The organism is Actinotignum sp. UMB0459, from assembly GCF_051905915.1.
Taxonomy (GTDB): Bacteria; Actinomycetota; Actinomycetes; order Actinomycetales; family Actinomycetaceae; genus Actinotignum; species Actinotignum sanguinis.
Window position 1 is genome coordinate 1 of the sequence record NZ_JBQAIK010000003.1, and the last position, 57,671, is coordinate 57,671.

The window sequence follows — 57,671 nt, forward strand, 5'->3', positions numbered from 1 at the left end:
ATGAAGCATAAAGAGTTGAAGATGTCTAAGAAGCTTGTTCGGCACAGCACTGCTAAGTTTTTGGTGTTTACGACCAATGCGGCTAACAGCGTTGAAGTACGGTACGAAGAAAGTACCATCTGGCTTACCCAGAAGTTGATGGCACAATTGTTTGACGTCGACGTCCGAACCGTAAGCGAACACTTGCGAAATATTTTCCAATCGGGGGAGTTGTCGGATTCTGCAGTTATCCGGAAATTCCGGATAACTGCTACTGACGGAAAAAACTACCTCACACAGCACTACAACCTGGACGCAATTATCTCGGTTGGTTACCGGATCAATTCAATACGCGCCACTCAATTCCGGCAGTGGGCCACTGGCATCCTGCGTGATTTCACTTTACGTGGCTACGTGATTGACCGAGAACGTATGGAAACTGGCGACATTCTTGGCGAGGACTACTTTGAGCAACTCCTCCAAGAAGTGCGGGAAATCAGGCTCTCAGAGAGGCGTTTCTACCAGAAGATAACCGACATCTATTCAACAGCTGTCGATTATGATGCCAAAGCGCCCACAACCCGGACTTTCTTCGCTACTGTCCAAAACAAGCTTCACTATGCTGTACACGGACACACCGCGGCGGAACTCATCACCGAGAGAGCCGATGCTAAGAAACCACATATGGGTTTAACTTCGTGGAAAAATTCGCCTGACGGTAAAGTGCTCGCGGGTGACGTGACCATCGGCAAAAACTACCTCACCAAGAACGAGCTTGATGATTTGGGGCGGTTGGTAGAAGCGTATTTAAACCTTGCAGAGTCACGCGCACGCCGTCACATTGCCACTACTATGAACGACTGGGTACAGTTCCTCGACCAAGTTCTTACCCTCGATAGTCGTGAACTGCTGAACAATGCGGGAAAAATTTCAAAGAACCTTGCCGATGAACACGCACTAGAGGAGTTCTCCAAATATCGAGTGGTGCAGGATCTCACCTATGAATCAGATTTCGATAAGTTTGCTCTCCAAGCAGAACGGGTCAACGAGGATCACGGACAACCTTAGATAATTAATTTACGTTCGGGCAAGCTGCCGTCCAGAATTTGTTTCCAACGGCAGCCTCCCCAACGCAGGTACTCGCAAAGCATAGAAAGAGCCCCGCGACACCACACCTTCTTCTCGCTACTCGCGCATCGCTTCCGCAGCGAGTTCGAGGTTGCGAATATATCCTTCCGCGGTCCATGCCGAACGGCCAATAAACAGGCCACCCACGCCCGGGATTCCCAGAATATCCTTGTTGTTATCGTGATTGACGGAGCCTCCATAGAGGATGGCCTCCACGCGATCCCCGTAACGCTCCGCGAGCGCGGCAAAGGTACGTACCAGGTCCTCGCGCCGCGGTGGGCGCCCATGTTCCCCAATTGCCCAGATCGGTTCGTAGGCGAGGAGCACGCGGGAAGTATCCGCTATCCCATCCAGGGCCGCATTAATCTGCGCGGTGATAAAGGGAAGGGTCTCCCCCGCCTCAAATACCTCGGCCGGCTCACCGAAGCACACCAGTGGGATAGCCCCGTGGCGCAGCGCAGCTTTGATCTTGAGGTTAACAGTCTCGTCCGTTTCCCCGAAGTACTCACGCCGCTCAGAATGCCCCATCTCAATCAGGGTGGCCCCGGCATCGATTGCCTGAGGGATCGATACTTCCCCGGTCCACGCCCCGGCATCTTCCCAGGCCGCATTCTGCGCACCCACCAGGATTCTGGTTCCCTCAAGCTCGCTAGCTGCCACATCAATGGCAGTAAACGAAGGAATAATAAAAGGCTGGATATCACCTAGGCTGGCCACATCAAGGCCGGCGAGTGCGCGAGCATAGTCCCGTGCGAAAGCGCGGGTGCCGTTCATTTTCCAGCTAGTTCCAACCCAAAGCATCATTCCTCCAGTGAACCGTCATAGGCGCAAATGGCATCCACATTGGCCTTGGAATGCGAGCTCGGGTCGAATTCATAATTGAAAAATTCTTTGGCCAGTCGTCGCGCGAGTTCCGCACCGATAACCCGCTGCCCCAGGCACAGCACCTGGGCGTTATTGGAGAGCACCAGGCGTTCCACCGAATAGGAGTCATGCGCGGTCGAGGCGCGAATGCCTTTCACCTTATTAGCGGACATAGCCACGCCCATTCCGGTCCCGCATACGAAAATACCACGGTCAGCCTCGCCGCGCGCAATCATTTCCGCACCCGCGGTAGCGAGGTTCGGATAAAGCGCAGATTCGCCTTCCTTGAGACCCAGGTCGATCACTTCGTCGATGCGCTCATCCTTCTCCAGATCAGCCTTGATGAGGTCCTTGTATCCGTACCCGGCCGAATCACCGAGCACCACCACACGAAATCCCATGTTTTCTCCTTTGTTTTCTTTTCTAGCCACGTATATACGGCTTGGTACATTCTTACGAGCCACGCCACATTGAGGTAACAACCGCTCACCGCTATTCCACCACACGAACCGCGCAACAAGCCATATTTTAGCGTCTTGTCATCACTTTATCCTATCTTTTTGCGCGGTTCGTGCAGATTGATATCAGAGCGCCTCCGCTGCCGCGGCCATGAGGAGGGCGAAAGACACCGCGCCCGGATCCGGGTGACCGAGTGACGCATCGCCGTGTGTCTTGGCCCTGCCCTTGCGTGCAGCCAGCTCCGAAGTAGCTTCGGCGGCCTGACGGGCTACTTCGGCCGCGCGCGTCCAGGCGTCCTTGAGCCCCACGCCTTCGGCAAGCTCCTTTTCCAGTGCATCGGCAAAAGGTTCGGTTGCGTCCACCATCGTTTTATCTCCGACGACGGCACCACCGTCGCGCGCCACATTTCGCGCCGCATCAACGACGGCCGCGCCCAATATTTCGGCCGAAACCGCTCCTCCATCGTCAAGATGGCTGGCAGCTTGGCAGATGGCATCTCCCCAGAGTGCACCCGAGGTACCACCCGCACCTTCGGACCATGCTTTGCCAGCCGAGTCCACCAGGCTCGCAGCTCCCGCCTTGGCGGAGAGGGCCCGGCGGACCGCATCGCGTGCAGCTACCGAGCCGAGGGTCATGCCTTGACCGTGATCACCGTCCCCAGCGATGGAATCCAGCTTGCCCAGATCCGCTTCCGCCGCGATAGCAGCATCGGCAAAAGCGGTGAAGACGACGGCGATGCGTTCCGCCTGCGCTGCCGATTCGGGCGTGCCGGCACTGAGTTCCACCGCGTGCACTTCCGCAACGGGGCGTTCGCGGCGTTGCTGGTTCTCCACGTTTCCAGTACGGAAAGCGGGGGTATCCGCACCGGACAGCCAGAACTTCTCCAGTTCCTCATCGAGAAAAGCAACGGTGAGAGAAACACCGGCCATATCGAGTGAGGTCACCTGTTCACCTACGACCGGCGCCACGACCTCCAGGCCACGTTCGGCCAGGATGCTAGAGACTGCGTGGTAGAGCACGAACATTTCTTCGTACTTCACTCCGCCCAGCCCGTTAACGATCACCGTCACGCGCCCGCTGTAGCCGCCCTCGCGGCGCTCGGGTTCTTCGGCAAGAACACCGTCAACCAGAAGGGTTGCCAGTTCATCCGCGGTGGCATGTTCGTGTTCGGAGATCCCGGGCTCACCGTGAATCCCAAGCCCGAGAGCGAATTTTCCATCAGGCACGGTGAAGAGCGGATCGCCCGATCCCGGGAGGGTGCAGCCGGTGAAAGCGACCCCGAGGGTACGGGTGGAATCATTGGCGTGCCAGCCAATGCGTTCGGCTTCGTCCAGGTTGTACCCGGCGGCGATTGCCCCGCCGGTTACTTTCACGACGAAAAGGTCACCCGCAATACCCCGGCGCTCACGGTGTTTTTCCGGGATCCCCGATGCGACGTCGTCAGAAATCTGTACTTCGCGCACATCTAGACCGTCCGCACGCATAATACTGGCGGCTTTCCCAAAGTGGAGAACGTCCCCGGCGTAATTGCCGTACATGAGGAGCACACCACCGCCGTTATCAGCAGCTTGAGATACCGCGGTTACTTGGGACTGCGAGGGGGAAGCGAAAATGTTCCCACATACGCAACCGTGCGCCATACCTGGACCGACCCAGCCAGGGAAGGCCGGGTAGTGCCCCGAACCACCCCCAATGACCAGCGCCACTTCGCCCTCCGGGGAGGTAGTAGACCGTACGACGCCGCCGTGCACCGCCTCCACGTACCGCTCATTAGCGGCGATGAAACCCGCGAGGGCTTCAGCGGGGAATTGTTTAGGATCGTTGTAGATAAACGTCATTGTTACTCCGTTGGTTGATCTGCGAGGATTGCACTCTGGCGGGCACGATCCTCAGCGATTTTGGCTCGCACCGCACCGGACAGGCCGAAAGCCATAATTCCGGCAACGGCGACCGATACCCCGAAGAACACCGTGGTAGCGAACATATTTCCGTTCGTGAGGTCTTGCAGCCATCCGCCGAGGTACGGGCCGAGCATCCCGCCGAGGTTCCCGATACCGTTAATGATACCGAAGCCGGCACCCACCGCCGCAGGGGGCAGCAGCAGGGAGTTGATCGTCCAGTACGGAGCGAAGAAGGAGAGCTGGCAGGCGGTTGCCGCCGCGAGGGCGATCACCACCAGCCATCGCTGGTCCGCCGTCACGAAAGAGGAAAGCGCCAGGATAATGCCGCCAAGGATGAGCGGAATACCCACGCGGGTGCAATAGCGCTGATCTCGGTCCGCGCCCTTCCCGTTGAACCAAATAGCGATACCAGCGCAAACGGGCGGGATCGCGGAAACTAGACCCACCGTAAGAGAACCGTGGAAAGACTGCTTGAGGAGGGTGGGAAGCCAAATCTGGAGCCCGTAGAAGCCCAGCCACACAAACATCCCCAGGAAGGCCAGGTACCAGGTGAAGGGATTACGCACCGCGAGGCGCCAATCCGATTCCACCGGCTTTTCGTTACCATCAATGATTTGCAGGGCGCGGATCTCGTCCTTTTCATCCTGGTCAATCCACCGGGCGGTATCCGGATTATCGGCCGCGAAATACCACCACAGCCCCACGCCGATGACCAGCGGCAGCGCACCCTGAATAATGAAGAGTTCGCGCCAGTTCCCGTACATGAGGATAAGGCCGGCGAAGGGGCCTGTGATGATCGTGGCGATGGGATTGTGCATGATGAACAGCGAGAAGGCCCGCCCGCGTTCCGCCTTGGAGAACCACCTCGAAATGAGAACCATGAGTGCTGGCTGCACCCCACCCTCGAATACCCCGAGCGTGAAACGAGCGATAAGTAGCTGCGTATACGAGTGGACGAAACCAGCGAGAATCGCACAGACTCCCCACCCGATCATGAGCACAAAGACAACTTTCCGGGCACTCCACTTCTGCGCTAGGTAGCCGCCCGGGACCTGGAGTACGAGGTACCCTATGAAGAAGATTCCCGCGGCAAATCCGGCCTGGGAAGCATCCATATTGAGACTTTCTCGGATGCCTTCCATGCCGAAGCCAATATTGACACGGTCAATATACGCGATGATGTAGATCGTGATAATAACGGGAATGAGAATTTTCCAGCGGCGCCGCGCTGACGTGGGAACGTGGACCGGGGTTGTCATTTATGCCTCCTCGGCGATTACTTCGAGCGCATAGACGCGTGCGGGACCACCATCCGCGCCTTTGATTTTCAAGGGTGCAGCAAAGAAGAGGAAGCGTTCCTGGCTAAGTTGCTCCAGCCCGGCCAAGTATTCGATTTGCAGAATCCCTTTGGGAAGCAGCACGGTATGGCAGGCCCAGTCTTCAACGGGTTCATGGTGCTCAAAATCCGTGAGGTACGGTTCGCGGATCGCGCGGTCCTGCGGGAAATCAAAAGCAATTGCCTTGGCCTCAAGCTCGAGGAGGTATTCCGCACCGGACTTCGTGATCCACGGGGACCTGGTCCAGAATTCTGGCACGGTTGTGGGGTGGCGCAGTGCCTGGTTGCTGCGGATAAGTACGACGTCGCCGGCGCGTACCGCGCCCGCCCGCGCCTCAAGAACTTCACGGGAAAGTGCAGCGTTATCACCCAAATCTGCGACGTCAATAAGACTTGCTTCCCCGCAGAAACGCTCGATGGGGAGCATCTCGATGGTTTCGAGGGCTCGATCAACATGCTGTGGCGCATCGCAATGGGAGAAATTATGGGCACCGTAATCTTTAAGAACAGTGGACCGGAAGGTAAATTCCGGTTTCGGGAGTTCCTTGAAAGCGAACTCCGGAGCAAAACGCCAATGCGGCTCAATAAGCATCGACAGGTCGACGACGCGGTAGTGATCGAAAAATCCCATAGTAGTTGTCCTATTTTTCTGCGTGCGCTGCCGTGCGCACGGCTTCCGATGTTGTGTTGAGCAGGTCTTGCGGGAGGCGGTAGATCCGCACCGCGTTCTCTGCGTAGGCGGCTCGTTGTTCCGCCTGGGACCATCCGCTCGTGATCTCGCGGAAGCCATTCCAGATGTCTGCGAAGCTTCCGGCAATGGAATCGACCGGGAAATTCGAGGCGAACATAATGCGTTCGGTTCCGAAAATCTCGGTGATTCTTTCCACGATGGGACGGTTATTTTCCACGGTCCAGGGCTGGTCTTTCAACCCGATCCCGGAAATCTTGATGGAGACCTGCGGATATTGCGCCATGAAGTCCAGTGCGCGCACCCAGCCGGCGATCATATCCGGGTGGCGATCCGCGGGCAGCCCGGAGTGGTTAATGATGAGGGGAATATCCGGGTTCTGCTCCAGAACGGTTTTCGCCTCGGTCATATGCCACCAGGCCACCTGCAGGTCGAAACTAAATCCGACGGCACGCAACGCTGCGTAACCCTTCTGCCACTGCGGATCGGTGAGCAGGCTCGGGTTGCTTTCTGCACTAACCGGAGAATCTGACTGCCCGGGCTTATTACGAACCCCGCGCACAATAGGAATCTCAGCTAGTTCTTCAAGGGTTCCCTGCACCTGCGGATCTTTGAGAATCGCATGCCCTACCCCGGCGTTGGGGAGGCCGAAGCGATCCGCGATATTTTGGGTGTAGCGCATTTCGCCAACCGGATCATCGAGTTCCCATTCGGTTTCCATCGTTACCGAACCGACGAGGTTGAGATTAATACTCGCGGCTAAATCGGTGAGATCCGCCGGCAAGAAATCAACTTTGATTGGATCGTAATTTCCGTAGCGGAAGGGGATATGCGCATCGGGGCGCAACCAGGGTTGGTAACCCAGATGCGGCTCCCAAAAGTGATGATGCGCGTCAATAACTGGACCTGTGTATAACTCCATTGTTTCCTCCTTGGTCCGGGTGCGGTGGTGCCATTGCGGTGGCACATGCCGCAATGGCACCACCTCACCCAAAAATTCGTCGCTACGAGGCGCGCTTAGGCGATAAGCCGCCGCTGCGCCAAGGGACGATTGAAATTAATGAGGGCAGAACCGATCATGTACAGTCCTGCCGCGCAGGCGAGGAAGACGAACGCTCCAGTAAAGGAGCCCCCGGCTGCCTTGATCGCGTAGCCCATGATGATGGGAGCAAGCGCACCGCCCAGGGATGAGGCCATGTTCATGACAGAACCAACCGTTCCCACCTGGCTCTTCGGGGCGAGCCAAGCCGGAATAGCCCAGTACAGCCCACCGAAGTTCGTGAAGAACACCGCGCCAGAGAGCAGGAAAAGTGCGGTCATTCCGGATGGTGCGAAGGGAATTGCCGCCACGCATACCGCCATGCCGAGGGCGGAACCGACCAGTAATGCCTTCATGACCTTGTTGTAATCATTGAAGGTGCGCCGGCCCCAGTCCGCGAGCCACCCGGCTACCAGCTGGCCCACCACGCCCATCATGAACATGAAGAAGGTGCCCCAGCCTAGGCCGGCTAAATCGAAATCGCGGGCACGCGAGAGATAGGACGGGGTCCAGGAAATGAGGCCCCACCATACTGTGGCCCAGCCAAGACGCCCGAACCAGAAGGCCCACCAGGAGGTGGAACGTGCATAGTCAACGATGCGCGGGAGCTTGGCCTTTTCTTCTGCGGTGAGTTCGGCCCCTTCCTGACCTACCTCACCTTCGCGGATGTGTTCGAGTTCTTCCGCGCTCACCCGTGGGTGTTCTTCCGGAGTGTCACGCACCCAGATGTAGTAGATAATCGCAACGATCACCGTGATCCCGCCGGTTATATAGAAAGCCCAGCGCCAGGACCCGAAGAATCCAATTATTGCGGTGACCATAATGCCACCCACAGCGGATCCGAAGGCCCCGGCCATATCCACGAAAGTGGCGCCGCGGGCACGTTCCCCGGAAGGCAACCAAGAAGAGCTGAGCTTGGAGCCCGAGGGCGCACACGGTGCTTCCAATGCACCGAGGAGCAAGCGGGATACCCCGAAGCCCAAGCCGGTGTGGATAAAACCAATAACCATCTGGGTTCCGCCCCAAAGTGCTCCGGCCGCACCGATAACGCGGCGTGGCCCGAATTTATCGAGGAGCCAACCACCCGGAACCTGGAAGATGAGGTAGGTCCAGAAGAAAGTAGAAAGAATCCATCCCTGCATATCCTCATCGATGCCCAGTTCCTTATCGATAAAGGGCAGGGCGATGGACAGGGTGGTGCGGTCAATATAGTTGAGCAGAATAATGAGCCACAAAATCATGAAGACTTCAATGCGAATCTTCGATTTTTTACCCTTGCGTGGGTGGCTCACTGCGTGCTTATTAACGGACATGGTGAACCGGCTTTCTATGCCTGGGCCGCTTCTGCGGTCTTGACCCCGAGGGAAGTAGCAATATCAAAGGCTCGCTGGGAGGGACCGATGGAGGCAATACCCTGGCCCACGATTTCGTAGGCGGTGCCGTGGGCCGGGGTGGCCAACGGCACGGGCAAACCTCCCTGAACCGTCACACCCTTATCGAAGCCAATGGTCTTGAGAGCAATCTGGCCCTGATCGTGGTACATCGTGACAACGCCGTCGAAATTCCCCTTCTGGGCTCGCATGAAGGTGGTGTCCGGCGGGAAGGGACCCTGCACATTAACACCATCAAACTGGGCGAGTTCCACCCCAGGGGCAATATGGTCAATTTCTTCCCGGCCGAACTGCCCGGATTCTCCACCGTGCGGGTTGAGCGCGCATACCGCGATACGCGGTTCTTCTACTCCGATGCCCTTAATAACATCGTTGAGAAGGTTAATGGCATCGCGAACCGCTCGGGCGTTAATACGGGCGGCTACTTGCGAGATTCCACAATGCGAAGTAACGCGCGAAGTGGTGAGCCCGGGAATGAAATTGAGTTCGGAAGTGAAGCCGTCGTAATTGAGTTCCTTGGCGAACCAACGCAGCTCGTCCTCTTCATGCATGCCGGCTTCGTGGAGCGCGGCTTTGTTGAGGGGGAGGAAAATAATCGCATCCGCTTTGCCGTCCTTGTACATGCCGATAGCCTTGAGGAGATCGGATTTCACACGCCGACCGCCTTCCACGGAATGCTCCCCGCGTTTAACGGGCTGATCTTGGAGCTCGGATCCCACGATCTGCACCTCACCGGGCTTCGCTTCTTCCGAATAGGGGAAGCTCAGAGAGAGCTCCGCGCAGTATTTCTCTACTTCGGAAGCCGATGCAAGCAGCTTAATATTGGCCTTCTGACGGTTCTCCTCATCGGCACATAACTTCATCGCCAGTTCGGGGCCGATGCCTGAGGGATCACCGATAGTCATAGCAAGATTGGGAACGATAGTCATTGTTTTCTCCTTTGTAGCTGTGGTCGCTCGTGCGGCCAGTGACGGACGGATAACTGGGGTAAATAGGTTCGGGGATTAGTACGACGGTGCGGGGGCCGACTCACGAGTAATCTGTCCAATGGCACCCTGGCCCGTGGCGGAAAGATTCGCGTTGAAAGGATCAATGGTGCGCAGTGCGGAGCGCAGTACCTGGCGGATATAGCGGGCATTTGTTGCTCCCACTCCCAGCCAGTCCGAGCCGTAGTGTTCCACCATGAATGCTCCGGTAAAGCCACCCCGCAAAGCTTGCCGAATCACGGCGCGGTAGTTAATAAGTCCGCTTTCCAGGGGAACCGGCGCGGACATATAGGTGCCAGTTTCCGGGTCCTCATCGCGAATATAGTTCTTGATATGCCAGTAATTGGCGTAGGGAAGAACCGCATCGAACATGTCCTGGTAGCTGGGCATGGGCCGGTGCAGGCGAATGAGGTTGCCGATATCCGGATTAAGCCCCACGTTGTCACGGTCAATATCACGCACGAAACTCACCGCGCCGTCGTGGGTTCCCACGTAGGTGTCTTCGTACATTTCCAGGCTGATGTGCATTCCGAGCTGGCCGGCGTGCCGGGCTAGTTCCCGCACCCGTTCCACCGCGAGCGGACGCAATTGCGGATCGCATACGTGCCCGGGTGCTAACCAGAACCACAGCGCTTTTTCCTGCGCCGGGGTGAGGGCCTCCATAAAGCCGATATTGATGACCTGTGCCCCGAGCTCATGCCCGCGGTCAATGAGGTCATGTACGAAGGCAAGATTGGTATCTCCGTTGCGAACATCGACGACGGAACGCCTACCTACGGAAATAGCGGGAATGCTGAGGTCGAGATCGCGGCACATATCCCGGAAAGACGCGAAGCGTTCCTCGGATATCTCAACAAGGGGAACCCAATCATCCATCGGATCAATGGCACCGAAACCAAGCTCCTTGACTTGGAGAAGCTGGTCTTCCCATACGCTTACCGGTGCGGTTCCTATATCCTCCCCTGTTTCTGTGCGGGATCCGAAATTCATCTTGGCCGCAATTGGCCAGGTATCCGCCGTATACACCTCATCACTCCTTTCGCCGGCCCCGGTTCCGGGGCCGGCGCTTATCTGCTTATTGCTGGCGAGCCTTAGCTCTGCCCGAGTCCCTTCTTGAGATCTGCTTCGTACCCTTCGAGGTACTTGACGAAATCATCGCCGAAGAGAGGATCGATCTGCATGAAATTGGTTTCCATGTAGTTGGTGAAGTCCTTGCTTTCGCTGTACTTCTTTGCTGCATCAATCCAGTACTCGCGGGCTTCTTCGCTGATCCCACCTGTCGCGATAAGACCGCGGAACTGGGAGAAGGTCACGTTAATGCCTTCCTCCACGGTGGTGGGGATATCCTTGAGCGCATCGTAGCTATAGCGATCTTCGGAGATCACGCACAGGGGAACAAGATCGCCGGCTTCCAGCTGGCCCATCACTTCGCTGGGATTACCCAGGGCGACATCAACGTGTCCGCCGAGCAACGCAGTCACGGCTTCACCTCCGGATTCGTAGGGCACGCGTTGGAACTGCACACCCTGGTCCTTTTCGATAAGGCCAAATTGGATAGCGTCGTTACCGGTCACACCACCGGATATGGAAACCTTGACAGGACCGGCCTTCGCCGCATCCACCACAGCACGGCAGGAATTGTAAGGAGAGCCCTTCTTTACAACCATGATCGTCGAGTCCTGACCCACCTTCATGATCGGGGTGAAACTACGCCACGTGAAGGGCACATTTTCGGTGAGAGGAAGGTTTATGAGGGCGGTTTCGGTGGCGAGGAGCTTGGAACTATCACCTTCTTCGCCCAGGAACGCAGCATAGCCGACGGCGCCGCCGGCACCCTGGCGATTCTCCACCGAGATGGACTTACCTGTGACGTTCTCCAGGCCGGAGGCGATGGCACGGCCTGACATATCGGAACCACCACCGGGGGCCATAGGTACCACCATGGTGATACGGGCGCCGGGATCGAAATCGCTTCCTCCCGCGGAGGAACCCCCGCCCTTATCCTGACAACCGGAGAGGGCAAGGAGCGCGCAGCTAACAGCGGCGATACCGCTCATGAGTCGTGATATTTTCATTGTTATTCCTTAGAGTTGATCGTCGTTGATCCGGATTGGGGGATGTCACCGCCTAGCGCAAGACCCGGCGGTGGGGTGGTTGTCGTGTCGAGAGCGCGGGTTCCGCGCGCGGCCGAGCCGGTGCACTCCCCCACGGCAGCAGGTTGCGCAGCATCCACGGACGGCACAGACTCAATCGCGGAAGTCGCTTCTGCGGGAACTTCGGCCGCCGCGGATTTGCGGCTGGATTTACGTGAAAAACGCTTGAGGAGGCCCGGGACCACCATGATGGCAAGGGTGATGCCAAGGATGGTCAAGGCTAGGGGCTGACGGAATACGATGGTGAGATCGCCCTGACTGAAAGCAGAAGTCTGCACCAGATAACGTTCCACCATGGGCCCAAGCACCATGCCCAGGATGAGCGGCGCCGTCGGATAGTTATATTTCTTGATGAAGAACCCAGCCAAGCCAGCAACGAAAAGAACCGTGAGTGCGAAAACACCATTCTCTACTGCAAATGCCCCAAACATCGAGAAGAAGATAATGAGGGGATAGAGGTAGGAGTAAGGCAGGCGCAGAACTTGGGCAAAGACGGGTGCCATGGGCAGGTTGAGGACGAGCAGGATAACGTTCCCGATGAAGAAAGACGTTAGCAAACCCCACACCAACGTAGGTTGATTCTCAAAGAGGAGGGGCCCCGGCTGGATCCCGTACATGACAAATGCGCTGAGGAGAACTGCCGTCGTCGTACCACCGGGAACGCCCAGCGCGAGAGTCGGAACGAAATTCGCATTGGCCGCGGCGTTATTTGCAGATTCGGAGGCTGCTACGCCTTCAATAGCGCCCTTACCAAAGTTGCGGGAGTTCTTGGAGACCTGCTTTTCCGCGCCGTAGGCAACCAGGGAGGCAAGAGTGGACCCCGCACCGGGCAGGCAGCCGAGTACAAATCCAAGCCCGGTACCACGAGTAATGGCCGGAAAAGCCTGCTTAATATCGGAGGGCTTAATGACCATGTCACGCATGCGGGCACGAATCGGTTTCGCGGTGCCCGCACCGATCTGGGACACTACTTCACCGATGGCGAATACTCCGATCATAACGACGACGAAATCAATGCCGCCCAGCAAACTCACGCTTCCAAAGGTGAAGCGCGAAGCCGCGAAGGCCGAGGACATTCCCACGGTGGAGAGCACTAGGCCAATACCGGCCATCATGAGGCCCTTGGCGAGGTTATCGCCGGAGAAGGAGATGATGGTGAGCAGGCCCATGATCATAATGGCGAGCATTTCAGCCGGGCCGAAACGCAGCGCGAATTGAGCAATAGGAGCTGCCACCAAGCAGAGCAGAATAAGGGAAACAATGGCGGCGAAGAAGGAGCCGATGGCAGCAATCGCGAGCGCCTTACCAGCTTTTCCTTTTCGGGCTAGAGAGTAGCCATCTATAACTGTTGCGACGGCGCTCGCATCTCCCGGAGTGGCAATGAGGACCGCAGCAATCGTGCCGCCGTACTGGCACCCGTAGTAAATACCCGCGAGCATAATGAGCGCGGTGACCGGTTCCATCGTGAGGGTAAGAGGCAGCAGAATTGCCACGCCCGTGGTGGCCCCCAGTCCGGGGAGCATCCCAATAACGGTACCGAGAAGTACCCCGATGAAACACCAGAGCAGGTTGTCTGGGGTGAGAGATGTTTGGAAACCGAGTAGAAGATTCTCAATCATGATATGTTCGTTCCTCCCTTACACCAGGTCAAGCATCCCGGTAGGAAGCGGCACTTGGAGAAGCACAGAGAAAACCACGTAGCCGAAGAGGAAGGTGAGAATAGCAGCGAGGAGCCCCTGCCACCATTTGCGCCGTTCCACGAAAACAACGAGGACAAAGACCATGAGCGTGACGGAAAACAGCAGGCCGATCACGCGGGTGAGGATAATTGCGCCAAGCATTGCGAGGAAGACGTAGACTACCGCGAGCTGACGCTGGCGTTCGGTGCGTTCACCTTCCGCGGGCGTTTCTTCTGCCGCATACTGTTCCATCAGCTGGACGGATTCGTCATCTTCTGAGTCAGTTTCCGGCGCGGGCTTCGTGATGTTGGAGCGAATGAGATCCCAAATCGAGGCGAGGACAATAACGCAACCGGCGACGAAAGGCATGAGCCCGGCACCAACTTCGCCATTGGTTTCTGATAGTCCGTAATTCCACCCCGACACAATGACGTAGATGCCGATACCTAAAATAACGAGGCGGAAAGCCAGTGCGCCGATATCCCGATTTCCGCACTGGCGTTGGGCTTGTGCCGGCGCGCTTGTGGTGGCACCCGTGGTGTTCGGAGAAACCGCGCCGGGTGGGTGCATCCCAGGGTCTCCATCGGTCTTCACCGTTGTACTCCTCATCGAGCAACCTTTCCTTCTGGTAGTGCACTTCTGTGGTAGGGATGACGTTTCTGCTTTGAAACCGACATCGACAGTGACGCGCGCTACTAAGTTTCCAATATCCTATATCGTATAGGATTCTGTGACAAGGGTCGCGCGGTACTGTGACATGCCGAAGCTACACAAAAGCGAGACGTTCTCAGCCGTCACACCGATGCCGAAGGAGGAGCGATGGGGCAGATTCTCATCACGGTCGGGGTTGTTATCTACCTAGGTGTCGCGGTGCTCTGGGCTATTAACCTGGTCCGCGGATTGCGCCGCGCAGCAAAGGATCCCCACTCGCAGCTGGATCGGGGCGCACGGCGAACCACCTACTTCGCCTTAGCTACTTGCTGGGCTTGGCCTGCGTGGATCTTTATCAGCCTCGCGCTTGCCGCGCGGCGCATTCGCCAAGCCGGCCGTGGATGCTAATAAACGATTTATTCCGCGTCAGAAATTGATCGGCGCAGCACCCCGTTGAGATGGGCTTCCATCGCAGCTAGTGCATCCTCGCGCGCACCCGAGGCGAAAGCCTCCAAAATAGCATGATGCTCCGCAGTGGCCTGCGCACCGTCAGAACTTCCTTCCCCAACGGTTTGGCGAATGCGGTGAGCCTGGAAAGCGAGGTTATCCACCGCCGATTCCAGGTATGAATTATTGGCGTAGCGAATAATAACGCGATGGAAGTTCCAATCGGCATCGAAATAGTGGCGGATATGGGCGAGGTCAAGGTGCCCTTTTTCATGTTCGAGATTCTGCCACGCGACTTCGTGTTCGGCGTGGGCCTGGCGCAATTCCGGAAGAAGTCGCTTGGCGTGCGGATAAGCCCAGTCAACCGCCTGGAGTTCCAGAAGCTTACGGACATCAATGAGTTTGCGAATTTGCTCGGTAGAGATGGGGGGCGCCACCCGGTAGCCGCGCCGAGCTAGACGCTCCACCAGGCCAGTATGCTCCATTTCCACCATGGCTTCGCGTACCGGGGTAGGAGAGACATCGAGATCACGAGCCAGGCCGTCAATGCTCAAAGATTCTTCCGGCTGGAACACGCCGCCCAGCAGCATATCGAGTATGGTGGAATACACCTCGTCACGCAAAGCAGCACGACGACGCTTAAGCAGAGAACCGGTGACGGCCACGGCGACTCCTTGGAATCCAATGAACACACTCTTCGCCCACCGTCTCGCGCCGTTAGCACGCAAAGAATCGCGTCACAGAGGCGGGGGTATGGGCATAGTATACCGAGGGCGCTGGGCCAGCTCCGGGACTTGAGTCAAGGTCACTTAAGCAAAGGAACGCCGCTGCGATAACTGCGGGCGGCTTGAGTGCACTCATCAAGCCGCCCGCACTTTATTAGCTTTTTCGGGAGGTCCGTAAGCTTGCTGATCAGCGCCCCTCCCGCGCCTCCGCGATCCGATTGCACAGCGCAGCCACGGCATCCTCGTCATTGGAGCCGATCTCATAGGCGGAAATGTCCCTGACCGCCGCTACCGAATTCGACGGGCAGATCGCCACACCCACTTCGCGTAGCCAGGGCAGGTCATTCGCGGAATCGCCGATGCCGGCGGTGCGAGCAACCGGGGCGCCGAGCCCCTCGAGGATGGTGCGCAGCGCCACCCATTTATCGGTAGCCGGGCTGGTCACCTCAATGGTGCCGTCATAGGAGCGCGCCGCATTGGGGAATTCCGCCGCAAGATCAGCGCGGATACGCTCGTACTCGGCGTCGTTGGCAAAAAGCGCGGCCTTGAGGCGGTCCTCGCGCGGCAGCTCCTCCAGATCCGCCACGATGGGCTGCTCGCCTTCGTTGCGTTCGGCGAGCACCCGCACCGCTTCGCCGTCCTCCTTGGCGAAAAGGTGGTCGCGTCCAAAAATAACCAGCTGGAGGGCATGCTTGCGGCAAAAGTCGAGGATGCGCGCGTAGAGTTCATCATCCATAGGTTCGTACGACGCCGCGCCTACCTCACCATGCGCATAATCCCGCACGGAGGCCACCGCCATAGCGCCACTAGCCGCGATCAGCGGGCCGTCAATATTGGCACGCTCGTATATCCCCACGGTAGCCGGGTATACCCGGCCGGTCGCTACGATAATCGCGACGCCGGTGGCATGCAGCCGGGCCAGTGCCGTGATCGTGGCATCGGAAACGTGTTTGTCGTTGCGCGCCAGGGTGCCGTCCAAATCAAGGGCCAGCGCGTCAATGGTGAGAAGGTCTGCGGGAAGCTCTGCTTCCAGGTCCAGATGAATAGCCATATCTCCACGGTACGCTACTCGCGCGCGCTCCGGGTGGGCCGCGCGGCCGGCATCACCGCAGCCACACCCGCCGCCACACCCGCCGCCGGCACCGCCCGCTACCGGTGGCTCACCGTTTCTTTCCCGTGAATTTCCACCAGCTGCGCGGTGGCGGACTGGCCATCCTTGGCGATCTCCGTGATATCAATCGTCAGGGCCAGCTCACCCCAGGCAGGATCCGGGCTGGCCGGCTTGGGAGTTTCACCCGGGCGTGTCACCACCGCCGGATCCACGGTTTGCAAGCCGAGCCGCTGGGGCGAATAGCTTTCCAGGCCGGCGATAGTCACCCGCGCTCCCCCGCATTGGGGCGGGTAGCTCGCCATAAACACCTCACACATGGTGGCCACCCCGCCGCTAATAATCACCCCGCCGCGCACTTTCACTTCCCCGGTCCCGTGCGCAATAGCCGCAGCGGGACCCGATTCGGTATCCCCGGGGCCGCCGGGGAGGGGCGTGGCCGGTGGCGGCGTCGTCGTATCACCACTGCAGCCGCCCAGGCCCGCCGCACCGCAAAGCGCAGCCATCACGCCCGCGGCAACCGCCATCATGTTCTTGCTCCGCATGTCACGCCTTTCGTTTCCGGGCCCGTGCCCCGCGCGGATTCGACCGCGCTTACTGGTAGCTCACAAAAGCCGGGGTTGGCTCCACCTGGGTGTAGGTTTCCTCCGGCGTGAGCATGGGGGTGTCCTCATCGTAAAAGTTCTTCCAGCCCCACGCCACACCCGCGGGCGCGTAGCTGTGCAGGGTGTGCCAGGTGTCCTGCTTGGCGGCCTGGCTACCCTGGCCGTCGGCGTGGATCACCAGCGCGACTTCGGCGCGGGACCGGTCGAGCTGATCGACGTCGCGCAGCATCTGCACCTGGAACTGGTGCAGAATCACGACTTTCTGGGGTAGCTGATTCTCCCGCACAAAATCAGCGAGCCAATTAATGGTTTCGTTGACCTCGCTGATCTCCACGTGGCCGATGCGCTCGAGCGGGAAATCATCCGGGCCCAGGCGCCATTCCGGATCCAAGGCGATACCCACATTCGGGTAGCGCAACAGCTTCTCGTAGCGTTTGACCTGCTCCGGGAAGCTGGAACGCCCGGGCTGGAAATCGAGGACCACGTACTGGCCGTGCCGCGCGGCCTGCTCAATATAGGGGATGAAAATATCCGGATCCCATTCGTGCGAATAATTACCATCGTCACCGGCCTGCCCGGCCGCCACCGTCACGATGAGCTCCAACGCGGGAATAACGGCGTCCTCCGTGAGGGCGCGATAGGGCTGGGCATGCGCTGCGGCCCGCGCCACGGTTTCCTCTACACCCTGCTCGCCGAGCACCCCCAGCGCGGCCGTGACCGGCGAACCGTAAAGCGCTACGTAGCGCTTGCCGTCCAGCACCAGCTGCCCGCCGCCGGGCAGTTCCGTTCCGGTGCGCGCCGCCGCTAATTGCCAAGAAAGATTCGGAAGGTCGACGCCGAAGCTGGCCACCGCCGCCTCGCTTCCCGCGAGCGCGCGGATAGTTGCACTGCGTGCGCGCGGATCGGGCCCAGATTCGACGACGGCGCCACCTGCCGCGCGCACCGTGGCCAGAGTAGCGGAATTCGCACCGTCGGTAATGACGGGGAATGGCGCGGTGGTGGTGGGCGGCAGGTAGTGGAAATCGGCCGGCGTGAGCGGGTACTGATACTCCTCGACCGTGCCGCTAAACCAGGCCGGGGCGGCGGTTCCAACCAGGAGAGTATGCCTGACTCCGAGCCGCTCAAATTCCGCGGCGAGGGCGCTCTCGGCAATCGGGGCTTCGGGCTGCGCCCCTCCTTGAGGCGCGAGAGGCGCGACGTGCGCTTGCGCATTCCCCACCGGGAAAACCGGCACCCCGAGAGATTCGGCCAGCTCACCGGCCTGTTTCACGGAGTCCGGACCGCTCACTACCGCGAGCCGGGCGCTGGCAAAAAGCGCGGCGGAGGCGGCAAGGGCACCTTCTATATCCGCGACGGGGAGCACCAGATCCGCCGTTGGAGCGCGGTGCACGGCAATGGGACCGCGTTCTTGGGCGCTCGGGGCACTGCTGCATGAGCTGAGACCGAGAGCTAGAAAGAGGGCCAGGACGGCGAGCAGGGTGAGCGATGCCAGGTGCGGTCGACGGTGACGATGCGGCACAAAACTTCCTTCCTTCGGCGCCTTTCCAGGGTAGCGATAATGTGCCGCCCGCGCATCTGGGCTACTGCGAAAGAGGCTCCTCGCTTACGTCCGCTTGGTAGTCAGCGAGGAGTGCTGCCGCGAAGGCGGCGTCGTCGGAATTAATGGAACGGAGCACGCGGGCCGGAACTCCACCCACAACGCTCCCCGGCGGGACGTCGCGCAGCACCACGGCGCCGGCGCCCACCACGGAATTTTCACCGATGGTCACGCCGCCCGCGATGGAGGCACCCATGCCGATCCAGACGTTATTTTCGATGGTGATGGGGCGGCCGTATTCGAGGCGGGTGGCGCGCAGAGCTGGGTCGATGGGGTGCGAGGCGCAGGACATGGTGACGTGCGGGGCAATGAGGACCCCGGCGCCGATGCGCACCGGGCACAGGTCGAGGATAACCGCTCCGGTATTAATGAAGGAACCCTCCCCCAGGCTGATATTCACGCCGTAATCGCAGGTGAAGGGGCGCACGATCTGGGAGTCGGCCCCGATTTCACCGAGCAGTTCGCCCAGGATTTCGGTGGCGCGCGGGCTGCCCCAAGCGGCCTCGGCGTTGAATTCTTCCAGCAGCGCGATGGCGCGTTCGCGCACCCGGGCTTGCGTTGGCCCCCAGCGGTAGAGCCGGCCTTCCACCATGCGCCGCCACTGCACGTCCACGGGTTCACCCGGAATCGGGCAGCGGCTGCGTTCGGGCAGCTCACCAACGTGCGGGCGGGCCACACGGCGCGGGTTGAGAGGCTTTTCAGGCATTTTTCTTCCTTAGGTTGAGGTGCGGGGCAAGATGGAAAGGTGGTACGACGACGCCCGTGCGGGGCGAGTAGTGACCTACCCGCCCCGCACGACCCCGGAGGAGTGCAATTCCGGAGATTATTTCTTGCGATTAGCAACCATATCGAAAGCGACGGCAAGAATAACCACGAGGCCCTTAATGGACTGCTGCCAGGCGGAATCGACGTTGAGGATCGACAGGCCCATATTGAGCACGCCCATAATAAAGGCACCGATAATAGCTCCGGAGAGCCGCCCGCGCCCACCGGTTACCGCTACCCCACCGATGAAAGCCGCGGCGATAGCATCCAGTTCGTAGCCGTTTCCGGCCGTTGCCACGGCCGCACCCGCGCGCGACGTCGTCACAATGCCCGCGAGCGCGGAAAGCACGCCCATATTGACGAAGACGAGGAAGTCCACCCGCTTGGTGTTGACACCGGAGAGCTTCGCGGCTTCCAGGTTGCCGCCCACGGCGTAGACGTGCCGGCCGAAAACGGTGCGGTTCATGACGAAGGCGTAGATCATGACGAGTACACCGATAATGACGAGCACAATCGGGGTGCCGCCGGCCGATAGCGAGAGCACGTAAGCCACCGCCATAATGCCGACCGCGAGGATGACGTTGCGGATCCAGAAGCTCGCCGCGGATTCGAGTAGCGCTCCGCCGCGGGCCCGGGCCCGGCGCTTGCGCAGCGCGCTGACCAGCATGCCCGCCACGGCCAGCAGGCCGATGAGGAGGGTGAGCACGTCGCAATCGCGGAGGAAGGACGGGGTGAAGAAACCGAGCCAATTGGGGAGCGAGCCGTTAGCAATGGAAACGAAGCCACCGGGCAGGCCGGAAATAGTACGTTCCACTAGCACAATGGCCAGGCCGCGGAAAATAAGCATGCCGCCCAGCGTCACGATGAAGGCGGGAATACCCACGTATGCGACCCAGAAGCCCTGCCAGCAGCCGATAAGCGCGCCGATGATGAGTCCGGCCACCACCGCGACCGGCCAGGACCACCCCATGGAATCCATCATGAGTGCCACAACGCCACCCACGAAAGCCACCACCGAGCCGACCGAGAGGTCGATATGCCGGGCAATAATGACGATCGTCATGCCGATAGTCAAAATAAGCACGTAGGCGTTCTGCTGGATCAGAGAAGCTACGTTATTCGGTGCGAGGAGCAGGCCCTTCGTGAGGACCTGGAAAAGCAGAATAATAATGACGAGGGCCAGCAAAATTCCGTACTGGCGCAGGTTAATGCCACCCAGTTTCATGCTGCCGCGATGCGCGGTGGCCGGGTCCTCGGATTTCTTGGGGGCGCGTACCGCGGGAACAGCGCGTGCCGCGGTGCTTTCGGCGCTGGCGGCAGTTTCGGTGCCGGCGGCCCGCGTGCCGCTTGCACCGGCCGCGCCCGTGGTTACCTCAGGTTTCTCGCTCATGCTGCCTGTCCTTCCATACGATCACCGGCCATGTAGCTCATGAGCTTTTCCTGGCTCGCGTCTTCGCGCGCGAAGCAGCCCGTGACTTTTCCGGCGTTGAGTGTGTAAATGCGGTCGCAGATTCCCAGCAATTCGGGAAGCTCGGAGGAAATCACCAGAACACCCTTGCCCTGGTCCGCTAGTTCGTTAATGATTTGGTAGATTTCGTATTTCGCACCGACGTCGATACCGCGCGTCGGTTCGTCCAAAATGAGGAGCTCCGGATCGGTGTACATCCACTTGGAGAGCACCACCTTCTGCTGGTTTCCACCCGAAAGTGAGGAGACCAGCGCCCGGTTCGAGGAGGTTTTAATCCGCATCGATTTTCGGTAGCCATCCACCACCCGGCTCTCTTCATGCTCATCGATCACGCCGCCCCGCACGAGTTTGCGCAGCGCAGCGGAGGTGACATTGAGCTGCACATCCTGGATGAGGTTGAGCCCTAAGCTCTTGCGGTCTTCGGGAACGTAGGCGATACCCGCCTTGATCGCCCTGCCCACGGTGGAGGTGTCAACTTCCTGGCCGTGCATGCGCACCGTACCGGAGATCTTGGTTCCGTAGGAATGCCCGAAGAGGCTCATAGCTAGTTCGGTGCGCCCGGCTCCCATGAGCCCGGCAATGCCCACAATCTCCCCGGCCCGCACGTTAATCGCGGCGCCGTCCACCACTTTCCGCCCGGTGTCGAGAGGGTGGTAGGCGGTCCAGTCCTCCACTTCCAGAAGCATCTCCCCCACGTTCGGAGTGTGCTCCGGATAGCGGTTGGTCAGCTCGCGGCCCACCATATGGCGAATAATATCCGCTTCGCTAATAGCGCCCTCGCCCTTCATGGGCCAGGTGCCCACCGCGTGCCCGTCGCGAATAATCGTGACGTTATCGGCAATGTCCGCGATCTCGTTGAGCTTATGGGAAATGATGATCTGGGAAACGCCCTGCGCTTGGAGCTGGCGCATGAGGTTGAGCAGGTGTTCGGAATCGTCATCATTGAGAGCCGCGGTGGGCTCGTCAAGGATGAGCAGCTTGACGTTCTTCGACAGCGCTTTAGCGATTTCTACTAGCTGCTGTTTACCTACGCCCAGGTCCACCACTTCGGTAGTGGGGTCGACGTCGAGGCCCACTTTGGCCAGCAGGATCGCGGCGCGATCATTCGTCTTATTCCAGTCAATGGCCCCGAAACGGGTAATTTCGGAACCGAGGAAAATATTTTCCGCCACCGAGAGGAAGGGCGATAGCGCCAGCTCCTGGTGGATAATCACGATTCCGGAACGCTCCGAATCCTTAATGGTGGAGAACTTGACCGGCTCGTGATCGTAAATAATTTCCCCCTCGTAGGTGCCGTGCGGCCACACACCGGAGAGTACCTTCATGAGGGTGGATTTCCCCGCGCCGTTCTCCCCGCAAATCGCGTGGATTTCCCCGCGTTTCACGTTGAGTGTCACGTCGTCGAGAGCGCGCACGCCGGAAAAATCCTTGACAATCCCGCGCATCTCCAAAATATTCTCGTCTGAATACATGGCGTCCTCCTACTCGAGGCCGATCTCGGCAGCCGAGTAGTATCCGGAATCCACCAGTTTCTCACGGGCGTTCTCCGCGTTAATTACCACCGGTTCGAGCAGGTAGGTGGGAACAACCATCATGCCGTTCTCATAGGTTTCGGTGTCATTAACTGTCACCTCTTCACCCTTGACGATCTGATCCACCATGAGGGCTGCCTGGTCGGCGAGCTTGCGGGTATCTTTCCACACCGTCATGGACTGGCGGCCCTTGACGATATTGGTGACATTGGCCTGGTCCGCATCCTGCCCGGTAAGGACCGGCCAGGTGTCCTGCGTATAACCATCCGCGTCGAGGGCCTGGGTGATACCCAGCGCCAGTGCATCATTGGGGGCGAGCACCGCATCCACCCGCGTGCCGCCACGGTAGAAGGAGTTAAGGCGCGTTTCCATTTCGGCCTGTGCGGTGGGTGCCATCCACGCCTGGATACCGATGGACTGCCAATCGGCTACATTCGCGGGTGCTTTACCCGAGGGTACCTTGAGCTGTCCCTTATCAAGGTAGGGCTTGAGCTGGTCCCAGGCGCCTTCGAAGAAGTAACGCGCGTTATTATCGTCCGGGGAACCGGAGAAGGGCTCGAAATTGAAGGGGCCTTTGCCCTGGTCCAACCCGAGTTCCTTGACGATATATTCGCCCTGCATCTGCCCCACGCGGTAATTATCGAAAGTCACGTAGTAGGAAACCGCATCGGTATCACGGATGAGGCGGTCATACGCGATGACCTTAATACCAGCCTGCTTTGCCTGGGCAAGCACCGGAGCGAGGGCCGAACCGTCAATCGAAGCCACAATAATGACCGCGGGGCCTTCGTTAATCATATTTTGGATCTGGGAGATCTGCTGTTCCACCTTGTTATCGGCGTACTGCATCGAAGTTTTGTATCCCATATCCTGCAATTGCTTCTGGAGGTAGTCACCGTCACGCGACCAGCGTTCCAGGGACTTGGAGGGCATGGAAATGCCGATGGTGCCACCACCACTGCGACCGTAGTAATCATCGCTTCGCGTAGCGGAGCACCCGGCTGCGGTGGCAAGCACGAGGAACATCCCCGTGATCATCGCAGCTATTTTCTTCAGGGAAATCTTCACCGGAGCCTCCTTGCTCTGTGTGAGAAGTAGTGGGAACGACGGCGCAGCTCGCGCTATCGTCAATGCGGCGCGCCTGTATATATGTCCGCGGTGGATTCAGGCGCGGGCGGCGTGCGAGGCCGGCAGGGCATGGCACGCCGGGGTAGCGTGGTCAATCTGCGCGGTGAGCCCGGCGTGCGGTGGGGGCGAGGTGCGGCTGCATCTCACCCCCACCAACCGGGGCACAGTGATAGCCAGGAGGTAGGCCGGGATAGCGCAGGCCTACTCCCCGCGGTTCTTAGCCAATAAGGTGGCGCATGGCCTGCTGGTAGAGCTCAACGTAGTGGTATTCGCGCGCGGCCAGCGCGGCGACGTCGAACTTCTCCGCCCGCACATCGTCCAGGCTCTCACCTTCCGCCACGGTCGGTTCGGCCAGTTCGGGAATTGAGGCAGCTTCCATGATTTCCTGGGTGCGCGGGTCGGCGCGGAAGGCCTTCGCCTTCTCCGCGAGCATGAGGTACATTTCCATATTCGCGGCCGCGGATTCCCACACGCCTTCCATACCTTCGGTGCGCGAGGGCTTGTAATCGAAGTGGATGGGGCCTTCGTAGCGCGGACCGCCGTTGGAAAAGCCGTTGACCAGCAAATCCACCGTGAAGAAAGCAGAGGCGAGATCACCGTGGCCGAAGCACTTGTCCTGGTCGTAGCGCGGGCCGGCCTGGCCGTTGAGGTCGATATGGAAGAGCTTGCCGGCGTTGAGGGCCTGGGCTAGCCCGTGGGTGTAATTAAGACCGGCCATCTGCTCGTGCCCGGTTTCCGGGTTGAGGCCCACGATATCTCCATTATCTAGTTCGGCAATAATGCCCAGAGCGTGACCGATGGTGGGCAGGAAGATATCACCGCGCGGTTCGTTCGGCTTAGGTTCCAGACCGATCTTGAGATCGTAGCCCTTCTCCTTGATGTAGCCGGCTACCGTGTCCAGGCCTTCCTTGTAGCGTTCGAAAGCGGCATTGAGATCCTTGGAGGAATCGTATTCGGTTCCTTCGCGCCCGCCCCACATCACGAAGGTGGTGGCGCCAACTTCTGCGGCTAGATCCACATTGCGCAGAATTTTCTGGAGGCCGAAGCGTCGGATCGAGCGGTCGTTATTGGTGAAGCCACCGTCCTTGAAGATGGGATGTGAGAAGGTGTTCGTGGTGACCATTTCGATGGTCAAGCCGTTGGCATCGGCTGCTTCCTTGACTTTACCCACCCGCTCGGCACGCTCAGCATCGCTGGCGTCAAAAGCGAAAACGTCATTGTCGTGGAAAGTAATGCCCCAGGCACCCAGCTCGGCAAGCTTTTCCGTGTAGACCCACGGATCGAGGGCCGGGCGGGAATCCCCGCCGAAGGGATCGGTTCCGGTCCACCCCACGGTCCACAGACCGAAGGAGAACTTATCTTCTTTTGTAGGCTTTCTCATCGTATGCACTCCTTTATGCTGATGAACAACTACTTTGTTCACTTACAAAACTAATTCGAGAAGTGCACGCTGTCAATACCTATAAGGTAAATCTCACCCGGAAGTTTTCATGGCGCGTTTTATTGCCCTGTTTGTTTTAGGTACAAACAAACTGGCGCACTCCGCCGCGAAGGAGCTCTTGCAGCGAGCACGGCCCCTCAGGTAGGCGCGGAATCTTTAGGCGAGAACCGGATCCAGCCACGAATTGGGATCACCGAGGAAGATGTCAAAATGCTGGAGGCAGACCCCGATAGCCGCGGCGGTATTCCCGCGTTCATCAACGAGCAATTCAATATCCTTCCAGCGCGATGCCAGCACCCGGTATTTAAGTTCGGAGCGCAGGATCATCTCCAGGCGAGGGTAGAGAAGAGCGAAGTTACCTCCGAAGACCACCGTGTCTAGGTCGAGAAGATTGAGGGCGTTCGCGAGGGCCGATCCAAGGGATACCGCGGCCAGATCAACAGCATCTCTCACGCCAGCATCCCCGGCGTCGAACCTTTCTATAAGTCCATTCACGCCCACTTCCCGCGGCAATCCGGTATTCCGCAAGAGCGCGTCTTGACCCACATACTGTTCCAAGCATCCGTTAGAGCCGCATCCGCAGCGCGGCCCGGAGCGTTCCACACACATATGGCCAAATTCCCCGGCCCACCCATGCGTCCCTTCAAATACCGCTCCCCCGGCAATAACGGCGGCGCCGATGCCTACCTCACCGGAAACGTAAATAAAATCTCGGGTGGCGGAAAGGGCTCCGGGACGCTGGTAGAGCACCCCGTACGCAGCAGCATCCGCTTCATTGACAACAATCACCCGGCCGAGATCCCCGATTGCGGCGCTCAGCTGAGTCGCCATATCAACATCCGCCCAGCCAAGATTCGGGGCGGTCACCACAATGCCGCGGCTGCGGTCCACCAAGCCAGGAACGCACAAGCCCGTGCCCAGAACGGTGGTGCCACGCGGGCGAGCCCAGCGCCCCAGCATCTCACCAAGCATCTCGCAGATCAGTCGCGGGGAGGCCTGGCGGGAATCGCGCTGATCCACCGCGGTAAAAAGGATGTTGCCGGCCAGATCCATGACCACCACGGAAAGATAGGCGAGGTTCACCTCCATACCGATCATCACCATGGTCTGCCCCTTCGCAACCAGGGGGTTAGCAGGCCGCCCCACGTGGGGACGTACCGGAGGCAACTCCTCAATGAGATTGGCCTCCAGGAGGTAATCGACCAGGCGGGAGACGGTGGCGCGGGTGAGGCCAGTGCGGGCGGCGAGCTGAGCGCGCGAGGGCGGTTCCGGACTGTCCAAAACTGACGCCAGCACCGTTTTGGTGTTCTCCACCCTCAAGCTCTGCGGTGTTTTCCCGGTTTTGGCCACGCTCTCGACCTCTCTACCTGCTCGACCTCTGTTTGCTCGCCCCTCGCGCATCTCAATTATCATAGTGGAGCCACGCCGCTGATTGCGGGCCAAAGCATAGCGGGAACCCTTGACACTCCCCTATTCCCACATTAGTTTTATTTAAGAACAAATACACGGAGTGGTGCACGCCGGGAAGGTTATTCGGCGCTATCTCACCCCTTTCCTCCGTGCCGGCCCGCGGCGCGACACCGCTGTCACGCCGCTCACTACTAGGAGAGAATATGCCACTCGTTGCCGGAGTCGATAGCTCCACCCAATCCACCAAGGTCCTCATTATCAATACCGAGACCGCGCAGATCGTACGGCAGGGCAAGGCCCCTCACCCGAACGGAACCGAGGTTGACCCACACGCCTGGCTTGACGCGCTGCGCAGCGCGATCAGCTCGGCTGGCGGGCTCGATGATATTTCCGGCATCGCCGTGGGCGGCCAGCAGCACGGCCTGGTAGCCCTTGACGAGCACGGGGAGGTCATCCGCCCTGCGCTGTTATGGAACGACACCAAGTCCGCTCCCGCAGCCGCAGCGCTCACCGCCGAATTCGGGCGGGAATTTTGGGCGCGGGCAACGGGATCCGTCCCGGTTGCCTCCCTCACCGTCACAAAATTGCGTTATCTGGCCGACGCGGAACCCGAGAATGCCGCGCGGATTCGAGCGATCTGCCTCCCTCACGATTGGCTTACGTGGAAGCTTTCCGGCTCCACCGATCTGCGCGATCTTGCCACTGATCGTTCGGATGCCTCGGGCACCGGGTACGTGGATTGCACCACCGACGAATACCGTTACGACATCCTCGCCGCGGCATTGCGAATCCCCGAATCCGCCGCGCGGGAGATTATTCTGCCGCGCATCGCCGCACCTTTCGAGGCGGTGGGGAATCTTGATGCGCGGTGGCTGAGCGAGGCGAGCCCGGCCCGCCAGATTCCCATCGGTCCCGGCGCCGGAGATAATGCGGGTGCCGCGCTCGGCCTGGGCCTGCGCGGCGGGCAGGCATCGCTCTCCATCGGGACCTCCGGGGTGATTGCCACGGTATCCGATCATCCGGTTCAAGATGCCAGCTCGGGCGTCACCGGCTTTTCCGACGCAAACGGGCAATGGCTCCCGCTGGCTTGCACTCTCAACGGTTCCCTCATCCAGGACTATTTCCGCAGCATTCTTGATGTTTCTTTCGAGGAGCTCGGCGAGCTGGCCGCATCCGCCGCACCGGGCGCGGGCGGAATTACTCTTATTCCCTATTTCCTGGGCGAACGCACCCCGAATCTGCCCGGCGCCCGCGCGCATCTGGGCGGTTTGACAGCAGCGAATTTCACCCGCGCGAATCTGGCCCGCGCGGCCTACGAAGGCTTGGCCTGCCTCATGCGCGGCGCGCTCGAAGCGCTGCGGGCCGGGGGTATCACCATCGATAACGCCATGCTCATCGGCGGTGGTGCACAATCGCGAGTGCTCGTGCAGATTCTCGCGGACGTGCTCGAGATTCCCCTCGCGCTGCCCGAACCGGGCGAATACGTGGCTAAGGGTGCGGCCTACCAGGCCGCACGGGTGGCGAACTGCGACTGCCCGGCCGAAGCCTGGGCCCCGCGCATCACCGCCCGTTTCACGCCACGCCCCGGCAACCCGGCCTGGCCCGCCTACCGGGCCTTGGCGGGTACCCTGGAGAACGTGGGAAGCTAAAGGAGGCGCCCGCGGCTGCGGCGTCGTCGTACCTGGGACTACGAGGAAGAAGGACCATGATCGTCACCACTGAACGCGAATGCGCGGGCCGAACCGTTACGCTGCGCGCGGCCACCCGCGGCGCCACCCTGCTCAACTACCGCCTCGGCGATACCGAGATTATCGACGGCTACCGCGGCCCCGCCGAGCTGCGCGAACTCAACGGTTTCCGCAGCGCCGTGCTGGTGCCGTGGTCCAATCGTATCCGCGAGGGGCGCTACCCGGCCGCGCTCTACCACGGCGAAGACCCGGCCGTGCGGGCTCAACTCCACGCCGATATTCCGGTAAGCGGCGTTCACAGCGTGCCGGCACCAATTCCCGAGGCTGAAGCCGGCCTGCACGGCCTGGTCACTACCCAAGAATTCGAGGTGATACGCGCGGAAAACGGCGTTCTCGAATTCGGTACCCGGCTAGACGCGAACACTGTTTACCCCTTCGAACTATCGGTAAACATTGTGTACAGCATTGGGGCCGAGGGATCCTTACACGTACGCTTACGCGCCGAGAACCTCAGCGAGGTAGCTGCGCCGGTCACTCTCGGCTGGCATCCGTATTTCCGACTCGCCGGCCCGCTGGCGGAGGCGCGCCTGAGCTTGGACTGCCGCGCGCGTATCGCCACCGATACCACTCTTATTCCGCACGACGGCGCCGGCGCTTTCGCGCCGTGCGAGCCGCTTGCCGGCTCCCCTATCGACCCGGCCACGGATTGGGCCTACGCACAGCTTGCCGATTGCGCCGGGCCGGATGCGGGCGATGCCGGAGCTAGCTGGAATGTGGCGCGCCTGCGCACCGGAACTCGCGAAGTGGCCCTGTGGGCGCGCCTGGGTAGTTGGCCTTCCAAGAACTTCCATATTTTCGCGGGCTCCGGACTCGCGCGCGATGCCGGGCGAGCGGTGGCCATGGAGCCGTGCCAGGCGCTGCCCAATGCTTTCAACCGAGCCGAAGGCCGTGACATGTTGCTGGAGCCGGGCGCATACCGCGAGCTCGAAGCGCGGGTTGTGGTGACGGAAGCAGCTACTGCGTAGGCGCGCCGGCGCATAAGTGTGCTGGCGCGTACGTGCGCCGGCGTGTAGCCGAGCCGGCACATAAGTGAGCCGGCTCGTACGTGTGCTGGCGTGTAGCCGAGCTGGCACATAAGTGAGCCGGCTCGTACGTGTGCTGGCGCGTAGCCAAGCCGGCACACGCTGTGGACAACACACCGATGCGGGCCTTCCTGTGGATAAGCCCGGGGTAGGTGAGGCGCGGCTGTTAACGTGGCGCCATGAACGTACTCATGACCGGGCGCCGTGCCGGAATTCTTGCCGTCCTTTGTTTCCTTCTCAGCGGCTGCGGGGCCGGGGCAGGTGCGCCTCCCCCGGGGCTCTCCCCCGGTGGAGTTTCCGGTATGCCGGCCCCTAGCTCTGCTTCGCAGACGGCTAGTTCTACTTCGCCAACGGCTAGTTCTGCGTCACCCGCGGTTTCCCCATCTGCTCCGCCCACCTGGCCGGTGCAGATTCCGGTGCCCTCCCCACCCGCCCAGATGGCCGAGAATTCCGTGGAAGGAGCCATCGCAGCCGGGCAGCATCTTTTCACCCTCCTCGATTACGCAACGATCACCGGCGATATCGCACCTCTATCCCCACTGGCCGGGGAACAATGCGATTGGTGCCAACACCAAATCGCGAAACGTGAAGAAACTGATTTCCGGCCCCGGCAAGCCACCGTATTTAGTTTTAGTGAGGCGCGGGGGCGCTGGAATGATCCTATAGCCGCCTATACCGTGCAGTTTTCCGTCTCGCATCCGCCCAATCCGGTGGTGAACCGCAAGGGCGCCGAAAAAGTAGATCGTGCCGAAGAATTCTTTGTGACCATGCGGATCGTCCGCTCAGGTGATAACTGGATCGTGGATGCGGTAGGGATGAACGATGACATTCTGGATGGAGGTGTGTGATGAGACGTGATACCAACCCCGCCTTGAGGCCGCGCTGGTTCCTGCGCGCCCTCATCATCGGTATATCCGCAGTGGCACTTCTTGGTTCGTGCACGGTCAGTGCTCCGGCCCTCGCCCGCGAATACGAGGATAACGAAGAACGGGTATATACCGCTCACACCGATGGTGGCGGTGTAACCGTGGAGGGTCAGTCTCGTTACACCCGGCGTTTACCCGCTGGGGCCGCCGGCGCGCTATCGGGCACCGGCCCCGCCACCGGCAGCGACGGCGGGGACAGTGGATATTCCGGCGGCGGGCCGGAAGATAGCATGACCACTACGGCAACCGGTTCGGGCACCGGCCCCGCCACCGGAGCGTATGGACTGCCGTGGTCTCGCGGTGCACTAGTAGCCGCTGTTCGGGATACGTCTCTGCCAGGCCATGTGCGCGGCGCGGCCGGAATCCTCAGTTGGATATTGGGTCATGGCACTCCTCCGGCTAGTTCTCAAGCGGCAACACTGCCCAGCGCCGCGCAGTTGGAAACGATTATTCACACGGAGAGTATCCGAATTGCGGCAGCGAACGCTGCGGCGTGGATGGAACCGGCGCGCGGCTGGGTGGCTATCAACTACCCGGCCCACCTCCATTATTCCGCACCGGCGCAGCGGCACACGGTCACGTTGCTCGGTGCGGAGGTTGTTATTGATCTGGTTCCCGTGCGGGCAAGCTGGGAGGTTCCCGGTGCGACAAGTGCAACCGCGGGGAAAAGGAATACGGGGAACGCCACGCCCGGTGCTTCGCTACCCGGTCACTCAGTGCAGCCCATCCCAGCCCGCCAGCCCTATACGGAAGTCATCTACCACCGCGCTAACGAGGAGGTGAAAGCCACGCTCGTTGTGGAGTGGGAGGTTCGCTACACCGTTGCTGGGCAGAGCCGCACGGTGCCGCAGCTACTCACCACTCGCTCCGAAACAGCCCCGGTGATAACGCGAGAGCTCGAAGCCCACCTTATCGGTTAGCTTCGAGCTCTCGGGTATTAGCTATTCCTTGCTCGCGCACCCAGCGTCGGCACCTGAGCTTGGTGCTCCTTGTTGGGAGCCTTAAGCTCGCGCCCCTACGCCGGGCTTCAGCGAATCTAGTTAGCCGCGGCTAGGCCACCCCCGGAGGTCGGTGCACCAGCCCCGGCCGCCGGCCCGCCACTCGGGCGAGTATTCACCCCGGAGGCCAGGCCTTCCATCTGTGCCGGTTCTTCCGCTTCGATCACGCCCTCCGGGAGCGGCTGATCGGGCGACTGGCCGGTAAACGTGAAGGACATGGGAATATTATTCTTATCCACATCCACCACGATGATGTCACCCTTAGCGAATTCGCCGTAGAGCAGCTTCTCGGAAAGCACATCTTCCACGTCACGCTGGATGGCGCGGCGCAGCGGGCGCGCCCCGAGCACCGGATCGTAACCACGATCAGCAAGTAGTTCCTTCGCGTCCTTCGTCAGTGCGATGGACAGGTTCTGGTCCCGCAGGCGCTTATCCAGCTTGCCAATCATAAGATCCACAATCTGGAGGATTTCCGGGCGGCCCAGCTGCGGGAAGACGATAATGTCATCCACGCGGTTGAGGAATTCGGGCCGGAAGTTGTTCTTGAGTTCTTCCGCTACCTTCGTCTTCATACGCTCGTAGGAGGACGTGGTATCGGCGTCGAACTGGAAACCAGTTTGCACGCCCTTCGCAATATCCTTCGTGCCCAAATTGGTGGTCATAATAATGATGGTGTTCTTGAAATCCACCACCCGGCCCTGGGCGTCCGTGAGGCGCCCTTCTTCCAGGATCTGGAGGAGGGAATTGAAGAGGTCCGCATGGGCCTTCTCAATTTCGTCGAAGAGCACCACGGAGAATGGCTTGCGCCGCACCTTCTCGGTAAGCTGGCCACCTTCTTCATAACCCACATATCCCGGAGGGGCACCGAAAAGCCGCGACACGGTGTGCTTCTCCGAATATTCGGACATATCCAAGGTGATCAGCGCAGATTCATCCCCGAAGAGGAATTCCGCGAGCGCCTTAGCGAGCTCGGTTTTACCCACACCGGTAGGCCCGGCGAAAATAAAGGAACCACCGGGACGGTTCGGATCCTTGAGCCCCGCGCGGGTACGGCGAATCGCCTGAGAAAGTGCGGTCACGGCTTCATGCTGGCCGATAACCCGCTTATGCAGCTCATCTTCCATACGCAGCAGCTTCGCGGACTCCGCTTCGGTGAGCTTGAAGACCGGGATACCGGTGGACATGGAGAGCACTTCAGTGATGAGATCTTCATCCACCACCGAGACGACGTCCATATCCCCGTCTTTCCAGGCCTGCTCGCGGGCATCGCGTTCTTCACCGAGCTTCTGCTCTTCATCACGCAGCCCGGCAGCCTTCTCGAAATCCTGGGCGTCAATAGCCGCTTCCTTGGCACGGCGCGTGGAGGCGATCTTATCGTCCAGCTCGCGCAGCTCCGGCGGCGCGGTCATCTTACGAATGGCCAGGCGCGCGCCCGCTTCGTCGATGAGGTCAATGGCCTTATCGGGAAGGAAACGATCATTAATGTAACGATCCGCCAGGGTGGCGGCCGCCTCAAGGGCGTCGTCGGTAATAGTCACCCGATGGTAGGACTCATACCGGTCCCGCAAACCACGCAAAATATCGATGGTTTGTTCCACGGTGGGCTGTTCCACCTGGATGGGCTGGAAGCGGCGCTCCAGCGCGGCATCTTTCTCGATGTACTTGCGGTACTCATCGAGGGTAGTTGCCCCGATGACCTGGAGTTCCCCGCGGGCCAGCATCGGCTTGAGCAGTGAGGCCGCATCCAGGGCACCTTCCGCAGCACCCGCGCCCACCAGGGTGTGGATTTCGTCGATGAAAAGAATGATATCCCCGCGGGTATTGACTTCCTTGAGGATCTTCTTCATGCGTTCCTCGAAGTCACCACGGTAGCGGGAACCGGCCACCAGGGAACCCATATCGAGGGAATACAGCTGCTTATCCTTGAGGGTTTCCGGCACGTTACCGGCGGCAATGGACTGGGCCAAGCCCTCCACAACCGCGGTTTTACCCACGCCGGGTTCCCCAATCAGGACCGGGTTGTTCTTGGTGCGCCGCGAGAGCACCTGCATAACCCGCTCGGTTTCGGTATGCCGGCCAATCACGGGATCGAGCTTGTGGTCACGCGCGGCGGCGGTGAGGTTACGCCCGTACTGATCCAGGATCGTAGAGCCGGCCTTCGTGCCTTCGCGCGGGCCTCCGCCCACCCCCACGGCTTCCTTACCTTGGAAACCGGAGATGAGTTGGCTGACCTGGTTACGCACGGTGGGCATATCCGCACCGAGCTTGATCAGCACCTGCGCGGCAACGCCATCCGCTTCGCGAGTGAGCCCGAGGAGGAGATGTTCGGTTCCAATATAGGAGTGGCCCATCTGCAGCCCCTCGCGCATCGCGAACTCAATAACCTTCTTGGCGCGCGGCGTGAAGGGAATATGACCCGAGGGCGGCTCCTGGCCTTCACCGATAATGTCGATGACCTGCGTCCGGACGGACTCAAGCGTTACCCCCAGGGCTTCCAACGCCTTTGCGGCCACCCCTTCGCCCTCGCGAATGAGGCCGAGCAAGATATGTTCGGTCCCCAGGTAGTTGTGCTTGAGGTTCCGTGCCTCTTCCTGCGCGAGCACGATGACTCGCCGGGCGCGGTCAGTGAACCTTTCGAACATAACTCTCCTTGCACTTGCAATCTTCTAAAAGAGTAACGGCCCTCAGCCCAGGAGCCGTCCCCTGTTCGCCAGTGGCATGAGTGTGTGGCTCACATTTTGCTGTGGGAAAAAGCCGAATTAGCGCGGAAAATGCTGTTCTCGATGAGATTTCTGAGCTTATTTCACTACCCCTAGGCCCTTGGACCCACGAAAGCGAGGTTGTGCGGCGAGTTAGGCGCCGGCCGGTTCCACCTCAACGAGGAGCGTGAAAGGACCGTCATTGACCAGCTCCACATCCATCATGGCTCCGAACTGACCGGTGGCTACTTCCAGTCCGTACGTATCCCGCAATTCGCGCACCACCGCTTCGTAGAGCGGATCGGCAACTTCCCCGGGCGCGGCCTTGGACCACGAGGGCTTGCGCCCCTTGCGCACATCCGCGTACAGGGTGAATTGCGAAACAAGCAGCACGGGAGCCTGTGCTTCTTCCGCGCTACGCCGGCTATTGGGATCATCGCTACCATCCGCGGCGCGCAGCACTTTCAGCTGTGCGATTTTCCGCGCGACTTTCTCCACTTCCGGGGCGCCATCCCCGTGGGTGACGCCCAGGAGCACGCACAGTCCCGTGCCGATCTGCGAAATCACGCTGCCGTCCACCGTGACGGATGCGCGCGTGACGCGCTGAATAACTGCTCGCATTCTTCCTCCTTCGTGGTGTTCTTAGTACGACGCCGCAGCTACGGCCTTCGCCTACTCGGCCTTACCAGGACCCGCGACCGCGCCCGCGTGAACTACGCCGCGGTCCCATCCGTTGTTCTTCGGGACCCAGGTAGTAGAGCGCCCCGTATGCCGCCCCGAGCATGAGGAACGGCTGGAAAGGCAGACGAATAGGAGTGAACAACACAATCCCCGTTACGAGAGCGCAGCCAAGCAGCACCCCGCTCCAGAACTTCTTATCCTTGCGGGCGTAGCGAAAATCCGCATCCGGGCGGCGCAGGCAAGCCACGAGCGCCCACACCATAAACGCGAGAATCGCCAGCTGGATCACAAAAAATATCCCGTTGCAGATATCTGTGACGAGCCGCAAGGTTGTTAGGTTCATGGTTCTCCGTCCTCGTGGTGAGCGTGGTGCTCGCCCCCATTCTAGTCACGGCCTACGACACTTTTTTCGCCGCTTTCACGAATAGTCACCGCAACGGGCGCGTGAGTTGGTAGTGAAATAGGTTCGACGCCGCAGCGGAATTCCCCTACCAGCACCGCGCCCAGCGCCGCTGGCTGCCTCATCAGCGCGAGGGCAAGCGGGCCTTCTTCCCAATGCCGCACCGCCGAGGTTACCCGGCCGATAACTGCCCCATCGCCCCGCTCCGCGACTACCGGATCGCCGGGTGCGGGCAGGTCCGCCGCGTCCGGGCCTTCCAAATACAGGCAGGCAAGGCTCCGCGCGGCTCCCCCGAGCCGGGCGGTACCCGCTACCCGGGATTCGCGAGCGCCCGCTACTCCGGGCCCGTATATTTCAGCCAGGCGCACCCCGGCGCGGGGGGGGGGGGGGGGGGGGGGGGGGGGGGGGGGGGGGGGGGGGGGGGGGGGGGGGGGGGGTGGGGGGGGGGGGGGGGCCACTCTCAAGGGATCCTGTCACCGCTTACCGGTTTCCCGGGCCTCGGCGACGGATAACAAGCTTACAAGCCCACCCACCAAAACACAAACCACACCAACGAGACACCCACCACACCACACTAACCCGACACCACCCAGCCACTCTTACGCGCCGCTTCACACCGGGCGAGCACGCAGGAAGCCACGGCGTCGTCGATAATAGAGAAGTGAGTGAACATAAAGAACCTGCCGTGACAAGCACGCATATACAAAACGACGCGAAGCTATGCTCCCGCGATGCCAGGTTCCCACACAGTGGTACTGGACTTCCTCGCGGCGGACAGTTCGGGCTCCTTGTCACCCTGGTGATTGCCGTGCTGTCCTACCAGCTCAACACCACGATGGTCACCCCAGCGCTCCCGGATATCGGGCGAAGTTTTGCGGTGAGCGAGGGAACGCTCGCTCTGGTTTCAAGCCTCTTCTTCCTCGCCGGCGCGGTCGCCGGGATTCTTCTTACCCGCTGGAGCGATTTCCTTGGCCGCGCCCGCATGCTACTAGCGGTTCTTGCGATCTTGCTGGTGGGAACACTGGTATGTGCACTCGCCCCGAACTTCCCTATTTTCGTGACCGGACGTGTCCTTCAAGGTGTTTCCGGTGCGGTCTTCCAACTCGCATATATGATCCTGAGCGAATCGGTCTCTCCCGCGCTTCTAGGCACCATGCTCGGTATTATTAGCGCCGCTAACGGCGGCGTGGGCGGCCTAGACGGATGGTTTGGCGGGATCCTCACCGACCACTTCGGTTTCCAGGCTATTTTCTTCGTTATTGCGGGTCTCACCTCAGTGGCAATTTTCCTGACAGTTCGACTACTCACGACGCAGGAGAGGCCTGCCGCCAGCGGAAAAATGGATTGGTGGGGCGGCGGGCTCCTCTCCCTCAGCCTTATTTTCCTCACCTACTACGTCAATGTTGGCGGCACCCGCGGGTGGTTCACCACGGCTACCCTCCCACTTTTCGGTGTGGCCGCGCTATTTTTCAGCGCTTTTTGCATGGTTGAGCGTCGGGTTTCCTCGCCGCTTTTCGCCCTGCGCCAGCTGGCATCACGCCACTGCTGGCCGCTTATTGCCACAACACTTCTATCTCTCGCATCAGTTTTCGCGGTCATTAATTTCACGGTCGCGCTTTTCGCCCAGAATCCCGACGCGGGCTACGGGCTAGAGGCTGGCCGCGCCGCACTCCTCTATCTCACACCGCCCGCGCTTATCGGACTGGCCGCTGCCCCACTTTCCGGGTGGCTGGCGGGAAAAATCGGCTGGCTCACTGTTCTGCGCACCGGACTCCTTATTTCGCTATGCACAATTGGCGGGATCTGGTTCTTCCTCGATCACCAATGGGTTGTTTTCGCCCTCATTGCGATTCTTGGAATCACCTATAACGGCATGATCCTCACAACTGTCAACGGGCTCGGCGTCATCCTGGCCCCACCCGAAGCACCGGGCTCGCTCCCCGGTCTCAACGGCGCAGCTTTTGGCGTTGGCGCAAGCCTAGGTATTGGCCTGGTGGCGCCCCTCGTCGGAACGTGGGATGGCTACCGCGGGGCACTGGCTCTTTCCGCCGGCATCGCCGGGATCGCTCTACTGTGCGCGTGCGTCTTGAAGATGCGCACAGATTAATAACGACGACGCAGCTACCTGGCAGCTGTACACCCCGCGCGCCGCGGGCCCACTACAAAAGCGGCCGGCATCTGAACAATCAGGTGCCGGCCGCCAATTTCGTGCACTCATGCTCGGCTGCGGGTAATACGCCAGACAGCGAGCACCTCAGCTTTTAGAGGAGGGAGGCGTAGAGCGCGCGGATTTCTTCCTTGGTGGCCTTGCGGGGGTTGCCCGGGGTGCACACGTCGTTGAAGGCATCCTCGGCCAGGGCATTGAGACCAGATTCATCCACGCCTACCGCGGAGATCGTGGTGGGGTTACCCAGGTCCTCGACCAGCTGCTTGACCGCGTCCACCGCGTAGGTGCGCGCTTCTTCTAGCGCGACGTCGTACGAATCCTTCATGCCGAAGGCATGCGCGATATCGCGGTACTTTTCACCGGTGTACTCCGCGTTGAACTTCATAACGGCCGGCAGCAGGATGCCGTTGGCCACGCCGTGCGGTGCGTCGTAACGCCCACCGAGCGGGTGCGCCATGCCGTGCACGAGGCCCAGGCCCACATTGGAGTAGCCCATGCCCGCGATGTAGGAGGCGTAACCCATCTGCTCAACGGCGTCGGTATCGCCATCGGCAGCCTTGCGCAGGTTCTTCGCGATCATCTGGATAGCCTTGAGGTGGACCGCATCCGAAAGCTCCCAGGCGCCCGGGGTGATGTAGCCCTCGATGGCGTGGGTCAGAGCGTCGAGCCCGGTCGCTACCTTGAGGGAACGGGGCATGCCGTCCATGAGGTCCGGATCCACGATGGCGAGGACGGGAATATCGTGTTCGTCCACGCACACAAACTTGCGGTGCTTCTCCGTATCGGTAATCACGTAGTTAATGGTGGTTTCCGAAGCGGTACCGGCGGTGGTGGGAATGCCGATAATCGGCACGGAGGGGTTCTTGGTATCCGCCACACCTTCGAGGGAGAGGACGTCAGCGAATTCGGGGTTCGCACCGATAATGCCGATGGCCTTCGCGGTGTCCTGCGGGGAACCGCCGCCCAGACCGATGAGCACATCCGCGCCGGAATCCTTGAGCGCCTGCACGCCGGCCTTCACGTTTTCGACGGGCGGGTTCGGAACGACGTCGTCGAAAATCTCGTAAGCAAAATCGGCCTCATCCAAACGCTTCGTAACTAGGTCCACGGTCCCGGCCTGGCGCACACCCTTGTCGGTGATGATGAGGACTTTCTTGAAGCCGCGCCGATGCAGCTCGGGGACCAGCTGGTCGAGCGCACCGCGCCCGAAGTACGAGGTTTGGTTGAGGATCATGCGATTAACCATGACAACTCCTTATGTCGAATATTCGTAGCAACTGCGCCACTTTCCTGACATGGAACATTGTTCCATTTTTTTGACCCCCGCCTTATGACGTAAGGCCCGACAAGGAGAGAGCGCCCGGAGGCACAGCGACATTTTCCCGCCAGATTGGTTACGGCGCCGGGTAGCTGAGAAGCTACGGTAATGTGCGTAGGAAGCACGACGACGACGCGTCCCCGCGGCGCGCGGGCGCGCCGCGGCGCCGTCGTACCTACCCTGCGAAACCTATTCCACATCGAGCGGAACCCGGCGGCGCGGAGCCGGGAAGGCGCCATCTAGGCGCGCCAGCTGCTCGACGCTCAACTCGATCCGCGCGGCCTCCAGGTTTTCCCGCATATGGGCGAGCTTCCCGGTGCGCGGAATCGCAATGGTCGGGCTCTGCTCTAGCACCCAGGCCAGTAGCACTTGGAAGGGACTCACGCCCAGGTCGCGCGCTACCTCGGTGACCGCCGGATTGGTGACCAGGCCGTTGCGCAAAGTCCCAGCTTGGGCGAGCGGGCAGTAGGCGATGAGCGCCACGCCGAGCCGCTCCATGAGGCCACGCAATTCCACTTCAATTCCGCGCGAGCCGAGGTGGTAGAGCACCTCATTAGCCTGGCAATTCGCGCCGCCGGGCAGTGCGGCCAGCTCCTCCATATCTTCGACGTCGAAATTGGAGACGCCCCAGCTGCGGATTTTCCCGTTCTCGCGCAGGCGCTCCAGCTCCGCCACGGTTTCGGCCAGCGGGGTGCCGCCGCGCCAGTGATAGAGGTACATATCCACGTACTCGGTTCCCAGCCGCGCCAGGCTGGCATCCAGCGCGCCTTCCATGCGCCGCCGGGATGCGTTGGAGGGGAGCACTTTGGTGATGAGGTAGAGCGATTCGCGCGGGAAAGGTGTGATTGCTTCGCCCACGAGCTCTTCGGAGCGCCCGCTGCCGTACATTTCCGCGGTGTCAATAAGCCGGGCGCCGCCCTCGATTCCGCAGCGCAAGGCCGCTATTTCTTCCTGCCGGCGCGCTCGGTCATCACCGAGGAACCAGGTGCCCAGCCCGAGGGCCGGCACGGTATCGCCATTGGCCAAGGTGATGTTTCGCATGGGGTTTCCTTTTCGTTTCCTGCTTGCTTCCCCGAGCCCGCCGCCGCAAGTCCAGACCGCGGGCGCTTTCCATTCCAGGGTGCCACGGATGCCGTGCCCGCGCCAGGCCTTTCAGTGCGCCGAGATCGCCTGGACTGCAACTGGACTGCAAAAAGTGCGTCAGGAATATTGAAACCGCGAAAAGCTGTCAGCCCCATCGCAATCACTCGCTCGCGTGGACAAGCGTGGACGATGTGAGCGGTGATACCCATAAAAAGCGACGCATCAACAGCGGAGCCCCCAGGATGCGCCCTCCCGGCAGGAGGCCCCCACAAAAAGCAACATCTCGACGGGCAGCTCTTCAGAATGCAACCCCACGACAGTGGGCCCCACAGGATGCAACCCCACGACATCAAAACAATTTCTTAATGTAGCTGCCGTTGCATTTTGATTTCGGGCAAACGCGGCGGCCTTCCCGCGAGAGTCTCATGGGTTTCACGAACTTCAATAGTCACACCGGCCCTTGGGGAGGGGGATCTGTTTTCATAACTGTACTGCGCTTGTCGTACATGCGAAGTACATCCCGGAAAAACACACCCTCCCCGCCAGCGCGCCGGGCGGCGAGCCAAGTCGGCAGGAGTTACGGGGCCTGGGTCGGCATCGCTAAGCCCGTGCTTGGGGGGGGTCGTTTCATCTTACGAACACGCCTGGCGATGTTAGTGACCGACCAACTGTCTTAGCGATGATCAACATGAAGCCACGACCATCACATTCACATATGTTACAGTCCCTGACTTTTCACAACTGCTTGACCCCGACCAACCACGTACACTTTGTACATGCCTCGATTGAAGGGATAACTATGGTTCGCGTATCTCCGGATCCGGATTGGACACCAGTGCCTTTCCGCCAGTCATGGAGCGGGCATCTCATCGCGGGCACGCTGACCGCAATAGGTATTGTGATTACGCTGGCGCTGAGCCGGTTGTTCCTCCCCCATCAGGTGAACTTTTTCGCGCTGCTGCTCATTGTTGTGCTTAGCACCGTGGCTGTTGAATTCCTTTCAACGCACATCGACCGCTGGAATCAACGTCGCTGGCACCACCCGAGCCCGGGAGGATGGCTTCCTCCGCTGAGCCGGATTGCATTCTTCACAGGGGTCTATTTTCTTGTCACGCTGGTGCTGACGCCGGACTCTCGCCAAGCACTCATCTGTGGTGGCGTGGCTACTGCGGTCGCGATCATTGAGGTGATCGGGATACGGGAATGGAAAACAGGCTTGACCATAGCAGAGGAAAAAGAAACCACGCTGGCAGCTAAGAAAGCGCTTGAGGACATAGCTATAGAACTGCGCATAGAGCGGCAGGAGAAAGCTCGGCGCAGGGCGGCGGAGCGCCGCAAGCGGCTTGGCTTACCGGAGGACACCAGTCCGATTATCACGGTAAAGCCGGGTGGCTTCGAATTCCGGCCGCACCGCGTTAACTTTATTCCGCCGCGCGCCGAGCCCGGCGCCGCGGAGCAGCCTGGTGATCACTCCGCTGAGATCCCTCGTGAAGGGCGGGATTAGCGGCGCGGTGCGCGGAGCCTTCTGCGGCCGTATGCGCGGGGCTTGCCGCTGAGCTGTGGGAGGCACGGTGCGCTGAGCTGCTCCCGGATGTAGCGGTCGCAGCGAAGGTATGCGCAGCCCGGCGGCCGCGGATTTCCTGCCAAATATTGCGGCTGCGTGCCGTGCTCTCGGTACCCGGCTGGGCAGCGCGGCTCCCCCGGCGCCGCGGCCGCTCGGCAGCTGCCGGTGTTTCGGTTACCTTTACCGCAGGTTCGGGTTTCGCCTCAAGCTCCTCGGTTACTTCAACCGCGGCGGTCTTTTCGGTTGCCGCTGCTTCAGCCGCTTCGCTCGCCGCCGCTTCTGGCGCCACATCCAGAAGCGGCACCCCGGCAGCGGGCCCGAGCGCGGTAGCGCGCTGGAGGCGAATTTCATCCACAGAAAGCAAAATCCCGGTGGCCCGCTCCAGGATGGTCACCTGCCAGACCTGCACTCCGGCTCCGGCCAGAGCGCGCACGGCATCATAGGTATCCGGCTCGATGACGAAAGCGAAAATGCTCAGGCGCGGGGCCGGTTCCGGGATGGGCGGATTGACCGCGGTGAACTCCTGCCAGGCGGAGGAAAAATCGTGGGGCCCGCCCGGGAAAAGCCGGGTAATTTCGCGGCGGTCCAGAGTGGCGTGCTGCGCGGAACGGGCGAGGGCCGCGAGGAGCGCTGCGCCGTCGAGAACATCAATAATATCCACGCTAATAATGTTCCCGGTGGCATCCAAGGCAACCAATGAAGCGGTGCCGCGCTCCCCTTCCGGGCGCGTCCACGCTACCTGGAAGGCCGGGAAATCCAGGAAATCAGAAATCTGGGCGCGCAGTGCTTCCGCAACCGCGGTACGGGTTTCTTCCGGCAGATCGGCAGGAGGCGCCGCGCGATGAAATTGCCCGCCACGTAATGAGAAAACGCCCACGAGATACCATCTCCGATACTGTTTGCCGCACGAACCTGCCAACTCAAGCCTATCCTAGGCGAGATACCTGAGAATTGACTGCACCGCGCTTTATTGCACGACGATGCCCGCGTGGAAGAAGCCCACGTACACCTTGCGAACCAAACCAAGAGCAGCAAACTTGCCATGTGTCACAACTACGGTAAGAGCCGAAGAGAAAAGCTACTCCGTTTACCCCCGTAGACACGTTATGTTTACAGGGGTAAACTACCTGCTATGAAACGGGCCCACCTCTTGAACGAGCTCAAGAAAATCGCGAAACAGACCGGCCACACGCTTATAACCACCGAAGGAACTCGACACACACGCGTTACCATCGGCGATGTAAGCGACATCGTGGGGCGGCACCGCGACATTCCAGAGGAAACCGCAAAGGGCACAATCCGTAAATTCAGGAAAGGACTAGGACTATGAGCAAAACGCATGTGAGAGCCTTTCGCGACCACGGGTGGTGGGGGCTCGAACTTACCGTAAACGGTGAAATTTACCATTCTCAAGCCCGCAGGCTCGATGAAATTAGCGAGATTGTCGCGGATGCGCTCAATCTTCTTAATGTTGAAAACCACGGGTTCGATTTAGTCATAGATGTTGGCTCCACCGCCGAAACTATTGCTCAGGCTAAAAAACTATCCCGGCAAGCTCACGAACTTCAGTCACGGGCATCGCAAGCTACGCGAGAAGCCGCTACCAGCTTGCGATCTTCGGGGATGACCGTCCGTGAAGTTGCAGAGATTATGGAGCTTTCACCCGGACGCATTTCCAAGATTCTGCAAACAGCCTAAGTTCCGCATTAACTGCACCTTCTTCTACCCGCACGCCAAGCGGCCGGGCAGGAACCAGCTCCGTGCAGAGCTCCGTTCCCGCCCGGCCACCGTGCAGCGCGAGCCGCGTTTAGCTAGCTTTTGCGTAGCTAGCTTACGGTTCCGCAGCTACGCCGTCGCCCCGGCTCCGGACTCATGCCCTTTGGCCATGACGGCCGCGCGCCCGGCTTCTAGGCGTGCCACCGGTACCCGGAACGGCGAGCAGGACACGTAATCCAAACCGACGGAATCGAAGAAGTGCACCGAAGCGGGATCCCCGCCGTGCTCACCGCAGATACCCACGGTGAGATTCGGATTACCCTTCCGCCCACGCTCGGTACCCATGCGCACCAGCTCGCCCACACCTTCGCGGTCGATGGTCTCGAAAGGCGAGGTGTCGAAGATTCCTTCCGCCATATAGGTCGGGATAAATTCGTGTTCGACGTCGTCCCGCGAGAAGCCCCACGTGGTCTGGGTCAAATCATTGGTGCCGAAGGAGAAGAATTCGGAATCCTCGGCGATCTTCTCCGCGATAATGGCCGCGCGCGGCAGCTCGATCATATTGCCGATCGCGATATCGAGGTCGTAGCCGGATTCGCGTTCCACCTCGGCAATGATCTTGCGGGCCCGGTCCGCCACCAGGCGGAATTCCTTCTCCGAGCCGATCAGCGGGATCATGATTTCCGGATGCGGATCCAACCCGCGCTTGCGGCAGGCCACCGCCGCCTCGGCCACCGCCCGCACCTGCAAATCCACGAAGCCGGGGATCTGGATGGACAGACGCACCCCGCGCAGGCCCAGCATGGGGTTGTCTTCGTGGCGTTCAGTTGCCGCCCGCAGTAGCGTGCGGGTGTGTTCGGGAACCTGCTGGCCGCGCGCCTCCATCGTGGCGACCTCAACCGCCAGCTTGGTCATATCCGGGAGGAATTCGTGCAGCGGCGGGTCAATGAGGCGCACCACCACCGGCAGTCCGTCCATCGCCTCGAAAATACCCTCGAAGTCCCCGCGTTGCAGCGGCATAAGCGCCCCGAGCGCGGCGGCCTGCAATTCCGGGGTAGCCGCGAGGATAACGTGCTCGATAAGCTCGCGCCGCTCACCCAGGAACATATGCTCGGTGCGGCATAGGCCCACGCCCTGCGCCCCGAATTCGCGAGCGCGCGCGGCGTCTTCCGGATTATCCGCATTGGCCCGCACGTGCATGCGCGCAGACTTATCCGCCTGGGTGAGGATGCGATCCACGGAACGCACCAATTCGCAGGTGTCCTTATCATCACCGGCGGCCTCCAGCGCGGCCTCCAGGCCCTGGGATACGTAGATCATGACCGGGGAATCTTCCACCGGGACAGCCCCGAAGAACACTTCCCCGGTGGTGCCGTCAATGGAAATAACATCTCCGGCGCGCAGTGTTTGCCCGGTGGACTTGATGAAGACCGTGCCGGCCTTTTCTTCCACGAGGAGATCCTCCGCGCCCACCACGCAGGTACGGCCCATCCCGCGGGCCACCACCGCAGCATGTGAGGTTTTCCCGCCGCGCGCGGTTAGCACGCCGGCGGCCACCACCATGCCGGGCAGGTCATCCGGGTTGGTTTCGCGGCGCACCAGGATCACCTTGGCACCTTCGGCGGCGCGCGCCTGGGCCTGCTCGTTACTAAAGACCACTTCACCCACGGCCGCGCCCGGGGAGGCCGCCATGGCCTTCGTGATGAGGGTGCGCTGGGCATCGCGCTGGAATTGCGGGAAGAGTAGCGAGGTGAGCTGTTCACCGGTCGTACGGGTGATCGCTTCTTCCGCGCTAATAAGGCCCTCATCTACCAGCTGGGTAGCCACTCGGAAGGCCGCGGCGGCGGTGCGCTTACCCACGCGGGTTTGCAGCATCCACAGTTTGCCTTCCTGGATGGTGAACTCAATATCGCACAGGTCCCGGTAGTGGTTTTCCAGGCGCTTCATGATGTCCATGAGCTCGGTGTAGGAAGCCGGATCTAGCTGCTCGAGATCCTTGAGGGAAAGGGTATTGCGGATGCCGGCCACCACGTCCTCACCCTGGGCATTGACAAGGTAATCACCGTATACCCCGGAGTGTCCGGTGGAAGGATCGCGGGTGAACGCCACCCCGGTGCCGGATTTCTCCCCCATATTGCCGAACACCATCGTGCAAATATTGACGGCGGTGCCCAGGTCATCCGGGATATGTTCGCGCCGGCGGTAGATCCGGGCGCGCTCGGTGTTCCAAGAACGGAATACCGCGGTGATCGCGAGGTTCATTTGCCGGCGCGGGTTCTGCGGGAAGGGATACCCGCTGGCGCGCCGCACGATTCCCTTGAATTGTTCGACCAGCTCTTGCAGGTCCGCCGTCGTCATATCAAGATCGCCACTGTAGCCCTTCGCCTTTTGCAGGGCGTGCAGGGCGTCGGAGAAAAGATCCCCGTCAATATCGAGTACGGTGCGGGCGAACATTTGGATGAGGCGCCGGTAAGAATCCCAGGCGAAACGTTCGTTGCCGGATTGCGCCGCGAGGCCCTTGACGGACTGGTCATTGAGGCCAATATTGAGCACGGTTTCCATCATCCCCGGCATGGAGAACTTCGCGCCTGAACGCACCGAGAGCAGCAGCGGATCCTCCGGATCGCCAAGTTTCTTGCCCATCTGCTCTTCCACGGCTTCCAGGTGGCGCGTCACCTCCGCTTCGAGTTCCTCGGGTTCCTGCCCGTTACTCAGGTAGTAGCGGCAGGCTTCGGTGGTGATGGTGAAACCGGGTGGGACAGGCAAATCCATGTGGACCATCTCCGCCAGGTTGGCTCCCTTGCCGCCGAGAAGGTCCTTCATGTCCTTGTTGCCCTCGGTAAATGCGTATACGAACTTGGTCATATCGTCCTCCGTGAGGGTTCACACGCGCATAAGTGCGCGGAGCGGCCCCTTCGCCGCTCACGTGTCCAGGGTAACACTTTGGGGCGGCGTGATCGAGAGGAATTTTTAGTGAATGCCGCGCACGTTTCCGGCGGCGTCCACGTCAATGGCCAGCGCAGATGGTTCTTTGGGCAGGCCCGGCATGAGCATGACGCTCCCCGCCATGACCACAACGAAACGGCCACCCGCGGAGAGATGCACATCGCGTACCGGCACGTCAAAATCGCTGGGAGCGCCCAGGCGTTTCGGGTCGGTGGTGAAGGAGGCCGGAGTTTTCGCGATGCAGACGGGATAGCTGCCGTAGCCGCGTTCTTCCAGCTCACGTAGCTGCTCACGCGCTTCTTGCGCGAAGGTGACGCTCGCTCCCCCGTAGACGCGCCGCACCACCGCGGTGATTTTCTCGCTGAGGCTCGCGCTATCCGGGTACGTGAAACGGGTGCGGGAGGGCGTTTCGAGCGCGGCCAGAACCGCTTCGGCCAGGGGCGCCGCGCCTTCCCCGCCGCGCGCGAAATGCTCAGAGACGGCCACCGGCACACCCAATTCTTCGAATTGCGTACGCGCTTTTTCGATATCTGCTTCGGTATCCGTATCAAAACGATTAAGGGCGACGACGACGGACTGCCCCCACACCGCCTGCAAATTATGAATATGCCGGGCGGCATTGGCGATACCCCCGTGGTAGCGCAGGGCGCGCAAGGTGACCACAAAAACGGCCGCGTCGGGGCGCAGTCCGGAGGTACGGCACATAATGTCAATAAATTTTTCGGCCCCCAGGTCAGCCCCGAACCCGGCTTCCGTTACCGCGATCTCCCCCATCGCGAGCGCGGCGCGGGTGGCCATCACAGAATTGCAACCGTGCGCAATATTGGCGAAGGGCCCGCCGTGCACGAGCGCGGGGGTGCCTTCCCGGGTGGCAACAAGGTTCGGGCAGAACGCTTCGGTCAGGAGGGCAAGCATGGCGCCGGTGGCACCCAGATCCGCCGCGGTGACGGGTGCGCCAGCCCGGGTGCGGGCCACTTCCATGGCGTTGAGGCGCTCGCGCAGATCCGCAAAAGAGGACGCCAAGCAGAACGCTGCCATAACTTCACTGGCGGGAACAATATCGAAGCCGGTGGCGCGGGTGGCGTGCGCACCGGGATTGGAACGGGTGCCCGCGCCCGGGCCGGCGCTATCGAGGCGCCCGCTGGGGCTGAGGAGGATGGCCCGCAGGGCCCGGTCATTCATATCGATAACGCGGCGCACGCTGACCGTCGCCGGGTCAATATCGTGGGTGTCGAAATAGACCGCGTTATCCGCCATAGCGGCTAGGAGGTTATGGGCGGCAGCAATCGCAGCGAAATCCCCGTTGAAGTGCAGGTTAATGGAGGCGGCCGGAGTGAGGGTGGCTCGGCCCCCGCCGATCGCCCCGCCTTTGAGCCCGAAAACCGGGCCGAGCGAAGGTTCACGCAGCGCCAGCACCGCGCGTTTACCCAGGTAGCGCAGGCCATCCGCCAGGCCAATGGAGGTGGTGGTTTTCCCCTCCCCGGCAGGGGTGGGTGACATGGCAGTCACGAGCACGAGGCGGCCGGGCTGCGCACCGACCTTTTCAACCCAGCGGTAATCGATCTTTGCCCGGTCCCGACCGAAGGGGATAACGGCATCGGCGGGTACCCCGGCCGCCAGCGCCGTATCAACAAGGGGAAGATCAATAGACATACGCTGTAGTTTATACCGCTCTGCCCAATCCCCTAGGCAAGCGGACCCATCTCTTCTTCATAGGCGGCGCGGAGCGCTTGGCCGCGGGATTCGTCGTCGTCGTTAAAATATCGCAGCACGCGGGCCGGAACCCCAACCACAATGCAGTTGGCGGGGACATCACGCATAACGACGGCGCCGGCGCCCACAATCGAATTCTCACCGATGGTCACGCCCGGGCCGATGGTGGCGGAGGCACCGATCCACACGTTATCTCCAATGGTGATGGCGGTGCCGAATTCCAGGTCAGTTTCGGCACGAACGCGCGGAGGAACCGGGTGCCCGGCGGTGGTGATAGTGACGCGCGGGCCGATGAGGACACGGCGGCCCAGGGTAATGGGGGCGACGTCGAGGAGAATCGCACCGGAGTTGATAAAGACCTCCGGGCCGATGTGGACATTGGCGCCGTAATCGCAGTGGACGGGCGGAACCACGGTGGCGCTGGGGTCGAAAGAACCGAAGAAACGGGCGGCGATGGTGCGGATCGTTTCGTTATCGGAAGGGTTGGTGGCATTCAGCTCGTGCTGGACAGTGAGGCCCTCGCGGCGGACGTGGGCTATGTAAGGATCGTCGGCGATATACATTTTCCCGGCGACCATGCGCTCCCAGGTGGGCGAGGGCTGCGGCGCGGTGCGCTGGACGGGCGCGGGCGAGGATTCCGGAACGGGCTGATTCGATTCGGTCATAGGTTCATTCTGGCATATCTGGGCTACCATCTAAGGTGAACTCTTGTTCGCCCTTCGGAAGGGATGCGGTGGTGCGTTTCCCAGGTTTTCTACCCCGGCGGTGGCCGGCTGGACATCGTGGCCCAGCTGGCATGCTGCCATCTCGCAACACGGCGGGCTCCGAACCGCTTGGAGAAATACTCCGCCACGCGGCAAGGCGCCCCGTCACCGCAGCAGCCTTGATAAGACCTCACCAGCAGCGGGCCGCTCAGCCGGCCCCCACATCAGAAAGGATGAATCATGCGCATTGCAATTATTGGAGCTAATGGCGCGGCCGGAAAGCTCCTCACTCAGGAAGCAGTTTCGCGCGGGCACGAAGTTATTGCCGTGACGCGCTCGGAAAACGAAACGGAGGCCCCGGTCTCGCTACGCCGCGATGTTTTCGATATTGAACGCGGGGATATTGCCGGCTTCGATGCCATGGTAGATGCCCTCACGCCCAGCGCAGATGCCGGGGAGGACTTCCCCGAGCGCGCCGCACACCACCTCATTGAGTTGGTTTCCGGCCTGCCGACCCGGCTCATCGTGCTCGATAGCGGAGACGCGAAAGTCCCGGCGGCTTTGGCGGGTGCCCACATCGCCAAGTGGACGTACATTTCCCCGGAGATTACTTCCGCCGATCTGGCTGCGGGCGTGATTGACGAACTCGAGCGCGGCCCGCTGACCGCCCATATCCGCAAGCATCTCGTGGTGGGTGAGAAATAGAGCGTAGAGAAATCGGAGCGAGGAACGCACCGCAGAGAGCGCATCTCCGCAAACACGAATAAGGGCCGCGCCTGGGAATCCCGGGGGCGGCCCTCTTTTGCACGTTTCGAGCATTTTGTGCACATTCTATTGCGCGGTTCGCTCATCTCAGCTAGTCTATCCGTATATTTCGAACGAAATATATGTTCCGATAGGTGAGCGCGGAGGCGCGCCCTCCGAATATCTGTGAGTGCCACGCCCGCCCCGACCAGGGGCACGACACTCTCGGTAGCGTGTTCGGCAGGTCCGTACCACTCGCGATGCAAGGAAGCGATCGCGGCACCCCCGCGCGGTGTTCCAGGAGTTTTTCATGATTACGTCCCCGCAGATGGCCCAGCGGCCCACTCGATATCGCTGGGTAGTCATGGCGATTATTTTCGTCACTTACGTTATTTGTATGGCCGATCGTTCTAATATCGGCACCCTGCTGCCCTTCATCAAAGAAGACTTCCACATGACCAATTCCCAGCAGGGTCTCATCGCTTCTATGTTCTTCCTCGGTTACGCGATTTCACAGATCCCAGCCGGGCTCATCATGGGCAAATTCGGGACCCGTAATATGGTGACGTTCGCGGTGCTATGTTTCTCCCTCGTTACCTTCCTCATGGGCTTTACCACCACGGCCATCGGCCTGATCGTGCTGCGTCTGCTTCTGGGTCTGACCGAAGGCCCCACTCCGGTAGGAATGACCTCCACTATTAATAACTGGTTCCCGAAACGGGAGAAAGGCACTGCCACCGGTATCTATATCGCTTCCACCCAGTTGGCACCGATGCTGGTTCCGCCTATCGTGGTGGTCCTCGCCCACAATATGGGCTGGCAGCATGTGTTCTGGGTCTTCGCAATTCCGGGTGCGATTATGGCCATCGTTTGGCATATTTTTGTGCGTTCTTATCCCCGCCAGTCTTCCCACGTCAACAAGGCCGAGCTCGCCCACATTGCCTCCGAAGAAGTGATCACCCAGACCAACCGCAAGGAAGCATCGTGGATGCCCAAGGTCGATAAGCTGATCCGTTACCGGAAGGTCAAGCGCCTGGAGACCAACGGCGATGTTATGCGCTCCTGGGATATCTGGGGTGACACCCTCGCGTACTTCTTCATGAACAACGTGCTTTATGGCATGCTGACCTGGATTCCCACCTACCTGGTGGATGCGCGCGGTTATGATGTCTTCGCCATGGGCTGGGTAGCTGCCTGCCCGGCGCTGGGCGGTATTATTGGCGCCCTCACCGGAGGTTGGGTTTCTGACCGTATCTTCGCGGGCCGACGCAAGCCAACTATGCTGCTGACCGCTTTGTTCACAGCGATTATGTTCGCCGTGGTCCTCATGGTTCCCAATAACATGTACGTGGTGGCACTCGCACTGATCCTTACAGGTTTCTGTCTCAATCTGGGCTGGCCGATGTTCACCGCCTACGCGATGAACCATTCCACCGAAAAAACCTACCCCTTCGCAATTTCGATTATTAACTCCGGTGGCAACCTGGGCGGATTCTTTGCCCCGCTTATCGTGGGTATGCTGCTTGATGCTACCGGTAGCTATAACGTGGCCTTCTCTTACTTCGTCGTCGTTCTGCTGCTCGCCTTCGTTATTCTGCTGACGCTGCGTGAGCCGAAGCCGCAGGCGGCGAGTGTTGGAAAGGAAGAAGCTTAATTATGAGTGCCGAAAGGAAAATTCTCTCCGGCGTGGTAGCCGACGACCTCACGGGCGCTACCACCACGGGAGCACTACTGGCGGCACGCGGGGTCAAGAATATTGTCAGCCTCAGCGACACGTCGAACTTAAGTTACGACGACGTTGACGCATTGCTTGTTTCCACCGATTCCCGCAGGCTCCCACCTGAGGAAGCTGCCTCCCGGGTACGTAATGCAACCCGCGATCTGGTGGCACGCGGGGCAACGATATTCTCTAAGCGCACTGATACTACGATGCGTGGCGGTATCGGTTACGAAATTGACGCCATGCGTGATGTGCTGGGCGAGGATTACATGGCTATTATCGTGCCGGCCATGCCCCCCTCGAAGCGCATTGTGGTGGCCGGATATTCACTTATCGATTCGCTGCTTCTAGCTCGCACCGGCGTGGCCAACGATATTCTCAGCCCGGTCAAGGAGTCGTACCTTCCCAAGTTATTGGCCGGGCAACTACGTGATGCCGTCGACCTTATCTGCATGAATACCGTGGTGGAAGGGCGCGACGCTATCCGCGCCGCCATGCAAAAATCCTATGATCGTGGCGTACGTAATATCCTCTGCGATTCAGTATCGAGCGAAGATGTTGCTGATATTGCCGCGGTGGTCAGCCAGCTCGGCTGGAAGGTGCTCTGCGTGGATCCGGGGTTATTTACCACGGAATACGCTGTGGCCCAAGGGATCCGGACCGAAGAGAAAAGCCCCAAAGCGCCACTACGCACCAAGTCTCAGGAAAATGATCACGGCACGGTGGTGATCGTGGCGGGATCCGCAACCGCGACTACTCGCCAGCAGCTGGAATACATGCAGGAGGTGCCCGGCACGCATACCATCACTCTCCCTCATGACCCTTTTATTGGAGGTGGGCACGAATACTCCCAGGCGCGGGCAGAGGCTGTGGCACAGGCACGAAGGATTCTCGACGACGCCACAGCAGGCAATGGGGAACCCGGACAGGTGCGGGTTATCATTATTACCCTCGATACCACGCTGAGCGGTACCGTCGTCGATATCAACCGGATTGAAGTGGCGAAGAACTTGCCAGCCGGCCAAGGCTCGCGCAATCTGGCGCAACACCTGGGCGAAGTTGCCCGCGATGTCATGGACATGCTCGGTAATCAGCTAGCAGGCATGTATGCCACAGGAGGCGACACGCTTGTCAATACCTGCCACGCTATCGAAGCAAGCGGTATCGCACTGGAAGATTATGTGATTCCGCAATCAGATCAGGGCAGAATTGTGGGAGGTCCCTTCAATGGCCTTCCCCTGGTGGGTAAAGGCGGACTCACCGGAACTGAACACACCGCACTTCGTATCGTCAACCGACTCTTTGATGAAAGGACCGTTTCATGACATCCGCAGCACACACCGTTGAGCCCAGCGAGCACGCGCGCGCTCTGGCCGACCAGGCCCGCAAGGATCGCCGGCCCGTTACCGCAATTACCCTAGGGGATCCGGCCGGCGTTGGCCCGGAAATTGTGGTGGGAACCGTCTGCGATCCCAGCGTATACGAATGCGCTCGTCCCTTCGTGATTGGTAATCGCAAGGCTTTGGAACGCGCCGCGAAGATGGCCGGTAAGAAACTGGTGATCAACGAGATCTCTGAGCCGGAAGAAGCGAAGTTTGAGTTCGGTATCGTGGACCTCCTCGATACCGGAGTGCATTCTGATGCCGATATCAAGTTCGGAAAGATTCAACGCGAAGCCCAGCTACAGGCTTATTCCTATTTGGAAAAGGCGATTGAGCTGGGGAACCAGGGGAGACTGCACGCGGTGTCTACCGCCCCGACCCATAAGGAAGGGATGATGGAAGCCGGGGTGCGATACCCGGGGCAGACTGAGATTTTCCAGAATCTCACCCACTCCAAGTACGCGCTCACGATGTTCCACGTGCATAAGCTGCGGGTGTTTTTCCTATCGCGGCACGTGTCTCTACGTGATGCGGTGAATTTCGTAACCAAAGAGCACGTGCTTGATTTCCTGCGGAATATCCACGAGGAATTCGAGCGCATCGGTTTCGATAATCCTTCCATCGCGGTGGCGGGGCTCAACCCGCATAACGGCGACAATGGGATGTTTGGCCGTGAGGAAATTGAGGAGTTAGAGCCGGCAGTGGCTGCCGCCCGCGCCGAGGGCATTCGTGCCCGCGGCCCTTTCCCTGGCGACTCGATTTTCGCTTTCTCGCTGGACGGGCGCCACGACGCCATCCTTTCTCTCTACCACGATCAGGGCCATATTGCCTGCAAGACCCTCGACTTCGAGAAAGCCATCACCCTGACCCTCGGGCTGCCGTTTATGCGTTCCTCCGTGGATCACGGCACAGCTTACGATATCGCCGGCAAGGGCATCGCCAACACCGGTTCTATGGTGGAAGCTACCCGGGTATGCGCGGAATTTGCGTTGCGTAAACTCGACGGCGAAGCGCGCCGGGCCGCGCGGGCCTAAAACGGTGCGTGCTGATTCCACTACGTGGCTAGTACCGGTCGCGCGGTGAATGATAGCCACGCACAATTCGAGAGGACCGCGTTTCCACTCAGGTGGGACGCGGCCCTCTCTGGTCCGTATGGGCGCGACGCCGCATTTGCGTGAGCAGACCCGCGAATATTCCGGGCCATGCGTCCTTAACGTCAGTGTCACCGCGGGCTAAGATGAGCGATATCACTCAGATTTATAGGACACAGAAATCCGCTAAACCCAACATAATCTGAGAGTCATGCAGCTAGCCACGAGGTGAGAGAACACCGATGACCGCAACGGAAGAACCGCGCGCCCGCCGCGCACAGAACCGCAAAGTAGTCAAGCGCCGCGCCCGGATTTTAGAACTGCTAGCCGGGGGAGATGCACCGCTGCGCAATGAAGAACTCGCCCGGCATTTCGGTGTTTCCCTCGCGACCATCCGTCGGGATTTGAGTGAACTAGAAACCAGTGGGGAGCTATCCCGTACTTACGGCGGTGCGGTCTCTGCTCACCCGGAATTTCTTCACCTGGGCGGGATTACCCCCACGAATTTGGCCCGTAAAAAAGCAATTGCGAAGCGGGCCGCGGCTCTTATCGCTGATGATTCCCTCGTGATCCTAGATGCGGGAACCACCGCCGAGCAGCTTTCCTTTGCCCTCGATAACACGCGCCGCATCACCGTGATTACCAACGGGATTCGCCCGATTAACGCCCTGGCACTCCAGGATAAAGTGACGGTAGTGGTGCTCGGTGGAACCCTCGATATTGCACACGACTCAATTACCGGCGTCGATGCAGAAAAAATGCTCGAATCTATGCACGGCAATTATGCCTTTATGGGCGCGGTACAGATCTCCCCGGAACGCGGCATCGGATCTCTCAGCTACGAGCAGGCGCGGCTCAAAACCCAGATGATGGCACATGCTTCCCAGGTCTACGTAATGGCAGACGCGGCGAAACTGCATAATCGCCCTTATCCATACTGGTCACCTTTTCCTAAACGCTGGACGCTAATTACTGATACCGACGCAGATGCCGAGATGCTGCGCCGCTTGCAGCGCTCGGGTGCTGAGGAGATTCTGCTCGCCAAGGTGTAGATTTTAAATGGCTCATGTCACAACGGTGAATGGCAGGAGGAACGATGATCATTTACTTTTCCGAGACTGGTACTACTGAAAAAGCAGCAGAACGCTTGCAAGGTATCGTCGGCGGCGAAGCGGTACGGATAGCCGCTGCGCAGCCCTACACGAATGAGGATTTGGATTGGCGGGTCGAGGACAGCCGGGCAAATCTGGAACAGCACGGTAAAATCGCAGCTCCCGGCCTTGCGGAACCTGTCGAGCTGGGAGGCGCCACGGAAGTATTCCTCGGTTTTCCGATCTGGTGGGGTATCCCGCCGAAAGTCGTGGATAGCTTCGTGAGCTCGCATGAGCTAGGAAACGCACGGGTACACCCCTTCTGCACCTCCGGAAGCTCACCGATGGACGAAGCCGAGGACTACCTACGCTCCGCTTTCCCGCAGATCGCGTGGACGAACGGACTGCGTTTCCACGACGGCCTCAGCGACGAAGAAATCCGCGCCTGGGCCGATGCGCGCTAGAGTCCCGAGCGCAGTTATTGCACTGAGCGGTACGCTCGGCACTCTTGCCGCCTGTTCGCTGGGTCAACCTTCCCCGGATGAACTGGCGGCATGCACCGGAACCGTTACGCTCTCCCAGCTCAACCTCCCCGGGCCCTACGGGGTTTCCTGGACGGTTGAGTTTGCGGAGGGCGACACCGCCACCTTGACGTATAACGTTCCTGGAGGTGGCACGGGCCTGACCGAGGTGTATCGGGAATCTTTCCCGGTCGATGCGCAACTGCGGCGAGAGATGTGCATGCGGGCTGCGATGACGAAAGAAGCAGAACCCCTGCCGGGCGGGGCGACCGTCAGCTGGGATCTGGGGCCGGCTGGCTCCGGGCACACCAACGATGAGGAAGCAACTTCGCTCATGGAGCCGGTCATGCTCATGGTCACCCAAGAACGCCTGTGGGCCGCGAATGAGGCATATGAGCAGTACGCCGAGAACCGCTAGAGGAACCGCTTCATCATTCTCTTCACGAGAGATTCTTCAATCAGCTACGCTCCACATTGGATAGCGGTGATTTACCTAGAGTGCGCCAACTTCTCGCACGCCCATGCCACCCCAGCTTCTCAAGATAGAGAAAAGAGAATCCTATGGTTAGCTTCTCCACTTTCACACGCAGTGGTGCCGCACTCGTGAGTATCGGTATTGCCCCGACATTGAGTTCCTGCTCCTCGCAAGGGCAAGCCTTGCCAGAACAGATAGCAAAATGTACCGGCACTGTCACGGTGTCTCAGCTTGGGGTACCTGACCCCGAAGGGTTTTCGTAGACGGTTACCTTCGAGAAAGATGACACTGCAATACTCAGCTTCTCCGCCGGAGGGAAAGATACCCGACTGACCGAGGTATACGAAGATTCGTTCACTGTTGACACCAAACTTCGCAAGAAGATGTGTAAGGCAGTTGCAGCTCAACCGACCGCGAAAGCCGAAGAATCCGAAAATTCCACAGTGGAATGTGATTTATCGCCAGCCGGCTCAGGTAAAACGAGAGACAGCAAAGCCGACTTCCTCATGGGCCCGGTTCTCAAGATGATTCCCGAAAGCGCGCTCCTGGCCGGGTATGCGGCACACGAAGAATACGCCAAGAACCGCTAGGTGTGCGGGACGGCAGGCGCGGCATCGTCGTTCTTAATGTGGCGCGGCACGGAAACCGTATGCTGCCACAATACGGATCATAAACGAGAAGAGGGCACCGCCGTCCCGGTTTCACCCAGCGCGGCGGTGCCTGTTCCGTAACATCGCGTTAATTTATGCTCCCGCTACTTCCTGTTCAAGGTCGTCGGTAATAACCTTGCCCATGGTTTCTGGCGTGGATAGGCACGCCAGAATGCCAAGGCCCATCATAATGGTGGTGAAGGTTAGTACCGGCCACCAACCGAAGCTACCCGGCCGCACGATAATGGCCGCGATCATCGGGGTGAAGCCCACGATGATATTGCCCAGCTGAGTGGAAACGGCATAGCCTGTCATTCGCAGGCGAGTCGGGAACATCTCGCTATACATCGGCGCCTGAACAACGTTTCCGCCGGTGGATACCAGCCCGATAATGAAGAGCAAAATAACCAGCAGCGGCACGCTCTTGATCTGAATTGCCCAGAAGATAACCGGGAACAGTGCCACGAGGCTGAACATCGAAATAAGGTACACCGGCCGGCGGCCGATCTTATCCGAGAGCGCTGCCCACAGTGGCTGAACCGGAACACCAATAACCATCGACACGGTGGCCAGAGTCAGCAAGGTCGAGCGCTCCCAACCCCAGTAGGTGGTGCCGTAGTTGAGCATGTAATTCGTGAGCAAAACGCCGGTGATTGCGAACTGGCCCATCGCCATAACGCGAATGACTTGCTGCCAGTGATTCTTGAAGAGGTCGCCGAGGCTCCCCTTATTTTTTCCGGAAGTCTTTTCCACCGAGTGCTGCGTGGTTTTACCCTGTTGGCGGGCGAGTGCCTCGTAAACATCGCGCGGTTCATCTGCCTTCGTCCGCACCCACAACGCGTAGAGCACCAGCGGAATAGCAATGAAGTAAGGGATCCGCCACCCCCAATCGAGAAGGAAGGACTCATTCCCTGACACGGGAATAAAAGCGGCAATACCAAGAAGCTGGCCGATAAGAAGTCCGTGCATGGTGAAAGCAACGAGACGGCCACGTTTCTCTGGCGGTGCCAGCTCTGACGTCATCGCTGTCGATCCGGCTTGCTCGCCGCCCGCGGAGAATCCCTGAATAAGCCGCATAGCAATCAAAATAATGCCCGCAGTAGGGCCAATCGAGTCATAGGACGGCAAGAATCCAATAACGAGAGTTGCAAATCCCATTAACCCGAGAGTGAGGAGGAGCGTCTTCTTTCTCCCCCAGGTATCACCGAGGTGACCGAGCACGATAGCTCCGAGAGGCCGAGCGAGATACGCAACACCGAACGAGGCAAGCGAAGCGACATTCGCTAAGGTCGGATTATCCCCACCACCGAAGAAAACGGTAGGGAAGATAACCGCGGATGCGGTTCCGTACAGGCCAAAGTCATAGTATTCGGCAAGAGCGCCCCAAAAACCAGATTTTGCGGCTTTCTTGGCTGATTTTTCTACGTTCACTTTCTCGCCCGAGACCTTCATAGCTACATTCGATGCAAGACCACTCTCTGGCGACGATGCCGGCGTAGCACCTGGTGTCGTGTGTGGGTCCGTCATTGGTTATCCTTTCGCGCAACGGCGCTGCATTGCATCCGTTTTATGCGGTAAATCGTGGACGTTCCCTTACGTCCATCAGCTAGCGTACTGAGAGCATGGTGATTAAAACCGCCTCACTGCGGGTGAATTACACGTCCTCTCTTCATACCATCAGACGAGTAGACTAGTCCGTAATTACCGGAAGTAATACTCAAAAATCCGTGTAGCGAATGGCGGGGCGGAATGCGAACAAACCTACAATTCTCACAGCGTTTGACGGATGCAATTCAGGCGCTCCACGCAGCCGATGACCGGCGGGCCATCGC

The 57,671-nt window shown here is 60.0% G+C and carries 51 protein-coding genes (1 of these 51 running past the window's edge); 18 read left to right on the forward strand and 33 right to left on the reverse strand.

The annotated features are described in order from the left end of the window. The first annotated feature begins 21 nt into the window (after positions 1-21). Positions 22-1,047 carry a virulence RhuM family protein gene (locus ACTFPK_RS00805; RefSeq protein WP_274735205.1) on the forward strand — a complete coding sequence of 342 codons (1,026 nt, stop codon included), beginning with the start codon at positions 22-24 and terminating at the stop codon, positions 1,045-1,047. A gap of 117 nt (positions 1,048-1,164) precedes the next feature. Here ACTFPK_RS00805 and ACTFPK_RS00810 read toward each other — a convergent pair whose 3' ends face one another. The 12 genes from ACTFPK_RS00810 to ACTFPK_RS00865 form a co-directional block, all read right to left on the reverse strand. Beyond that, on the reverse strand, positions 1,165-1,911 hold the full coding sequence (locus ACTFPK_RS00810) for a triose-phosphate isomerase (protein WP_284894999.1): 747 nt from the start codon (positions 1,909-1,911) through the stop codon (positions 1,165-1,167). Beyond that, positions 1,908-2,372, reverse strand: a complete 465-nt coding sequence (locus ACTFPK_RS00815; protein ID WP_126135477.1) for a ribose-5-phosphate isomerase — start codon at positions 2,370-2,372, stop codon at positions 1,908-1,910. The genes ACTFPK_RS00810 and ACTFPK_RS00815 overlap by 4 nt, the downstream gene beginning before the upstream one ends. A gap of 183 nt (positions 2,373-2,555) precedes the next feature. Continuing rightward, positions 2,556-4,268, reverse strand: a complete 1,713-nt coding sequence (locus tag ACTFPK_RS00820) for a dihydroxyacetone kinase family protein (RefSeq protein ID WP_279058130.1) — start codon at positions 4,266-4,268, stop codon at positions 2,556-2,558. 2 nt (positions 4,269-4,270) lie between these two features. Further along, positions 4,271-5,590 (reverse strand): MFS transporter, encoded by a 1,320-nt coding sequence (locus tag ACTFPK_RS00825; protein ID WP_279058128.1) that lies wholly within the window; start codon positions 5,588-5,590, stop codon positions 4,271-4,273. Next, entirely contained in the window at positions 5,591-6,298 is a 708-nt protein-coding gene (locus ACTFPK_RS00830) for a cyclase family protein (RefSeq protein WP_284894998.1), read from the reverse strand. It lies immediately after the preceding gene. 10 nt (positions 6,299-6,308) lie between these two features. Continuing rightward, positions 6,309-7,277, reverse strand: a complete 969-nt coding sequence (locus tag ACTFPK_RS00835) for an amidohydrolase family protein (protein ID WP_439910894.1) — start codon at positions 7,275-7,277, stop codon at positions 6,309-6,311. A gap of 95 nt (positions 7,278-7,372) precedes the next feature. Continuing rightward, entirely contained in the window at positions 7,373-8,686 is a 1,314-nt protein-coding gene (locus ACTFPK_RS00840; protein ID WP_439910895.1) for an MFS transporter, read from the reverse strand. Between the two features lie 35 nt (positions 8,687-8,721). Next, a complete protein-coding gene (locus tag ACTFPK_RS00845) occupies positions 8,722-9,714 on the reverse strand; it encodes a 4-hydroxythreonine-4-phosphate dehydrogenase PdxA (RefSeq protein ID WP_126135471.1) in 993 nt (330 codons plus the stop codon). Between the two features lie 75 nt (positions 9,715-9,789). After that, entirely contained in the window at positions 9,790-10,797 is a 1,008-nt protein-coding gene (locus tag ACTFPK_RS00850) for a sugar phosphate isomerase/epimerase family protein (RefSeq protein WP_284894995.1), read from the reverse strand. Between the two features lie 65 nt (positions 10,798-10,862). Beyond that, positions 10,863-11,846 (reverse strand): tripartite tricarboxylate transporter substrate binding protein, encoded by a 984-nt coding sequence (locus ACTFPK_RS00855; RefSeq protein ID WP_126135469.1) that lies wholly within the window; start codon positions 11,844-11,846, stop codon positions 10,863-10,865. A gap of 2 nt (positions 11,847-11,848) precedes the next feature. Further along, positions 11,849-13,543, reverse strand: a complete 1,695-nt coding sequence (locus tag ACTFPK_RS00860) for a tripartite tricarboxylate transporter permease (RefSeq protein WP_284894994.1) — start codon at positions 13,541-13,543, stop codon at positions 11,849-11,851. Positions 13,544-13,561: 18 nt separating this feature from the next. After that, the gene (locus ACTFPK_RS00865; protein ID WP_284894993.1) at positions 13,562-14,197 is read right to left on the reverse strand and encodes a tripartite tricarboxylate transporter TctB family protein; all 636 of its coding nucleotides are present in this window, start codon (positions 14,195-14,197) and stop codon (positions 13,562-13,564) included. 225 nt (positions 14,198-14,422) lie between these two features. Here ACTFPK_RS00865 and ACTFPK_RS00870 point away from each other — a divergent pair, with 225 nt between their 5' ends. Continuing rightward, on the forward strand, positions 14,423-14,662 hold the full coding sequence (locus tag ACTFPK_RS00870) for a hypothetical protein (RefSeq protein ID WP_284894992.1): 240 nt from the start codon (positions 14,423-14,425) through the stop codon (positions 14,660-14,662). 8 nt (positions 14,663-14,670) lie between these two features. Here the strand turns inward: ACTFPK_RS00870 and ACTFPK_RS00875 are convergent, their stop codons facing one another. From ACTFPK_RS00875 to ACTFPK_RS00920, 10 genes are all read right to left on the reverse strand, one after another. Beyond that, positions 14,671-15,366, reverse strand: coding sequence for a GntR family transcriptional regulator (locus tag ACTFPK_RS00875; RefSeq protein WP_274735219.1), 696 nt, complete (start codon positions 15,364-15,366; stop codon positions 14,671-14,673). Between the two features lie 247 nt (positions 15,367-15,613). Beyond that, complete coding sequence (locus ACTFPK_RS00880) at positions 15,614-16,477, reverse strand: HAD family hydrolase (RefSeq protein WP_284894991.1); 864 nt, start codon at positions 16,475-16,477, stop codon at positions 15,614-15,616. Between the two features lie 98 nt (positions 16,478-16,575). Further along, on the reverse strand, positions 16,576-17,079 hold the full coding sequence (locus tag ACTFPK_RS00885) for a hypothetical protein (protein WP_284894990.1): 504 nt from the start codon (positions 17,077-17,079) through the stop codon (positions 16,576-16,578). A 49-nt stretch (positions 17,080-17,128) separates the two neighbouring features. Then, positions 17,129-18,658, reverse strand: a complete 1,530-nt coding sequence (locus tag ACTFPK_RS00890) for a hypothetical protein (protein WP_284894989.1) — start codon at positions 18,656-18,658, stop codon at positions 17,129-17,131. Between the two features lie 61 nt (positions 18,659-18,719). Next, complete coding sequence (locus ACTFPK_RS00895; RefSeq protein WP_284894988.1) at positions 18,720-19,442, reverse strand: sugar O-acetyltransferase; 723 nt, start codon at positions 19,440-19,442, stop codon at positions 18,720-18,722. A gap of 117 nt (positions 19,443-19,559) precedes the next feature. Beyond that, complete coding sequence (gene mmsB / locus ACTFPK_RS00900; RefSeq protein ID WP_284894987.1) at positions 19,560-20,891, reverse strand: multiple monosaccharide ABC transporter permease; 1,332 nt, start codon at positions 20,889-20,891, stop codon at positions 19,560-19,562. After that, positions 20,888-22,441 carry a multiple monosaccharide ABC transporter ATP-binding protein gene (gene mmsA / locus ACTFPK_RS00905; protein WP_126135463.1) on the reverse strand — a complete coding sequence of 518 codons (1,554 nt, stop codon included), beginning with the start codon at positions 22,439-22,441 and terminating at the stop codon, positions 20,888-20,890. The genes mmsB and mmsA overlap by 4 nt, the downstream gene beginning before the upstream one ends. Before the next feature lie 9 nt (positions 22,442-22,450). Continuing rightward, a complete protein-coding gene (gene chvE / locus ACTFPK_RS00910) occupies positions 22,451-23,569 on the reverse strand; it encodes a multiple monosaccharide ABC transporter substrate-binding protein (protein WP_284894986.1) in 1,119 nt (372 codons plus the stop codon). A 277-nt stretch (positions 23,570-23,846) separates the two neighbouring features. Beyond that, positions 23,847-25,010, reverse strand: a complete 1,164-nt coding sequence (gene xylA, locus ACTFPK_RS00915; RefSeq protein ID WP_274735253.1) for a xylose isomerase — start codon at positions 25,008-25,010, stop codon at positions 23,847-23,849. Between the two features lie 216 nt (positions 25,011-25,226). Further along, positions 25,227-26,420 (reverse strand): ROK family transcriptional regulator, encoded by a 1,194-nt coding sequence (locus ACTFPK_RS00920; protein WP_439910896.1) that lies wholly within the window; start codon positions 26,418-26,420, stop codon positions 25,227-25,229. A 263-nt stretch (positions 26,421-26,683) separates the two neighbouring features. Between ACTFPK_RS00920 and xylB the strand changes: the two genes are divergently transcribed. The 4 genes from xylB to ACTFPK_RS00940 all read left to right on the forward strand — a co-directional run bounded on the left by xylB (position 26,684) and on the right by ACTFPK_RS00940 (position 31,096). Then, the gene (xylB, locus tag ACTFPK_RS00925) at positions 26,684-28,129 is read left to right on the forward strand and encodes a xylulokinase (RefSeq protein WP_284894984.1); all 1,446 of its coding nucleotides are present in this window, start codon (positions 26,684-26,686) and stop codon (positions 28,127-28,129) included. A 56-nt stretch (positions 28,130-28,185) separates the two neighbouring features. Continuing rightward, complete coding sequence (locus ACTFPK_RS00930; RefSeq protein WP_284894983.1) at positions 28,186-29,193, forward strand: aldose 1-epimerase; 1,008 nt, start codon at positions 28,186-28,188, stop codon at positions 29,191-29,193. Positions 29,194-29,429: 236 nt separating this feature from the next. Continuing rightward, positions 29,430-30,098 (forward strand): DUF6318 family protein, encoded by a 669-nt coding sequence (locus ACTFPK_RS00935; protein WP_284894982.1) that lies wholly within the window; start codon positions 29,430-29,432, stop codon positions 30,096-30,098. After that, the gene (locus tag ACTFPK_RS00940) at positions 30,095-31,096 is read left to right on the forward strand and encodes a hypothetical protein (RefSeq protein ID WP_439910897.1); all 1,002 of its coding nucleotides are present in this window, start codon (positions 30,095-30,097) and stop codon (positions 31,094-31,096) included. Before ACTFPK_RS00935 ends, ACTFPK_RS00940 begins: the two co-directional genes overlap by 4 nt. 116 nt (positions 31,097-31,212) lie before the next feature. On the opposite strand, the gene ACTFPK_RS00945 is transcribed toward ACTFPK_RS00940, so the two are convergent. The 4 genes from ACTFPK_RS00945 to ACTFPK_RS00960 form a co-directional block, all read right to left on the reverse strand. Then, on the reverse strand, positions 31,213-33,816 hold the full coding sequence (locus ACTFPK_RS00945; protein WP_439910898.1) for an ATP-dependent Clp protease ATP-binding subunit: 2,604 nt from the start codon (positions 33,814-33,816) through the stop codon (positions 31,213-31,215). 210 nt (positions 33,817-34,026) lie between these two features. Next, positions 34,027-34,494: a D-aminoacyl-tRNA deacylase gene (gene dtd / locus ACTFPK_RS00950; protein WP_126135455.1), complete on the reverse strand. Its 468-nt coding sequence runs from the start codon at positions 34,492-34,494 to the stop codon at positions 34,027-34,029. A 61-nt stretch (positions 34,495-34,555) separates the two neighbouring features. Beyond that, complete coding sequence (locus tag ACTFPK_RS00955; protein WP_274733698.1) at positions 34,556-34,897, reverse strand: DUF2516 family protein; 342 nt, start codon at positions 34,895-34,897, stop codon at positions 34,556-34,558. A 41-nt stretch (positions 34,898-34,938) separates the two neighbouring features. Next, positions 34,939-35,322 (reverse strand): hypothetical protein, encoded by a 384-nt coding sequence (locus tag ACTFPK_RS00960; RefSeq protein WP_439910899.1) that lies wholly within the window; start codon positions 35,320-35,322, stop codon positions 34,939-34,941. Between the two features lie 293 nt (positions 35,323-35,615). Here ACTFPK_RS00960 and ACTFPK_RS00965 point away from each other — a divergent pair, with 293 nt between their 5' ends. Next, positions 35,616-37,061: an MFS transporter gene (locus tag ACTFPK_RS00965; RefSeq protein ID WP_439910900.1), complete on the forward strand. Its 1,446-nt coding sequence runs from the start codon at positions 35,616-35,618 to the stop codon at positions 37,059-37,061. Positions 37,062-37,215: 154 nt separating this feature from the next. Here ACTFPK_RS00965 and fucO read toward each other — a convergent pair whose 3' ends face one another. Together fucO and ACTFPK_RS00975 are read right to left on the reverse strand one after the other, a co-directional pair. Further along, the gene (gene fucO, locus ACTFPK_RS00970) at positions 37,216-38,367 is read right to left on the reverse strand and encodes a lactaldehyde reductase (RefSeq protein ID WP_439910901.1); all 1,152 of its coding nucleotides are present in this window, start codon (positions 38,365-38,367) and stop codon (positions 37,216-37,218) included. Between the two features lie 261 nt (positions 38,368-38,628). Then, a complete protein-coding gene (locus ACTFPK_RS00975; protein WP_439910902.1) occupies positions 38,629-39,480 on the reverse strand; it encodes an aldo/keto reductase in 852 nt (283 codons plus the stop codon). A gap of 841 nt (positions 39,481-40,321) precedes the next feature. On the opposite strand from ACTFPK_RS00975, the gene ACTFPK_RS00980 reads away from it, so the two are divergent. Continuing rightward, the gene (locus ACTFPK_RS00980; RefSeq protein WP_439910903.1) at positions 40,322-41,026 is read left to right on the forward strand and encodes a hypothetical protein; all 705 of its coding nucleotides are present in this window, start codon (positions 40,322-40,324) and stop codon (positions 41,024-41,026) included. Here the strand turns inward: ACTFPK_RS00980 and ACTFPK_RS00985 are convergent. After that, the gene (locus ACTFPK_RS00985) at positions 40,944-41,963 is read right to left on the reverse strand and encodes a hypothetical protein (RefSeq protein WP_439910904.1); all 1,020 of its coding nucleotides are present in this window, start codon (positions 41,961-41,963) and stop codon (positions 40,944-40,946) included. The genes ACTFPK_RS00980 and ACTFPK_RS00985 overlap by 83 nt on opposite strands. A 449-nt stretch (positions 41,964-42,412) precedes the next feature. Between ACTFPK_RS00985 and ACTFPK_RS00990 the strand changes: the two genes are divergently transcribed. Then, a complete protein-coding gene (locus tag ACTFPK_RS00990; RefSeq protein ID WP_439910905.1) occupies positions 42,413-42,784 on the forward strand; it encodes a hypothetical protein in 372 nt (123 codons plus the stop codon). Between the two features lie 147 nt (positions 42,785-42,931). Here the strand turns inward: ACTFPK_RS00990 and ppdK are convergent, their stop codons facing one another. From ppdK to ACTFPK_RS01005, 3 genes are all read right to left on the reverse strand, one after another. Further along, the gene (gene ppdK / locus ACTFPK_RS00995; protein ID WP_439910906.1) at positions 42,932-45,667 is read right to left on the reverse strand and encodes a pyruvate, phosphate dikinase; all 2,736 of its coding nucleotides are present in this window, start codon (positions 45,665-45,667) and stop codon (positions 42,932-42,934) included. A gap of 105 nt (positions 45,668-45,772) precedes the next feature. After that, positions 45,773-47,401, reverse strand: coding sequence for a formate--tetrahydrofolate ligase (locus tag ACTFPK_RS01000; protein ID WP_439910907.1), 1,629 nt, complete (start codon positions 47,399-47,401; stop codon positions 45,773-45,775). 32 nt (positions 47,402-47,433) lie between these two features. Then, positions 47,434-48,126, reverse strand: a complete 693-nt coding sequence (locus ACTFPK_RS01005) for a sugar O-acetyltransferase (RefSeq protein WP_274736147.1) — start codon at positions 48,124-48,126, stop codon at positions 47,434-47,436. Between the two features lie 279 nt (positions 48,127-48,405). Here ACTFPK_RS01005 and ACTFPK_RS01010 point away from each other — a divergent pair, with 279 nt between their 5' ends. The 8 genes from ACTFPK_RS01010 to ACTFPK_RS01045 all read left to right on the forward strand — a co-directional run bounded on the left by ACTFPK_RS01010 (position 48,406) and on the right by ACTFPK_RS01045 (position 55,779). Further along, a complete protein-coding gene (locus tag ACTFPK_RS01010) occupies positions 48,406-48,870 on the forward strand; it encodes an NAD(P)-dependent oxidoreductase (RefSeq protein ID WP_274736148.1) in 465 nt (154 codons plus the stop codon). A gap of 349 nt (positions 48,871-49,219) precedes the next feature. Next, positions 49,220-50,563, forward strand: coding sequence for an MFS transporter (locus ACTFPK_RS01015; protein WP_274736150.1), 1,344 nt, complete (start codon positions 49,220-49,222; stop codon positions 50,561-50,563). A 2-nt stretch (positions 50,564-50,565) separates the two neighbouring features. Further along, positions 50,566-51,954 (forward strand): four-carbon acid sugar kinase family protein, encoded by a 1,389-nt coding sequence (locus ACTFPK_RS01020; RefSeq protein ID WP_274733942.1) that lies wholly within the window; start codon positions 50,566-50,568, stop codon positions 51,952-51,954. After that, a complete protein-coding gene (pdxA, locus tag ACTFPK_RS01025; protein ID WP_274733944.1) occupies positions 51,951-53,045 on the forward strand; it encodes a 4-hydroxythreonine-4-phosphate dehydrogenase PdxA in 1,095 nt (364 codons plus the stop codon). Before ACTFPK_RS01020 ends, pdxA begins: the two co-directional genes overlap by 4 nt. 299 nt (positions 53,046-53,344) lie before the next feature. After that, positions 53,345-54,154: a DeoR/GlpR family DNA-binding transcription regulator gene (locus tag ACTFPK_RS01030; RefSeq protein ID WP_274733945.1), complete on the forward strand. Its 810-nt coding sequence runs from the start codon at positions 53,345-53,347 to the stop codon at positions 54,152-54,154. A gap of 44 nt (positions 54,155-54,198) precedes the next feature. Continuing rightward, positions 54,199-54,657, forward strand: a complete 459-nt coding sequence (locus ACTFPK_RS01035) for a flavodoxin (protein ID WP_274733947.1) — start codon at positions 54,199-54,201, stop codon at positions 54,655-54,657. Beyond that, on the forward strand, positions 54,647-55,132 hold the full coding sequence (locus ACTFPK_RS01040; RefSeq protein ID WP_274733948.1) for a hypothetical protein: 486 nt from the start codon (positions 54,647-54,649) through the stop codon (positions 55,130-55,132). The genes ACTFPK_RS01035 and ACTFPK_RS01040 overlap by 11 nt, the downstream gene beginning before the upstream one ends. A gap of 440 nt (positions 55,133-55,572) precedes the next feature. After that, positions 55,573-55,779: a hypothetical protein gene (locus ACTFPK_RS01045; protein ID WP_274733949.1), complete on the forward strand. Its 207-nt coding sequence runs from the start codon at positions 55,573-55,575 to the stop codon at positions 55,777-55,779. Between the two features lie 153 nt (positions 55,780-55,932). On the opposite strand, the gene ACTFPK_RS01050 is transcribed toward ACTFPK_RS01045, so the two are convergent. After that, positions 55,933-57,291, reverse strand: coding sequence for an MFS transporter (locus tag ACTFPK_RS01050; protein WP_274733950.1), 1,359 nt, complete (start codon positions 57,289-57,291; stop codon positions 55,933-55,935). Between the two features lie 327 nt (positions 57,292-57,618). Here ACTFPK_RS01050 and ACTFPK_RS01055 point away from each other — a divergent pair, with 327 nt between their 5' ends. Beyond that, positions 57,619-57,671, forward strand: partial view of a helix-turn-helix transcriptional regulator gene (locus tag ACTFPK_RS01055; protein ID WP_274733952.1) — the 5' portion only. Its footprint extends 793 nt past the window's final position; 53 of the gene's 846 nt are visible here — the first part of the coding sequence; its start codon is at positions 57,619-57,621; its stop codon lies off the right edge, out of view.

Bases quoted from the DNA above. Each gene is read 5' to 3' on its own strand.
- ACTFPK_RS00805 (WP_274735205.1), top strand. From the start codon at position 22: ATGTCTAAGAAGCTTGTTCGGCACAGCACTGCTAAGTTTTTGGTGTTT.
- ACTFPK_RS00810 (WP_284894999.1), bottom strand. From the start codon at position 1,911: ATGATGCTTTGGGTTGGAACTAGCTGGAAAATGAACGGCACCCGCGCT.
- ACTFPK_RS00815 (WP_126135477.1), bottom strand. From the start codon at position 2,372: ATGGGATTTCGTGTGGTGGTGCTCGGTGATTCGGCCGGGTACGGATAC.
- ACTFPK_RS00820 (WP_279058130.1), bottom strand. From the start codon at position 4,268: ATGACGTTTATCTACAACGATCCTAAACAATTCCCCGCTGAAGCCCTC.
- ACTFPK_RS00825 (WP_279058128.1), bottom strand. From the start codon at position 5,590: ATGACAACCCCGGTCCACGTTCCCACGTCAGCGCGGCGCCGCTGGAAA.
- ACTFPK_RS00830 (WP_284894998.1), bottom strand. From the start codon at position 6,298: ATGGGATTTTTCGATCACTACCGCGTCGTCGACCTGTCGATGCTTATT.
- ACTFPK_RS00835 (WP_439910894.1), bottom strand. From the start codon at position 7,277: ATGGAGTTATACACAGGTCCAGTTATTGACGCGCATCATCACTTTTGG.
- ACTFPK_RS00845 (WP_126135471.1), bottom strand. From the start codon at position 9,714: ATGACTATCGTTCCCAATCTTGCTATGACTATCGGTGATCCCTCAGGC.
- ACTFPK_RS00855 (WP_126135469.1), bottom strand. From the start codon at position 11,846: ATGAAAATATCACGACTCATGAGCGGTATCGCCGCTGTTAGCTGCGCG.
- ACTFPK_RS00860 (WP_284894994.1), bottom strand. From the start codon at position 13,543: ATGATTGAGAATCTTCTACTCGGTTTCCAAACATCTCTCACCCCAGAC.
- ACTFPK_RS00870 (WP_284894992.1), top strand. From the start codon at position 14,423: ATGGGGCAGATTCTCATCACGGTCGGGGTTGTTATCTACCTAGGTGTC.
- ACTFPK_RS00880 (WP_284894991.1), bottom strand. From the start codon at position 16,477: ATGGCTATTCATCTGGACCTGGAAGCAGAGCTTCCCGCAGACCTTCTC.
- ACTFPK_RS00885 (WP_284894990.1), bottom strand. From the start codon at position 17,079: ATGCGGAGCAAGAACATGATGGCGGTTGCCGCGGGCGTGATGGCTGCG.
- ACTFPK_RS00895 (WP_284894988.1), bottom strand. From the start codon at position 19,442: ATGCCTGAAAAGCCTCTCAACCCGCGCCGTGTGGCCCGCCCGCACGTT.
- mmsB (WP_284894987.1), bottom strand. From the start codon at position 20,891: ATGAGCGAGAAACCTGAGGTAACCACGGGCGCGGCCGGTGCAAGCGGC.
- mmsA (WP_126135463.1), bottom strand. From the start codon at position 22,441: ATGTATTCAGACGAGAATATTTTGGAGATGCGCGGGATTGTCAAGGAT.
- xylA (WP_274735253.1), bottom strand. From the start codon at position 25,010: ATGAGAAAGCCTACAAAAGAAGATAAGTTCTCCTTCGGTCTGTGGACC.
- xylB (WP_284894984.1), top strand. From the start codon at position 26,684: ATGCCACTCGTTGCCGGAGTCGATAGCTCCACCCAATCCACCAAGGTC.
- ACTFPK_RS00930 (WP_284894983.1), top strand. From the start codon at position 28,186: ATGATCGTCACCACTGAACGCGAATGCGCGGGCCGAACCGTTACGCTG.
- ACTFPK_RS00935 (WP_284894982.1), top strand. From the start codon at position 29,430: ATGAACGTACTCATGACCGGGCGCCGTGCCGGAATTCTTGCCGTCCTT.
- ACTFPK_RS00945 (WP_439910898.1), bottom strand. From the start codon at position 33,816: ATGTTCGAAAGGTTCACTGACCGCGCCCGGCGAGTCATCGTGCTCGCG.
- dtd (WP_126135455.1), bottom strand. From the start codon at position 34,494: ATGCGAGCAGTTATTCAGCGCGTCACGCGCGCATCCGTCACGGTGGAC.
- ACTFPK_RS00955 (WP_274733698.1), bottom strand. From the start codon at position 34,897: ATGAACCTAACAACCTTGCGGCTCGTCACAGATATCTGCAACGGGATA.
- fucO (WP_439910901.1), bottom strand. From the start codon at position 38,367: ATGGTTAATCGCATGATCCTCAACCAAACCTCGTACTTCGGGCGCGGT.
- ACTFPK_RS00975 (WP_439910902.1), bottom strand. From the start codon at position 39,480: ATGCGAAACATCACCTTGGCCAATGGCGATACCGTGCCGGCCCTCGGG.
- ACTFPK_RS00980 (WP_439910903.1), top strand. From the start codon at position 40,322: ATGGTTCGCGTATCTCCGGATCCGGATTGGACACCAGTGCCTTTCCGC.
- ACTFPK_RS00990 (WP_439910905.1), top strand. From the start codon at position 42,413: ATGAGCAAAACGCATGTGAGAGCCTTTCGCGACCACGGGTGGTGGGGG.
- ppdK (WP_439910906.1), bottom strand. From the start codon at position 45,667: ATGACCAAGTTCGTATACGCATTTACCGAGGGCAACAAGGACATGAAG.
- ACTFPK_RS01000 (WP_439910907.1), bottom strand. From the start codon at position 47,401: ATGTCTATTGATCTTCCCCTTGTTGATACGGCGCTGGCGGCCGGGGTA.
- ACTFPK_RS01005 (WP_274736147.1), bottom strand. From the start codon at position 48,126: ATGACCGAATCGAATCAGCCCGTTCCGGAATCCTCGCCCGCGCCCGTC.
- ACTFPK_RS01010 (WP_274736148.1), top strand. From the start codon at position 48,406: ATGCGCATTGCAATTATTGGAGCTAATGGCGCGGCCGGAAAGCTCCTC.
- ACTFPK_RS01015 (WP_274736150.1), top strand. From the start codon at position 49,220: ATGATTACGTCCCCGCAGATGGCCCAGCGGCCCACTCGATATCGCTGG.
- ACTFPK_RS01020 (WP_274733942.1), top strand. From the start codon at position 50,566: ATGAGTGCCGAAAGGAAAATTCTCTCCGGCGTGGTAGCCGACGACCTC.
- pdxA (WP_274733944.1), top strand. From the start codon at position 51,951: ATGACATCCGCAGCACACACCGTTGAGCCCAGCGAGCACGCGCGCGCT.
- ACTFPK_RS01030 (WP_274733945.1), top strand. From the start codon at position 53,345: ATGACCGCAACGGAAGAACCGCGCGCCCGCCGCGCACAGAACCGCAAA.
- ACTFPK_RS01035 (WP_274733947.1), top strand. From the start codon at position 54,199: ATGATCATTTACTTTTCCGAGACTGGTACTACTGAAAAAGCAGCAGAA.
- ACTFPK_RS01040 (WP_274733948.1), top strand. From the start codon at position 54,647: ATGCGCGCTAGAGTCCCGAGCGCAGTTATTGCACTGAGCGGTACGCTC.
- ACTFPK_RS01045 (WP_274733949.1), top strand. From the start codon at position 55,573: ATGTGTAAGGCAGTTGCAGCTCAACCGACCGCGAAAGCCGAAGAATCC.
- ACTFPK_RS01050 (WP_274733950.1), bottom strand. From the start codon at position 57,291: ATGAAGGTCTCGGGCGAGAAAGTGAACGTAGAAAAATCAGCCAAGAAA.